The sequence below is a fragment of the Acinetobacter schindleri CIP 107287 genome (assembly GCF_000368625.1).
Taxonomy (GTDB): Bacteria; Pseudomonadota; Gammaproteobacteria; order Pseudomonadales; family Moraxellaceae; genus Acinetobacter; species Acinetobacter schindleri.
This window is the reverse complement of record NZ_KB849574.1, coordinates 57,672-115,342: the sequence shown is the minus strand read 5'-3', so window position 1 is coordinate 115,342 and position 57,671 is coordinate 57,672. Positions and strand designations below refer to the sequence as shown.

The following is a 57,671-nucleotide window of genomic DNA, read 5'->3' as shown; positions in this document are numbered from 1 at the left end:
GAAGCCCAAAATTTGTCCGTGAAAATGGATGAGATTAAAAAGCAGGGGCATCAAGCCTTTAAATAACTTATAAACAGACCATAAAAAAGACCGCAATTGCGGTCTTTTTGATTCAGGATCAAACGATTAAGCTTGACCTTCAACAGCAGTAGCTTGCGCACGTTGCATGTTGGCTTCGAATTCAGCATCAAAGTTGATTGGTGTAAGCAGTAGCTGTGGGAAGCTACCTTTAGTGACCAGATCATTCACTGCTTCACGAAGGAATGGGAACAGGATGTTCGGGCAGTACGCACCAAGAATATAAGGCAGACGCTCTTCTTCAACGCTATCAATCAGGAAGATACCTGCTTGAGTGACATCAACGATAAATGCTGTATCACCTTCGTTGTTTGCCTGTACTACCACTTTTAAAGCGACTTCAAAGTGAGTTGGATCAATCTTTTCTGCAGAAGAAGACAGGTTGATGTTCAGCTCAGGTTGCCATTGCTTGGTAAAAACTTGTGCCCCAGGTACTTCAAAAGAAATGTCTTTGGTATAAATACGCTCTAATGCCAATTGTGGTTGAGCTTGTTGTTCTTCACTCATTCTTTAATCCTTAATATGAGGTGATAATTAAAGGGCAATTAAGCCAGTAATTCGTCGAGTTTGCCTTCACGCTCTAAAGCATAAAGCTGGTCAAAACCGCCGATGAATTGTTCATTAATAAAAATCTGTGGCACGGTACGGTGATTGGTGCGTTGCATCAAATCAAGACGAACCTGCGGATCTTCTTTAGACAGATTGATTTCTTTATATTCTACGCCCTTACGCTCAAGGAGCTGTTTTGCACGGACACAGTATGGACACACAGTCGTTGAATAGATAATGACTTCAGCCATGAATGAATCTCCTGATCGTATTATTTACTTTTCACCAGAGGTAAGCCTTGGGCTTTCCAGTTGCTGATGCCGCCATCAAGACGGTAAGCATCTGCATGACCGACCTGTTGTAGCGCAGTACCTGCAACTTGCCCAAGATTACAAATGAACACCAATGGGCGATCTGCTGTTTTTAACTCTTCGACATGTTTGGTAATTTGGCTGTATGGAATATTACGGCTACCGCTGATATGACCTTCACGGAAATCTTTGGCATCACGCAGGTCGATCAGCATAGCATTTTTTGCCTTAACCAAAATTCCCAGCGATTGCGGAGAAATTTTGCGACCGTTACGTTGACCTTCGATAATGAAGAACAAAACCACCAATGCTGCAAGTGCACCAAACAAAAAGGGGTGATTCCCCATAAACTCGAACCAACGTTCCACAATTCACCTAATTACAATTTCAAAATTGCCAAGAGTATAGCTCATAAATATGGTGATCAAAATCACCGCTTCAAGGGCTAAAGCTTAAGAATATCAATTTTTTTGTTGAGCTTCCGTGATTTCATCAATTAATCGCAGATAGCTGTCCAAACGACGCGGCAAAATTTCACCTGAATCTGCTGCCTGACGTAAAGCACATTGCTTTTCATGTTTATGCGTGCAGTTACGGAACTGACAGTGCCCTAGCAGATTTTCAATCTCTGGAAAACCGGTTTGTACCTTGTCTAAAGTCAAATGCCACAGGCCAAATTCACGAATCCCCGGAGAGTCAATCAGCGCTGCGCCATCACCAAAGGAAATCAGGCGTGTTGAAGTTGTTGTATGCTGACCCAATGCCGAGTTTTCAGAAATAACATTCGTTTTTTGAGCTGCATCCGGCACGATGGCATTGATCAGGGTGCTTTTGCCTACACCTGATTGCCCCACAAATGCGACTGTTTCATCATTGAGACGCGCAGAAAGTTCAGTCAGATCTCCCTCAGACTGGGTCTGCATGACTTCATAACCCAGATTTTCATATTCTTTGAGCAGTTCCAGAATTGGATCATTTTCCTTGAGCAAGTCTGATTTATTCAGGACTAGTAGTGCGGGAATCTCTGCATCGGCACAAGCCACCAGATAACGATCAATCAGGCCTGGCGCTGGCTCAGGCAATGGTGCAAATACAATCACAATCAGGGAAATATTGGCTGCGACCGGTTTAACCTTGTGATAACGGTCAGGTCGGGTCAGCAGTGATTTACGCGGATGAATCGCAGTGATAATTCCCAAGCCAGTATTTGGATCAGCCTGCCATTTGACCCGGTCACCTGTGACCAGCAATTCAAGGTTAGTACGGGTATGACAGCGCCACACGCTGCCCATTTCAATTTCTTTCCAGAAGGGTTCAGGTTCACCTTCAGCCACCACCGGTTTTTCAGGATGCAGTTCAGGAACCGAAAGCGCCTGGACTTCTAGCTGTCGACCATAATGCTGCACGACCAGTCCTTCCAGGTCTTGGGAGGTATCCGCCTCTTCCTGACGCGTTTTGTGCTGTTTTTGAATACGACGTTGTTGTTGTTCAGTTAAACGACGTTTACGTATTAAAGCCATTCAAATCCTAAAAAACCATGGGAGCGAGATGGCAAAAATAGCATGAAGCAGGGTGTCAGTTACAGCATCGACGTAATAAATTTGCTACTATAAATGTTTTATAGCCTAATAAGATTGCACATTTATGAGCAGCACCCCGGATAGCCGCCTGATTTGGATCGACCTGGAAATGACAGGTCTGGATACAGACAATGACCAGATTATTGAAGTTGCAACGATTGTAACCGATGACAATTTAAATATTCTTGCCGAAGGTCCTGTCCTTGCAGTTCATCAGTCGGATCGTGTGCTCAATGCCATGGATGAATGGAATACCCGTCAACATGGACAATCGGGTCTGGTGGAGCGTGTGCGTCGCAGCAAACTTACTGCACAAGATGCTGAACAACAAACCATTGAATTCTTGAAAAAATGGGTCAATCCAAAAGTATCACCCATGTGTGGTAATTCGATCTGTCAGGATCGTCGCTTCTTGCACCGTCTGATGCCAGAACTGGAGCAATATTTCCATTACCGTAACCTGGATGTGTCTTCAGTGAAAGAGTTGGCAAAACGCTGGCGTCCGGAAATCATGAGTGGTCTTAAGAAAAATGCTTCACATCTGGCGATGGATGATATTCGTGATTCAATTGCTGAACTGAAATACTATCGTGAATATTTTTTCATTATGAACAAGTAATCCGGACATTGAAAAAGAGGCGTAAAGCCTCTTTTTTATTTACTTGAAGAGAGTCTTTTATTATAAAAATTGTCGCTGCTTTCAAACAGTACCCAGGTGAGCAGGACCAAAGCAAGATGGATCTGGGTTTCATGTTGATCAAAGACAATTAAAGCAAATAATCCCAAAGTCAGTAAGCGAATCATGATACTGATATAATAATTTTTCTGCTTTTTGAAAACTAAGCCATAAAGATAAAGCAGGAACAGAACAACCATGAGTGCATAAAGAGCGTTAAATAGCATACTGACCTGACTCCCTATAAGCTGAGAAGGATTAAAATATTCTGGTTATTAGGCTTCTTTCATAAATCATTTTTTAATCATTAAAATGAAATTCTCCTCTTTGTAGGAGATGAATAGCACTACTGCGCAAGGAAAAGGTTATATCTAAGAAATCTCCCTTCTCCTCTTGCGAAGTAATACTTCTCATTCTAGAGGGAGAAGAAACTTTCAATATCTATTTAAATATGAATATAACGATCATTTTTTGATTTTTGAAAAAGATCTATTGTGATGATTTTAATGGCGAATAGAATTTGATCGATTTTAAGCTTTTTATGGATGGTTAAAGAATAGTTTTTTGACTGATTTTGTGTCTGAATTTTAGTGGCAGTCAACCGGCTGCGAATTTGCTAAAATGCCCCCGATGTTTTTCTTGCTATTGATGACCTATGACTGATCTGCTTCAAGATGATGAATATGACCGCCGCTTTGCCGGTGTAGCCAAAATTTATGGCGATGACAGCTTTAATCATTATGAAAACAGTCATGTGATGGTGATTGGAATTGGCGGTGTCGGTTCATGGGCAGTTGAAGCACTGGCACGTAGCGGAATCGGTGAACTGACTCTTGTTGATATGGATGTAGTGGCTGCATCGAATATCAATCGCCAGTTACCCGCGATGACGACCACCTTAGGCCGTGAAAAGATTGAAATCATGGCAGAACGCTGCCGTGCGATTAACCCACGTATTAAAGTAAACTTGATTGATGACTATCTCACGCCTGAAAATGTCAAAGAAATCCTAGCGGGAAAACCTGACATTATTCTGGACTGTATTGATGATGTAAAAGCTAAATTTGCTTTGATGCTGCATTGCCGTTTCAACAAGATTCCTCTGATTGTCTCGGGTGGAGCAGGCGGTAAACTGGACCCATTAAAAATCCGGGTGGCTGATTTATCCAAAACTGAACAGGACCCGATGCTGGCAAAATTACGTGCGCAATTACGTGCTAAAGGCATCTGTAAAAAACCAAAAGAGAAATTCGGCATTACCTGTGTTTATTCAATCGATAATCCATTCTCCAATGCCGACGTCTGTCCAAGCGCGGGTTTACGCTGTGGTGGCTATGGTTCGGCGGTAGTGGTGACTTCCAGTTTTGCCATGGTTGCAGTATCAGAAGTGTTGAAAAAGTTGGATATGAAGCGAGCAAAAGCCTGATATACAAAATAAAAAAGTACAGTTACTGTGCTTTTTTTGTGCCTGCGTTTAGAATGAAAACTATATTCATATAACAAAAAACAATATCAGGGAGCAGCTATGTGGTTCTTACTGGTGCTGATTTTGGGAATCGTGGCGTTAGGGATCTGGATGTGGAAGCGTCCTGACCCGGTAACACGAGATCAAGCCAGGGCAGTGCAACATGACCTATGGATTGAACAGATTGAGGCTCAGCTCAAGCACGCGGCTCGTCTCAGTACTGAAGGACAGCAGTCGAATTATGAGCGTGCCTATCAGATCTATCAGGATCTGGCTCAGCAGCAGGAAATCCCTCAGGCCTATGTTGGTATGGGGCTGATGGAACTCAAAGGTTTGGGGCGTCCGCCAAGTACCGAAAATGCGATTAATCTGTTTGAAAATGCATTCCGTCTTGGCAGTGATGAAGCTGCTTACCATTTGGGTCAGGTCTTTGAAGATGATCACTATCAGCATCGAGATCGCGAAAAAGCACTGTATTGGTATCGTCATGCCGTGGCACGAGGTAATCTGGAAGCCCAATATCGAATCACCGAATTGTCCGAACCCACTCAGGATGCGGCAGAACAGCATCGTCTACAACTGCTGATTCAGAATGCAGATCAGGGACACTCTGGTTCACAGTACCAGTTGGCACAATATTATTTGGCAGAGGGTACTACCCAAGATTTAAGCTTGGGAATCCATTATCTGTTTCTGGCCGCGCAGCAAGATCATCTCGAAGCAACCCAACAGATTGCACAACTGTATGCAAGCGGTGAGCTATTACCACAGGATCGGTCAAAAGCCTTACGCTTCATTAAACAAAGCGTTAATTTGGGCGATCAGAATGGTTTGTATGAATATTATGCTGGTGTATTACTAGGTACGATTGATGCTGATCAGCGACAGCGGATCTTGCAGCATTTGCAACAGCTGTCTTATGAGCATAAAGATGTTCAAGCCAAAACTTTACTTGGTCTAGCCTATTTTCATGGCTGGTTTGTCGATAAGAATGAAACCATGGCTTTTCGCTATTGGAGTGAGGCTGCGAATACTCAGTTTCCTCAAGCATTGTGCATGATTGCAGCGTTATATTATGAGTCTTATCTGGTCGCAAATGAGCCTGAAAAAGCGTTTAGCCTGTATCAGGCTGCTGCCAAGATTGATCCAGATTATTTCTATAGCCAGATGGGTCTCGCACTGTGCTATCTACATGGCATCGGTACAGTTAAAGATACCGCTAAAGCTACGCAAATTATTCAGCAGATCGCGCAGCAGCACTGGAATATTAATACACAATCTGAAGCTGATCTAATTTATATCGTTGGACGTTTCTATAGCCTGCCCGAGTATCCATTGCCTAACCGTGACAAGGCCATTCAATATCTGAATCAGGCCGTAAGCAAAGGTTCGGCTGATGCCGCCTGGTATTTGTATCAGGCACTGTCAGGTCAATATCCGGTATTTACTATTGACGAAGATCAAGCCAAACGCTATTTGCATCAAGCGGCCCAGTTCGGTCATGCACACGCACAAGCACAGCTCGGTATGAATTATCTTAAAGGTGAAGGCATAGAGCAGGAGATTGCTTTAGGTCTGAATTATTTAAAGCAGGCAGCTGCCCAGCAGAATGCCATGGCCTTGAATGCACTCGGGGAAGTGATGGAACACGGTATTGGTGTTGAAGCTAATATAGATCAAGCGATCCAGTTCTATCATAAAGCTGCTGCACAGGTAAATGCTGACGCTTATGGTCATCTGGGACGTGTATACACCAAGGGTATTGGCGTAGATCGTGATGTAACGCTTGCCCGAGCATGGCTAGAGAAGGGAAGCTTGCTAGGACATGCGGCTTCGCAGGAGCAGCTCAATAATTTAAATGCCTATCTGCAAATGAAAAACAGACTGGCATAAAAAACCGCTGCCTCGGCAGCGGTTTTTTATTTGAAGATATTATGGTAATTGCTTGATTGGACTACCACCCAGCGCCTGCAGCAAAGTGACATAAGCGTTGTATTGATTTTGACGCGTTTGTACCAGACTGAGGCGCGCATTACGTGTGGTTTCCTGCGCATCAAGTAAGTTCTTCAAGGCAACTGCACCATTACGATAACGCACTTCAGTCAAACGTTCTGTTTTCTCTGCCAGCTCGACATTGCGACGCTGTAGCTCGACCTGTTTCGTCAGCTCAGTACGATTTGACAGGGCATTTTCTACATCGGCAAAAGCTTCATAAATGGTTTGGCGATATTGCAGAATTGCTTTTTCATATTCCAGTTCATTCACTTGTAGATCACGCTTCATGTCATTCCATTGCAGGAAGGGCAAGGTGAGACCTGCACCCAATGTTGCAACCGGATTTTTTAGCGCATCTGACAAAGACGTGCTGGTACCAATACCCGTACTTAAGCTACCGGTCAGACTAATTGATGGATAATAGCTGGCCTTGTTAGCATCTTTATTGGCGAGCGCTTTACGTAAACGCAATTCAGCAGCATTTAAGTCTGGACGACGTGACAGCAGACTTGCAGGCAAACCCGCTGCAATCGCAGGCAAGGCAATATTCGGCAGGCGTTGTGGTTCCTGAATAGAAAGCTGCTGCACCGGCATATTCATAAGGACTGCAAGTGCGGTACGTGTTTCAACGCGTTGTTGCTCGATCTGACTTAAAGTAGCTTGCTGGCTCTGGATTGCCTGTTCAGCCTGGGTCAGATCTAGTCCGGAAACTGCACCAGCACGATACTGTACCCGTACCAGGTCATAAGTCTTCTGGGCCGTTGCCAGGTTCTGCTGTACGACACTATAGCGCTCATTTAAATAAGCCAATTGCCAGTAAAGCTGTGCAGTCGTTCCAATCAGGCTTTGCGCCGTTGCCTGCAAGTCTTGTTCAGTAGCACGAGCTTCCCAACGGGCTGCTTCAGTCTGATTGGCAAGCTTGCCAAATAGATCCAGCTCATAACTAAGACCAGGATAACCTAGTGAAATCCCAGTAGAACGGTCGCCGTCACCATCCAGACTAAACTGACGACCAGTTGAAACACGTGCATCACCAATGCGTATACCTTGCTGGCTTTGTGTTTGTCTGGCCTGAATACGTGCCTGTTGCAGATTAATCCCGGCTACTGCAAGGTTGCTATTGCGTGATAATACATCCTCGACAAGCGTATTTAGCTGTGGGTCTCTAAATAAGGTCCACCACTGATCAGCCAGGACGTCATCATAAATCTGCTTACTTAGCGCAGTATTATTCTGAAAACTGCCAGGCACAGCTATACTTGGCTGTTCATAGGGTGTTTTTACCACAGCTGCGCATCCCACCAGTGAACTCCCGAGGAGCAGGGCACTGGCAAGTTTGGTTAAATTCATTTGCATATCAGATTCCTTATTCTCGAGAGAGGGCATCGACAGGATTCAGTCGTGCTGCATTACGCGCCGGGATAAAGCCGAACACAATACCGATCAGGCTAGAGCAGACAAAGGCTGCCACAATTGAAGTGGTCGAATATGCCATCTGGAAAGTACCTCCAGCAAAATGGGTAATGAGTTGACCAATACCGAGGGATAGCAACACACCCAAAATACCGCCTAGGATACACACCAGTACCGCTTCAATCAGGAACTGTTGCAGGATGTCACTTTGACGGGCGCCGACCGCCATACGTACCCCAATCTCCTGGGTACGTTCTGTTACTGACACCAGCATGATGTTCATCACGCCAATACCACCTACGACCAGAGAAATGACTGCAATTGCAGAAATCAGCAAGGTCATAGTCTGGGTTGTCTGCTGAATGGTTTCACGAATACTGTCCGCATTCTGGGTGAATACATCCTGCGCACCGTGGCGCTGTACCAGTAAGTTCAGGATCGCATTTTCAGCCGCGGCACTTGGGTACTCATCTTTAATACGTACAATGATCTGACGCACATTTGACTGTCCCAGCATACGGCTCATGACAGTTGAATAAGGCAGGTATACATTCAGCGTATCATTGTTGCCCATCATGCCTTTTTGCGCATCAATGACTCCAATCACTCGGGTTGGTACACTACCCAGCAAAATCACCTGTCCAACCGGATTGGTACCATCTTTGAAGAAAGTGTTTTGGGTATTGGTATCAATGACCACATCTTGAGCCTGTTCAGTCACACTTTCCTTATCAAAAGGCTGACCGGACTTAAAAGTCATGCCTCTGACATAGAAGAAGTCTTCACTGACGCCGTTGACGGTGGTTGAAGCTTCAATCTCTTTATACCGTCCAGTGACACTGCTGTTGACCGATGGACTGACACCATCAACATACGGCTGTTCTGCCAGAGCATCTGCATCCGCAGGAATCAGGGTTTTGGCTTGCGAGGACCGTGAATTATCCCCGAAGCCGCGGCCCTGGAATACAGTAATGGTGTTGGTCCCGAGACTGCTAATATTTTCCAGAATCTGTTTTTGCGAGCCGTTACCCAGCGCAACCACGGAAACCACGGAGGCAATCCCGATAATAATCCCAAGCATGGTCAGAAAGGTTCGCATGCGGTGGGCATTCATGGCGAGTAGCGCCATACGGAATGCTTCACCAAGACGATCTACCGCTGAACGCCAGCTGGAGATTTTCTTCTGTTCACTGCGTTCTAGCGTTTGCTTTGTAAAACCATCATCGACTTCAGGTACATTCTGCTGATCAGAAATAATATTACCGTCTGAAATCTCAATAATACGGGTCGCATTCTTGGCCACATTATGATCATGTGTAACCAGAATAATGGTATGACCTTTGGCATTCAGCTCGCGCAAAATGCGCATTACCTCAATACCGCTATTCTTGTCCAATGCCCCTGTTGGTTCATCGGCAAGAATAACGTCACCACCATTCATTAAGGCCCGAGCAATTGAAACACGCTGCTGCTGACCACCAGACAGCTGACTTGGGCGGTTTTCGGTTTTTTCACCTAGCCCCAAATCTGTCAGCAATTTGACAGCACGCTCATGGCGTTCAGTTGAGTCCGCACCCGCGTAAATGGCAGGCACTTCAACGTTGCCTGCAGCATTCAAGTCACCAAGAAGATGATAACGCTGGAAAATAAAGCCGAAGTATTCACGGCGTAACTGGGCCAGCTCGTCCGCTTCCAGCTCACGGGTTTCACGCCCTTTGACTTTATAGCTGCCAGCAGTGGGCTTATCCAGACAACCCAAAATGTTCATTAAGGTTGATTTACCTGAACCGGACTGACCAACAATGGCAACCAGTTCACCCGGATAGATTTCGAGGTTAACACCCTTGAGAATTTGAACCGTACTTTCACCCGCAGGGAATTCACGAATCAGATTCTTGACCTCTAACAGAGGCTGTTGTTGTTGATTCATGTTTACATTCTCATTGGGCCGGCGCCACTACGACCACCACCGCTTCGTTTAGCACCGTCATTTGAAGTGTCTGAACCATCGGCAATGATCACCTGATCACCACGTTTCAAACCTTTAATCACTTGCGCTGTCACACGGTTATTCAGACCGATCAGCACTGGTGTCGGTTTAGCAGTGCCGTCCGCTTGTAATACGCGAACCATGGCACGTTGAGCTTTGCCTTGTTCAATCAGAGCACGTTCTACATCAGAAAGTTCCAGACGGGCAGGGCGTTCACCTTTTGCATTGTCAGCACGGCTTTCATCACGAGCAGCAGACTCTTCGCTGCGTGGACGACCCTCGCCACGTGTTTCTTGAGTGCCTTCACCACGATTTGGACGTTGTGGACGGTTAGAGGTTTGAATCGCAGCGGCTGGAATGGTCAATACATTTCGTGCTTCATCTAGCACAATATAGACTTGCGCCGTCATATCAATACGCAGTTTGCCATCTTCATTCGGTACATCGAATAAGGCGTTATAATACACTGCAGAACTAGAAGATGAACTTGAAGTATTGGTATCGGTATTAATTGAATTTGGTGCTGGTTCTACCTGACGTAGTTTCGCGTAGATTTTCTTTTCACTGTTGCCTAGGGTGGTGAAATAAACCGTTTGACCTTCTTCAACTTTCATGACATCTGCTTCAGAAATCTCGGCTTTGATGGTCATGGTGTCAAGTTTTGCCAGCTTCACAATGGTCGGTGCACTCTGGTTTGCGTTTACGGTCTGGCCTTCTTCAGTCACAATCGCCACAATGGTACCATCCATCGGTGCCACGATTTGGGTATAACCCAGATCTTCTTTTGCAGTGGCCAAAGTTAAACGTGACTGTTCAATCTGAGCATTAATTGCAGTAATGTCCGCTTGTGCTGTCCTATAACTTGCCAAGGCTGATTCCAGCTCTGAACGGGAAGTCGCATCCTGTGCATACATGGCTTTCTGACGGTTATATTCTGCTTCAACTTTGGCCAGATTTGCTTGTCGTACAGCAAGTTGTGCCATCTGGTTTTTAATACTGGCTTCAGCAGTTTTTAAATCATTTTCCTGACGTACAGAATCAATTTGAGCAATCAACTGACCCTGTTTAACCTGATCGCCCAGTTGCACATACATTCTTTTCACCTGACCAGAAACCTGCGCACCGACGCTGACCATTTTGGTGGCTTCCAGTACACCTGTTGCCAGTACCGAGTTTTCAATATCTCCCTGAGTCACCTCAGCAGTAATGTATTGTGTTGGCTGTTCTTCAGGTTTGAGGAAATACCACCCGGTGGCTATAAGTGCAATGGCAATGACTACTGCCATGATCAGTTTGGACGGTTTTATTTTTGGCATAGTGAACAGATTTAAGTCAGAGATATGTGAGTGATTATAAAAGCGAATTAAGGATAAATCGTGAATTTTTTAACAAATAAGAATGATTATTATTTTATTTATCTGATGATTAAGCTATTAATGAAATAAAGTTTTGCCACACATGCTGGCAATGGCTTGCTGCACCAAATGTTCAGGGTTTTCATGCCCCAACCCTTTGATAGAAGCATCAATTCTTAATAACAGGGCCGGCCAAGCTAAAAAGGTTTGTGGGCTAAGTCGACGTAAAGCCTGTTGATATAGGCTAACTTTGGTTTTCCAGATACCGATCTGTAGCGCATTTTGTGGCTGTTCAAACAGCTGCATTAACAAACGCATTTCCTTGCTGATACTCCAAAGAATTAAGCTCAATGGCTCACCAGAAGCAATCAAATACTGAAAAATTTTAATCGATTGTGCCAGATTACCATTTAGCAGGGCATCACTCAGGTCATAGGTACTATAACGCGACTGATCTTGCAGGCAGGCATACAGATGATCCACCTGGATTACATCGATCTCAGCAAAGGTATCACTGACACGCATCAGACTATTTTTGGCTGCCAGCAGGTTATGCTCATGGTGTTGTTCCAGCCAAGCCCAGGCATCATTGGCAAGCTTAATGCCGAGCTTTTCTGCCTCAACTGACAAAATTTGCTGACGGTCGCGCGGATAATTGGCTGTAAGAGAGACATTGACGCCATTGGCATCCATGACCTGGAAAAAGCTGGATTTCAGGCTGCTACTATCCTGTTTAGGCATGATGATCAGCAATAAATTGTCACTGTCCTGCTGCAAATAGCTTTTTAATAGCTTGATGCCACTAGCATCCGGCTTGATGTTGCCATGTACTTCAACCGCTAATTGAGTCGAAAACAGAGACAAACTATTTAATGCATTAAAGACATTTTTCCAGTCACTGACCGAACTGACATCATAGCGCTGACGTTCAACTTCCCGCTGTTGCCAGCTAGCACGAAAAGCATCCATCAGGTTCTGCTCAAGCAGAGGTTCCTGACCATGTAACACCCAGGCACCGCGAGCATCGGAGACACGTTTTAATGCCTGAAGGTAATCAAGTTTCATGGTTCAGTCTTATTGTGCCGGTTGAGTAGGAGTTTCAGGTTTTGCCAATGGTAGGCGATTTGATGATATCTGACGCGCAATCTGTTGTGCTACATCATCAATGAGAACCTGTTTCAGGAAAACCTGTTCCTGGTCGTCAGTATTTACTGTCTCGATATCATATTGATAGGTGCGGGTCGCGACGATCGTACGCGGTTCAGTCACAGGATTACCTTGTGCATCTTCAATACGGAAAGTCACATTGAGACGTAATAATGTTTCTACCAGTTTACCGTTTAATTCCAAACGACGCGGAGTATAATCCAGTACACGCAATACATAGGCATTTGGTGAATTTGACAATTGTACGCCGGCCGCACCCAGATAAATTGCTAGTTTTTCCTGAAGTTCCTCGGTATTGGCAGGTAAAGCCAGACTCATTACTGAATAAGCCACAGGTACTGAGCTTGGATTATTACCTTTAAGATGGAAGCCACAGCCGACTAGGCCTGCACTCAGGCCACAAGTTAAAACAATTACTGCTAAACGTTTGCCCAAATGCATGCGCTGTCCTCTGTTTTTCCAAAATGGGAAAATATTGAAATTCTGTAGGGGATTGTAAAGTCAAAGCCCGTTGACTGGCAACGGGCTTTGTTTGGGAATTGTGAAATCCTTTATAAAGTCCCTTCTCCCTCTGGGAGAAGGCTAGGATGAGGTGATTTTTTCAACTTACCTCTCCCTAACCCTCTCCTAATAGGAGAGGGAACTTGAGGATATTAAACCACCAAATTCACTAACTTATTCGGCACCACAATTTCTTTCTTGGTTGGACCCGTCAAGAATTGTTGAACTTCTGGCAATGCTTTCGCTTGCGCCAAGATGTCATCTTTAGACGCATCGACAGATACTTCTAATTTGCCACGAAGTTTACCGTTCACTTGAACCACGATGGTTTGGGTATTACGGGTTAATGCAGACTCATCAACGCTTGGGAACTGAGCAGAAGTTAACTCAATACCAAACTGCGCCAATAGAGTCTGGCTTAAGTGTGGTGCAAATGGTGCAAGCAACGTTAAAAGCGTAATGATCGATTCACGTGCAACCGCCACGTCATTGTCATCTTTCGCTTCAAACTTATTGTTTGCGTTCAGAAGTTCCATCATCGCTGCAATGGCAGTGTTAAATGCATGACGACGTTCGATGTCATCACCCACTTTTTGGATGGTTTCATGCGTTTTACGGCGTAAGTCTTGCGCAGCAGTAGAAAGCGTAGCTTTATCAATAGCTGATACATTGTTACCTTGTTCAAGGAAACCCGTTGCCAAACGCCATACACGTTTCAAGAAACGGTTTGCACCTTCCACACCTGCATCTGACCATTCAAGAGATTGATCAGGTGGTGCAGCAAACATCATGAATACACGTGCAGTGTCTGCGCCGTATTGGTCAATAATCGCTTGCGGGTCGATCCCGTTGTTTTTCGATTTCGACATCTTCTCTTGACCGCCAACGACAACGTCTTGACCATCTTCTTTGTATTTCGCAGAAGTGATACGACCTTTTTCGTCTTTTTCAAGCTCGATGTCCACAGGGTTGAACCATGTTTTCTTACCTGATTCCGCTTCGCGGTAATACGTATCAGCAAGCACCATACCTTGGGTTAACAAGTTAGTGAACGGTTCGTTACCTTGTACCACACCTTCATCACGCATCAATTTGTGGAAGAAACGTGCATAAAGCAAATGTAGAATCGCGTGTTCAACACCACCGATGTATTGGTTGACAGGAAGCCAGGTTTGACCCGCTTCAGGTTTCACCATGCCATCTGTAAAGTCTGGAGATGCATAACGTGCATAGTACCAAGATGATTCTACGAAAGTATCCAAGGTATCTGTTTCACGACGCGCGTCGCCACCACAGCAAGGACATTTGGTTTCGTAGAACTCAGGCATTTTGTTCAATGGGTTGCCTGAACCGTCTGGCACCACATCAGTTGGAAGTACAACAGGAAGTTGATCTTCTGGCACTGGCACTTGACCACAAGTGTCACAGTTAATCATTGGAATTGGACAACCCCAATAACGCTGACGAGAGACACCCCAGTCACGTAAACGGAATTGAACTTTTACATTGGCAAGACCTTGTGGCTCAAGTTTTGCCAAGAAGGCATCAAATGCGCCTTGGAAATCTAAACCATCAAATTCACCTGAATTAACCAGTTTACCTTCTTTAGAGCCGTACCATTCTTGCCATTGAGTCGCATCAAACTCGCTATCATCAGCACCTTTGGCATCAATCACTTGCTTAATGGTTAAGCCATATTTATTAGCAAATTCGAAGTCACGTTCATCGTGTGAAGGTACTGCCATCACCGCACCTGAACCGTAAGACATCAATACATAGTTTGCAATCCAAACAGGAACTTCTTCACCTGTTACAGGGTGCTTCACAGAAAGACCTGTTGCCATGCCTTTCTTCTCGGCAGTCGCTAGATCCGCTTCTGCCACAGAACCCATACGGCATTCTTCAATGAATGCTTGAAGCTCAGGGTTATTTTCTGCTGCTTTCAATGCCATTGGATGTTCTGCTGCAACAGCAACATACGTTACACCCATTAATGTATCGGCACGTGTGGTAAATACCGTTAAACCATCTGCATACACGTCAGGATTTGCTGAAGGGAAAGTGATTTCCATACCCTGTGAGCGACCAATCCAGTTACGTTGCATGGTCAAGACTTGTTGTGGCCAACCGTCCTTTAATGTGTCTAGATCGTCAAGTAATTCTTGCGCATAGTCAGTGATGCGGAAGTAGTACATTGGAATATCACGTTTTTCAACCAATGCACCTGAACGCCAACCACGACCATTTTCAACTTGTTCGTTGGCAAGAACTGTTTGATCCACTGGATCCCAGTTCACGGTTGAAAGTTTACGGTAGATCAAACCTTTTTTATAAAGCTGAACAAATAACCATTGTTCCCAGCGGTAGTATTCTGGTGTACAAGTTGCAAATTCACGATCCCAGTCCACTGCAAGACCTAACTTTTTCAACTGATTACGCATGTAATCAATGTTTTCAAAGGTCCATTTTGCAGGTGCAACTTGATGTGCAATTGCTGCGTTTTCAGCAGGAAGACCAAAAGCATCCCAACCCATTGGCTGAAGTACAGTTTCACCTTTTAAACGGTGGAAACGGCTGATCACGTCACCAATCGTATAGTTACGCACATGACCCATATGCAGTTTGCCACTTGGGTAAGGGAACATCGAGAGGATATAACGACGTGGACCTTCTACAGTGTCGGCAACTTTAAAGGCTTTCTGCGATTCCCAGTCCTGTTGGACTTGAGGCTCAATCGCACTGGCTTGGTATTCTGAGTCAATGTGAGTAGTCATATACGTAATACAAGAGAACGGTTAAAAAATTATGAGGCACAGCATAGCGCAAAATGCACTTATAGTGAATTTTGCACTCACATTTCCCGAAGAAAAAACGACTGTCCTATTAGAGGGATGCCTTATAAAGCGACTGCACGCTTTTTAGATTGTTGCAAGGCTTCGTTCGCTTCGCGTTGCTGCTGGTCTTGATTCGCTGGAGCTTGAGGCGATTGTTGCAGCTGTTCTTGAGATGCGTGCTCAGTTTGTTCAGCAGATTCAGCACTTCTAGGAGAGGTTGGGGCTGAATTTTTCCAGCCATAAGTTTCCACTTTGCCTGCTTTTTTTGCATTTTTTGGCGGTGGTGTTTTGGTGTAATGCGTTACTCCCTTGGCATCGACCCATTTATAATATTGATTTGCCATGGTATTTCCACTCATAAAACAGAGTAGAAGGGTGTTTGTTAACATGGCAAACAGTGAACGTCTCATGGTCATGAATCCTTTGCAGTTTCAGCATTCAGGTTGTGCATATTGTAGTCAGTTTAAATAATTAAAGGAGTATTTTTATCGACTTTTCGTAATAAATGCAGAGAAAGCTAATTGAAGAAAATATAAACAGACCAATAAGTAAATTTATTTATAAACATTAAAATTAAAAAATAGAAAAATTCATTCATTTTTTTTATATGAGGCATACTAAAATTTTATAGAAATAAATATTTATCATAATGATTTTATTAAATATTTTTTTTGGATAAAGAGGGGGTGTAAAGCTATATATTTAATAAAAGTTTAGAAAAACAGCAAAAACCCTATAAGCTAGATGAAACAGAGTGTTTTTTGAACTTGACTTTAGAGACTGAAAACACAAGAATGCTGCAATAGTTTTATATGCCTTAGATCGATCACCCTTCGAATAAGTGTCATTTCATGCAGTGGGCGATTTCTCTAGCCGAGAAATTGAACAAAGCTAAGCAAAATATGTTTATCCCAACATGTTTTAGGTCTTGTATTGCTCGAACAGTAAAGAGACCAGATTTTTTTCCTATTGCTATGAAAACTATGAAATTTATGTGCTATAACAGTGCAGACAGTTAATGAATGAACACTGCAAATGCCTCCCATTTGTGCAGTGAATAATATTAGGGTGAATCACGTTGGAACTTTTATCTGGTGGTGAAATGCTCGTTCGCGCATTAGCGGATGAAGGCGTTGAACATGTTTTTGGATATCCAGGCGGCGCAGTTCTACATATCTACGACGCGCTATTTCAACAAGACAAAATTAATCATTACCTCGTACGTCACGAACAAGCTGCCGGCCATATGGCAGATGCATACTCGCGCGTAACAGGTAAAACTGGTGTCGTGCTTGTGACATCAGGTCCGGGCGCAACCAATACCGTAACCCCAATTGCAACAGCTTATATGGACTCCATTCCAATGGTGATCCTGTCTGGTCAGGTTGCAAGTCACTTAATTGGTGAGGATGCGTTCCAGGAAACAGATATGGTCGGTATTTCCCGTCCGATTGTGAAGCACAGCTTCCAGGTTCGTCATGCCAGTGAAATTCCGGCAATTATCAAAAAAGCATTCTATATCGCTGCTTCTGGTCGTCCAGGTCCAGTCGTTGTTGATATTCCGAAAGATGCGACCAATCCAGCAGAGAAATTTGCTTACGAATATCCTGAAAAAGTGAAGATGCGTTCGTATCAGCCACCATACCGTGGTCATTCAGGTCAAATCCGTAAAGCGATTGACGAACTGATTCATGCTAAACGCCCAGTGATTTATTCTGGTGGTGGTGTGGTTCAAGGCAATGCTTCAGCACAATTGACTGAACTTGCACATCTGTTGGGCTTCCCAGTAACCAATACCTTAATGGGTCTTGGTGCATTCCCGGGCGATGATCCACAGTTCCTGGGCATGCTCGGTATGCACGGTACTTACGAAGCCAACATGAGCATGCACAATGCAGACGTGATTCTGTGTATTGGTGCGCGTTTCGATGACCGTGTAACCAATAATCCTGCGAAATTCTGTCCAAATGCCAAAGTCATTCACATTGATATTGACCCAGCGACAATTTCTAAAACCATCATGGCGCACATTCCAATCGTGGGTGCAGTAGAGCCTGTACTAAACGAAATGCTGAACCAGCTGAAACAGATGAATGTGTCCAAGCCAAATCCTGAAGCGATTGCGGCATGGTGGAAGCAAATTGATGAATGGCGTCAAGTGAACTGCTTGAAGTTTGATCTACCGACTGATGGTTCGATGAAGCCTCAACAAGTAGTTCGTGCGCTCGACAAAGTGACCAATGGCGAAGCGATCATCACCTCTGACGTGGGTCAGCACCAGATGTTCGGCGCATTGCACTATCGCTACAAGCGTCCACGTCAATGGATCAACTCAGGTGGTTTAGGAACGATGGGCGTAGGTCTGCCATATGCAATGGCGGCTAAGCTTGCATTTCCGGATCAGCAAGTGGTGTGTATCACTGGTGAAGCATCGATCCAGATGTGTATCCAGGAGCTTTCAACCTGTAAGCAATACGGCTTGAACGTGAAAATTCTGTGCCTGAACAACCGTGCATTGGGTATGGTAAAACAGTGGCAGGATATGAACTATGAAGGTCGTCACTCTAGCTCTTATGTAGAGTCATTGCCGGACTTTGCAAAATTGATGGAAGCTTATGGTCATGTTGGTATTCAGATTGATCATGCAGATGAGCTTGAGTCTAAGCTTGAAGAGGCGATGGCAATCAATGATAAGTGCGTATTTATTAACGTAATGGTTGATCGCTCTGAGCACGTTTATCCGATGCTTATTGCAGGTCAGTCAATGCAGGATATGTGGTTGGCAAAAGGGGAGCGCACAGCATGAGACATATCATCTCTGTACTTGTTGAAAACGAAGCAGGCGCGCTTTCCCGTTTAGTGGGTTTATTCTCACAACGTGGCTACAACATCGAAACATTAAACGTTGCGCCAACTGAAGATCCAACACTTTCTCGTTTGACATTGACCACTTATGGCGATGATCACAAGATCGAACAAATTACTAAACAGCTGAATAAATTAGTTGAAGTGGTAAAAGTAGTGGATCTGTCAGAAGGTGCGCATATTGAACGTGAACTGATGCTCATTAAAGTCAAAGCACTCGGTTCATCGCGTGATGAAATCAAACGTACTGCCGATATTTTCCGTGGTCAGATTGTTGATGTAACACCAACGACTTATACCATTCAAATTGCAGGTACAACTGAAAAGGTGGATGCGTTTATTGATGCACTTGCAGAACATACCATTTTAGAAGTGGTTCGTTCAGGTGTTTCGGGTATCGCACGCGGCGAAAAAGTACTGACAATCTAATTTTAAAGTATTTCCTCATCCTAAAAAGAAGGGGGTATCAGGGAGTGTAAATACAAGATTCACTGCCTGGTTAAACAGACAAACAAGCATTAAGCGGAGACAGCAATGCAAATTTTTTACGATAAAGACTGCGACTTATCTATCATCCAATCTAAGAAAGTAGCGATCATTGGTTATGGTTCACAAGGTCACGCGCACGCGCTTAACCTTAAAGATTCTGGTGTAGACGTAACTGTAGGTCTTCGCGCTGGTTCTACTTCTTGGAAAAAAGCTGAAAACGCTGGTCTTAAAGTTGCTGAAGTTCCTGCTGCTGTTGCTCAAGCTGACGTAGTGATGATCTTGACTCCAGACGAGTTCCAAGCACAACTTTATCGTGACGTAATCGAGCCAAACATCAAAGAAGGCGCGACTCTTGCATTTGCTCACGGTTTCTCTGTTCTTTACAACCAGGTTGTTCCACGTGCTGATCTTGACGTAATCATGGTTGCGCCTAAAGCGCCTGGTCACACTGTGCGTTCTGAATACCAACGTGGTTCAGGTGTTCCTGACCTAATCGCTATTCATCAAGACGCTTCTGGTAACGCTCGTAACGTTGCGCTTTCTTATGCATCAGGTGTTGGTGGCGGCCGTACAGGTATCATCGAAACTTCTTTCCGTGAAGAAACTGAAACTGACTTATTTGGTGAGCAAGCAGTTCTTTGTGGTGGTGCTGTTGAATTGGTTAAAATGGGCTTCGAAACTTTGGTTGAAGCTGGTTATGCGCCTGAAATGGCATACTTCGAATGTCTACACGAACTTAAATTGATCGTTGACTTAATGTTCGAAGGCGGTATCGCGGACATGAACTACTCAGTATCTAACAACGCTGAATACGGCGAATATGTAACGGGTACTGAAGTTATTAACGAACAATCTCGTGAAGCAATGCGCAATGCACTTAAACGTATTCAATCAGGTGAATATGCGAAGATGTTCATCCAAGAAGGTGCGTTGAACTACCCATCTATGACTGCACGTCGTCGTCAAAATGCTGCTCACGGTATCGAAGTAACGGGTAACAAACTTCGTGCGATGATGCCTTGGATTCAAGCGAACAAGATTGTAGACAAAGAAAAGAACTAATTTCTAATTTCTAAGTCTAAAAGCCCTTGTTTTTAACAGGGGCTTTTTTGATGTCTTGTAAAAACAAAACTGATTTATTTGAGTTGAACTTCATGCCTCAAATAGATGAAAACAGTGTGCTTTCACTTCTTGTGCTTCATTCAAAGCAGTGCTTTGCCTCCTTACACTTCTTACAAAACAGTGTTTTGTACTCGTTCATATCTTGAATTCAAGCAAACAAGATCGTTATAAAGCGTAAAACTAATTTCTCGGATCATTTGATTTAAAGGAAAAAACCACTCAAATTGAATGATGTTTTTATATTTTTATTTTTAGAGATGTATATTATTGGATTTTAAAATAATTGTTTATTTGTTGATTATTAATTTTCTTTGATAAGTTGGAAATACGAATAATTAGATCTAAGGGTGAATTATAGTAAGTTAACAAATAAAATTAAGATAAAATAAACTATAGAAGATAGTAGTTTATATGATTAATTAATAAGTAAAAATGTTTTTTAAGTATTAACAGGTCTTAATAACTTAGGAATAATTAAATTTTTTATATTTAAAATGAAAAATAATTTAATTATTTTAATGTAAATTTAATTAAATTATTATTTGAACTAAATTTATATCCAGTAAAATTATCATAAAATTTAAGGTTGAATAAATTTGTATAGAAAAAGAAATAAAAGTCATTAATTATGATACAAGTATTAAAATAGTGAAAAATAATTTATTAAGTTGTTGATTGTAAAAATTTAATTATTTATATTGAATGGTTTTTTGATGAGAAGGATAATGTAAATATATGAAAAATCAAAAAAATAAAATTAGTAATTTTTTTATTTTAAAATATTTGATTATAAATTGTAAGGTTTTGTAAGGTTTTAATATTTAATGCAACTATTTTTTATTGAATATAAATAAAATAAAAAACAATAACTTATTTTTAATCTATTTTTTAGATTGAAAATATTGATAGAAAATTGGTTTTTATAAATTTCTCTTTAATTTGCCTTAATTGCAAAATTCGAAAAAATAATTCTTTAAAATATAGTGATCTAAGATAAAAGTGTGCTTTTGTTAAAGAATAATAAAACATATTGTGAAAGTTATCACATTTGTATGTTTTGGAACTAATAATAATAAGATAAGCCTACGGTTAGGTAGCTGCACTCATAATAATAAGAGTTTTGCATTAACCGTTCTTCGAAATAAATATTTATATTCTTTTAAAAGAATGGAGAAAAAAATGAATAAAATAGTTCTAACAGCATTAGCATCAGTTGTACTTGGCTTAGGATCAGCAAGTGTATATGCAGGTGGCCCAGATCGTGGCCCAGGTCCATCTAAACCGACTAAACCACATAAACCAGGCAAGCATGCTTGTGGTGATAAGTGTGATGGAAAAATTAATGTAGTTCTAGATGTCGCTCGACATTGCGACCTAGATATTGTAGATGAAACCTTAACGCTGGCTCAAGCACAAAATGGTACTTGGACAGATACAGGAACATTTAATGTACGTACAAATGCACCATACAGACTGCAAATCTCAGCACCAAATACCTTAACTGGAGCGGGTGGCGCAGTACCGGTACAAGTGAGCACACGTCAAAATGGCGCTGCTGATGCGTACAATGGTGGTACTTTAGCTAGTACAGGCAATGCCGATCAGGCATTTAATGTAACTGCAACAGTTGCACAAAATGATTATAACAACGCTGATGCTGGTACTTACCGTGGTACTTATACAGTAGCGGTTCGATTCTAAAAATAAGAAAATCATTCTTATAAAATAGTTAAACCATTAGGAGATGTTTTAAACATCTCCTACTTTAATATAAAAAATTAATAATAATTATATTTAAATATTTGGAGTCAAAGGTGAATATAAAATTAATAGGGTTGCTAATTATGCTCCTCTACAGTGCTTCTTTGTCTGCAGGAATTAAATTTAATCCAATACAATTAAATATCCAAGATTTTAAAAGACAGAAAAGTACTACGGTTAATATCGAAAGTACTGGTCTATCTAAATCTAAAATCTATGAAGTTAATGCATTTAAATGGCAGCAGGATGAAAAAGGAGAAGATGTTCTCGTAGAAGATAGAACTTTATTATTTAATCCAAAAACTTTTGAACTTAAACCAGAAAGTAAGCAGATTGTACGTATTGGCTTTAGTCAGCCGCCGGAAAACCTGGAAAAACAACAGTCTTGGAGAGTGGTTTTTAAGGAAGTAACACCAGTTGCAGAAGAGTCTGCGATTAACTTTTTATTTAATTTTTCTTTACCACTTTTTGCTGGAAAGGTAGTTCCTCCAAAGCTCAGTGTGGATCTACACAAAATTAATAATATAGCCTATCTCAATATTATTAATTCAGAAAATTCTTTTGCGAAAATTACTGAAGTTGTTGTACTCGATAATAAAAATAATGAATTACTTCGACAAGATTTAGCTTTGTATGTGTTAAGCGGTAATAAAATTAAATTTGAATTAGGTGAAATTAAAACTGGGAACATAGCCAAATTAAAAATTAAATTAGATGAGCAGGCAGGGTATTTAGAGTTTCCAGTAAAAGGGTGATAGTTCTATCTCAGAAAAATAAGAAATAGTAAAAGGATCATGCTATGAAAGCCACAAAACTTTTCCTAATGATTGCATGTGGTATGGGAGCGATAAATGCAAATGCAGAACTTAGTCAAGAATCAAATCAACTAAAAAGTCCAGAAGTACTTATCGTTAATATATGGATCAATGGTGTGGATTATCACACTGAAACTGTAACATTTTCTGAGAATGGGAAAAGATTTGTTGAATGTGAAGCTTTATCTGATATTGGAATACGGGTAGAAAAAATTTCACGACACCTAGCTAAGAAAGATTTTTGTTCATTAACACAGCCAGGAATTACAGTCGAGGATGATTATAGTCTTCAGGCGATTAAAATCTTCTTTCCTGCAGATTTTTTCGTAGGAACCGATTATGAGCTGGAAATAGAAGTTCCGGAAAAAGCAAACTTTGGTGGCTTTGTGAACTATAGTCTGTTCTATGGTAAGGATGAAGAAGATCAGGAGTTTAATACGTTCTCAGAGTTTGGGATCTTTAAAGATTATTGGTTGTTTAAAAATGCGTTTCTCTATCGGAATGAACCTGAGGAAACAGAACAAACGTTTTTGCGCGTAAACAGTACCTTAGATATCGATTTTCCGACAAAATTTTTAAAGCTGACTTTCGGTGATACAACCAGTCCTTATAACTTACTAAATAATTCTTTTCGTTTTGGCGGTTTAAGTTTTGGAACTAATTATATTGATCGTCCTGATTTTGTGTATTGGAATATCCCGGCCTTAAATGGTAGCGCCAGCTTACCCTCTACGGTAGATCTTTTTATTAATGGTGTAAGACTTTACCGGGATTCAATCACCCCAGGTAATTACAATTTACCAGCTGGAGGAGTTGTCAATCAGGCAGGTGATGCTCAAATTGTGGTGGAAGATATACTTGGAAATCGTACTGTTCGGAGTTTTCCTGTTTATATTAATAGCCGGTTATTGAAGCCAAGGTTAAATGAATACAATATTTCGTTAGGAAAGCTGCGTTATAACTATGATCTTGTGGATGATGATTATCGTGATTTTTTTAGCAAACTCTATTTCCGCCGAGGGATCACTTCTTCTACAACCTTGGGTCTAGATTTACTTTATAGTGAAGATGTTAGCAATGTGGATGTGTTGTGGACCCAAGGTATCAGTAAGTATTTTCTTTTAGATACTGCCGTATCAGCAAGCAAGGCAGATCGTATAGATGAGCAGGGTTATGCGGCTGCAGTTGGCTTGAGTCGAAGTTCCCAATACTGGTCAGTTGGCTTAAATAGTCGATATTTTACTCAAGAGTATCAATATTTAAATACTGACTTATATGATTCCGAAATCGAGACTTCAAGTATTTTATATTTCAACTTTTCTAATCTTAAAATTATTGATGGTCTAAATTTTAATTTTATTTATCAATCTTATTATAATGAATTTGATGATTCACCCAGAGAAGACCGTAAGTTTTTTGATATTAGAGCGACAAAAGCTCTAACGAGAAACTTATATACTGATTTTGGCTATTATAAAGATTTTAGTGAGGACGGAGATCAGGGATTTCGTATCGCCTTTTATTATAACTGGGGCGAACGAGGACGGATTTCTCTGGATCATGATACCGCAGATAATGAAACAAGTTTAAGTTATGCCCATCGAACCATGACCCAGAATGGCTTTGATTATGTCGTGGGTGTAAACCGAAGTGATGAAGAAATTAACTACAATGCTTATGGTTTATGGAAAACCAGCGTAGGTAACTTGCAATTATCTCATGATGAATATGAGGATCGCCGTAATTCACAAGTTACATTTGATGGCGCATTAGTTTGGATGGGGAATAAAGTTGCATTGACCAAATATGCCGATAACGCTTTTGCCTTGGTTAATGTGGACCAACATTCAGATATTGATATTTATCGCTCGGCAACACGTGTAGGAAGTACCAATAAACAAGGGTATATGTTTGTTCATAATCTTATTCCTTATATTCATTATGACATTTCTTTTGATCATAACCAGCTGGCAATGGATGAAACTTTTGAACACTCTTCTAAGAAACTGGTGGGCTTAGATCAACGCGGATATCGTCTGGATTTTCCGATTTATAAAACAAAACGGGTTGCTGTCAAACTTAAGGATGCACAGCAAAATTCGCTGGTTGCAGGGTCTGAAGTTCTTGTAGACGGGCTCAGTCAGGAAGCTTCTTTTGTTGATAGCCAGGGTATGGTCTATCTTTATTTATTTAAGGCAGGTGCATATAACCTGAAAATTAAAACTCAAGGCGGAAAGCAATGCCAGGCACAATTTAATCTGAATGAAATACAATTCCAGAGTGCGGACAAACATGTTTTTGAAACGGTTTGCGAGTAGGAGAAAACTATAATGAAACAACTCTTGTTATTAATAGCAGTATCTGCGATGAGCACCATGGCATCTGCTCAATATTGTTCAATTGATGGCTTTGCTAATGATGAGCTTCGTTTGCAAAGCTACCAGCGTAGCCAGGCAGCCACGTCTTTTAATATCAGCTGTGATACTGGTTATTCAATTTTATTTAATAGCCAAAATCTGGTTAGTACTGATGGTATGAGTTATGTATCTAATGGCGCCTATAAACTCCGCACTAAGTTAAATTTAAGAGGAGCAAGCGGTAATGCGTGGGGAGTACCACTCCAACAGAGCGCAGCCCAGCGACAGAAATTTATTGTATCTGTTCAACTGGTAGATAATCCTTTTAATGGTGTTCCAGCAGGTACTTATCGTGATCGGATTTCAGTCGATATTAATTTCTAAATTTGATTTAAATAATTCGGTAGCTAAGAATCGATAAAATGAACTGAAAATATTACAGGAAGCCAAACGGTGAAATTCCATCATGCAAAACAAAAATTAATGGAGATGGATTTAAAAGGTTGCGTAGTATTAAATCATCTTTCGCATTCTGGACGTGTGGCTGCTTTTTTCAAAATTATCAGCCGGCTTGGCAATGGTGTATTCTGGTACGTGATGATCATCACTACCTGGGCGCTACAAGGTTTATTATATAGCCTACAAATGCTGTATTTAATTTTGGGAAGTACTGTTGGTACGGCAATCTACAAAGTACTAAAAACTAAAACTGTACGCCCCCGACCTTATCAGGTGCATCAGCTTATTCGTCTCGGTGACCATCCTCTAGACTATTACAGTTTTCCCTCAGGACATACCTTGCATGCCGTCATGGCAACGACGATGCTGGGTTATGCAGTTCCAGTTCTACTGATTTTAATGCTGCCTTTTACGGTGTTGGTCGCAGCCTCACGAATGATACTCGGTCTGCATTATCCGAGTGATGTAGCAATGGGGGCTGTCATCGGTATAACTGTGGCGGTAAGTTTTATATCTCTGGCACCGCTCTTGAACATTGTGTTGTAAAAATATAGCTCTGGAACCGCTAAACACTCGCAGATTCTGCCAGATTTGCTAAAGTACCACATCGAAGCAAATGGCTATTAGGAATAGATATGGGTTTACGTTGGACTGATACTCTTGATATCGCAATTGAACTGTATGAAGCACACCCGGACGTGGATCCGCAATGGATTCGTTTTACTGATTTGCATGCATGGGTTTGTGCACTTCCAGACTTTGAAGATAATCCTGAAAAATCAACTGAAGGCCTGCTTGAAGCCATTCAAATGGCATGGATTGACGAGGCGCGCTAAGACCTCATCTAAAAAAGCGATTTTTTTACAGAGTAAAAGCAGAAAATTGCGGATTATCTCGGTATAATGCGCCAAATTTTCATGTCAACCATTGACTAAAGGAGCCAATCATGGCTATTGAACGTACATTATCTATCGTTAAACCAGATGCAGTTGCTAAAAACGTAATCGGTGAAATCTTTGCTCGTTTCGAAAAAGCGGGTCTTAAAATTGTTGCTACTAAAATGAAGCACCTGACTCAAGCTGAAGCTGAAGGCTTCTACGCTGAGCACAAAGAACGTGGTTTCTTTGGTGACCTAGTTGCATTCATGACTTCTGGTCCAGTTGTTGTTTCAGTTCTTGAAGGTGAAAACGCAGTTCTTGCTCACCGTGAAATCCTTGGCGCGACTAACCCTAAAGAAGCTGCTCCTGGTACTATCCGTGCAGATTTCGCTGTAAGCATCGACGAAAATGCTGCTCACGGTTCTGACTCTGTAGCATCTGCTGACCGTGAAGTTAACTACTTCTTCGCTCAAACTGAGATTGCTCCACGTACTCGTTAATTCGCAGTATTCAAGCCAGATAAGTGTTATTATACTTATCTGGTTTTTTTATTCCCTGAATAATTCTTTGCTCAGATATTGAGCTTCTCCTTTCATCTTTAGACATGGTTTAGGTAATACACATGAGTATTGAAGCAGTCGCTGTATCAGCAGTTTCTGAGGCACAGCAACACACTCCATCCGCTCCAGCACAGCAAAAGGCTGTAGAAAAAGTGAACTTACTTGGCATGTCACGTCCGCAAATGGAAAAATTCTTCGAAGATATGGGTGAGAAGAAGTTTCGTGCCGGGCAGGTGATGAAGTGGATTCACCAATTTTTTGTGACTGATTTTGCTGAGATGACCAATATCTCAGGCAAGTTGCGTGAAAAGCTGGAAAAAATTTGTGAAATTAAAGCGCCAGAAGTGGTGCATAAAAATTATTCTAAAGACGGTACGCGTAAATGGGTGTTCCGTGTCGGTGATGGTGAAGGTTCACTGGTTGAAACTGTCCTCATTCCAGCAGAAGATAAAACTGGCTCACGTAAGACCTTGTGTATTTCTTCACAGGTGGGCTGTGCACTGGACTGTTCATTCTGTTCAACGGGTAAACAGGGTTTCCAGCGTGATTTAAGCCAGGCTGAAATTATCGGCCAGTTATGGATGGCAAACTATTCCTATATGGAAGATGTGCCTGTGGCAGAGCGTGAGCGTTCAGTGACCAATGTCGTTATGATGGGGATGGGCGAACCGTTATTGAATTATGATGCTGTACTCAGTTCAATGCGTATCATGCTGGATGACTTTGCCTACGGTATGTCAAAACGCCGTGTGACACTATCAACATCAGGTGTGGTGCCTAAAATTGATCAATTGGCTCAAGATATTGATGTCGCTCTGGCGATTTCATTGCATGCACCTAATGATGAACTGCGTAATGAACTCGTGCCAATCAATAAAAAATATCCGCTTGAGCAACTTATTGCAGCATGTCAGCGCTATATCACTAAAGATGGCAATGAAAGCGCACGTAAACATGTGACCATTGAATATGTCATGCTGGACGGCGTGAATGACAAACCGGAACATGCCCAGCAGATGATTAAATTATTGAAGAATTTGCCAAGCAAAATTAACCTGATTCCATTTAATCCGTTCCCGCATGCGCCTTATGGCCGCTCAAGCCGTAACCGTATTATTTCTTTCCAAAAAACTTTGTCTGATGCAGGTTTTGTGTGTACGATTCGTCAGACACGTGGTGATGATATTGATGCTGCGTGTGGTCAATTAGTGGGACAAGTTGCTGATCGTACCCGTCGTGCGGAACAGTGGAAGAAGAAAATCGCGCAGTCCAATGAGATCATGCGCTCACAAGGATAACAAGAGGTCACCAATTGAGAAATCTGACATCTAAAATTGCTTTTATTTCAACAGTATGTGTTTCTATTGCTCTATCTGGCTGTCAAACGGCAGAAGTGGGTAAAAAGGATCCTAAAAAAGCGACCCAGGTGCGTACTCAATTGGCGGTTGAATATCTGAAGACTGGTGATCTGGATTCAGCGAAAAGAGCGCTAGATGAGGCGCTTGAAAGCAATTCACGTGATGCTCAAGCCAATATGATGATGGGTGTTTTGTTACAGCAGGAAGGTAGTAGGCTGAACTTGGATCGTGCCGAAACTTACTTTAAGCGCGCGATTTCAGCCGAACCTAAAAATGCACAGGCACGTAACAATTATGGCACCTATTTGTATCAGCTTGAACGTTATAATGATGCAATTGAACAGTTTGCAATTGCAGGCGCGACACTGGGCTATGACCAGCGTTATCTTGCGCTTGAAAATATGGGGCGGATCTACCTGAAGCAGGGTGATCTGGTGAATGCTGAAAAATCATTCAAACAGGCCCTGCAAGCCAATCGCGATTCTTACATTTCAATGTTAGAGTTGGCAGAGATTTTTTATCTGAATCAGCAGTTCCCGGCAGCGTCGAATATGTATCAACAATTTGTACGTTCGGTGGGACAGAAAAACCAGGGTGCTCGTGCGCTCTGGATCGGCATTCGTACTGCGCGTGCCGAGGGTGATCAAATGGGCATGCAAGTATTGGTCAATCAATTGCGCGCCTTATTCCCTGAAAGCCCGGAATACCAACGTTATTTGCAATTACAGTACACTACTGAGGCCGTATGGAAGTAAATCCTAATTCACCATCGAATAATTCGAGCGTAGCGCCAAACGCGTTAGGAAATGTTCAACGTCCAGGTGAGTACTTGCGCCAGATTCGTATCAACCAAAAACTTGAGCTGGAAGATGTTGAAAGTGAACTGAATATTCCAGTCAAAACTTTGACTGCACTGGAACAGGATGATTATAAAGCTTTACCGGAAGCGACCTTTATCAAGGGTTATTATCGTACTTATGCGAAGTTCTTAGGCGTCGATGCATCGAATATCATTCAACGTTTTGATGAGATTTATGCCAATGATACCGGTCTGTTGCCGAATCATGCCTTGAACAATTCCCCAATCAAGATTATGGGTAAATTACCAGGCTCTAATCGTGACCGTAACCGTAAATGGTTAAAACGCGGTTTAATCGCATTAGTGGCGTTAGCAGTTTTAGGTGTATTGGTAACGATAATCCAAAACTGGTCAGGCAATAGTAGCACTGAAGTAGAACCGGAAGTAATGACTCGGGCATCAGACGTTGAAATCATTAATATGGATTCCAATGCAGCAGTATCTGGTGATCAGCTAAAACTTGAATTTAGCCGTCCTACTTCAGTCCATATTGTTGACTCAACCGGTAAAGTGCTTGCTACTGGTCGTCAATCATCAACATTGGATTTAAATGGTGAAACTCCATTTCAGATCCGTCTTGATGATGCAACCGCTGTGGCCATGACCCTGAATAACGAAAATATTTCATTGTCACCATATACTGTAAACGGAAAAGCAGAATTCCGTTTATCACGTTAATGGCAAGAGAGTAGAAACAAATCATGATTGTGAATCCGATTCAACGCCGTCCAACCCGCAAGATTCGTGTTGGTTCTGTTTATGTCGGTGGTGATGCGCCTATCAGCATCCAGAGTATGACCAATACCGAAACCTGTGATGTAGCTGCAACGGTCGCACAGATCCAGCGTTGTGTCGATGCGGGTGCTGATATCATGCGTGTTTCTGTACCAAGTATGGAAGCAGCGGCAGCGTTTGGGGAAATCCGTAAACAGGTGAGTGTGCCATTGGTTGCAGACATTCACTTCGACTACAAAATTGCCCTAGCAGTAGCTGACTTGGGCGCAGACTGTCTGCGTATTAACCCAGGTAACATCGGTTCAGAAGCCAAGATTCGTGAAGTCGTGGCAGCTGCGCGTCATAACGATATCTCGATGCGTATTGGTGTCAATGCTGGTTCATTAGAAAAAGACATCCAGAAAAAATATGGCGAGCCGACAGGCGAGGCACTGCTTGAATCGGCGATGCGTCATATCGATATTTTAGACCGTTTAGATTTCCATGAATTTAAAATATCGGTAAAAGCATCGAATGTGTTCCTGACCATGGATGCTTATCGTCTGCTGTCTAAACAGATTGATAACCCGCTGCACTTGGGTGTGACTGAGGCGGGCATTTACCGTACAGGTTCGGTGAAGTCTGCAATCGCCCTTGGTGGTCTGTTGATGGAAGGTATTGGTGACACCATGCGTATTTCATTGGCAGCAGCACCTGAAGAAGAAGTGAAGATCGGTTTCGATATTTTAAAATCGCTGGGTTTACGTTCTAACGGGATTAACTTCATTGCCTGCCCGAGCTGCTCACGTCAGGAATTTAACGTAATTAAAGTGATGCAATCGCTTGAAGAGCGTTTGGAAGATATTCGTACACCAATGGATGTATCGGTGATTGGCTGTAAAGTAAATGGTCCGGGTGAAGCTAAGGAAGCCGACATTGGTGTAGTAGGTGCAAGTCCACGTTCACTGGTGTATCGTAATGGCGAAAAGAGCCATTTAATCGATACCAATCAACTGGTTGATGAAATCGAAGCTATGGTTCGTCAACGTGTTTCCGAGCTTGAAGAAGCTAAATCTAAAGAAATTATTCGTACAAGTTTTCCTGAGTAGATCATGAGTTCAATCGTCGCAATCAAAGGTTTTAATGACATTCTCCCAACGCAAACCCCAGCTTGGAGACGTCTTGAACAGCATTTATCGGGCCTAATGGATGCCTATGGCTATCAACAAATTCGTTTGCCAATCGTTGAACAGACCAATCTGTTCAAACGTTCAATCGGTGATGCAACGGATATCGTTGAAAAAGAAATGTACACTTTTCTGGACAAAGGCAATCCACCGGAGTCTTTGACGCTGCGTCCTGAGGGTACAGCAGGTTGCGTACGTGCCATGCTTGAGCATAACCTGCTGCGTGGTGCGACCCCGAAAGTATGGTATGTCGGACCTATGTTCCGTTATGAAAAACCACAAAAAGGTCGTTACCGTCAGTTCCACCAGTTTGGTGTAGAAACTTTTGGTGTAGCAACGCCAGATCAAGATGCTGAATTGATTTTAATGACAGCGCGTTTATGGAAACGTATGGGTGTTGCCGATAAAGTCCAGCTTGAACTCAACACTTTGGGTGAGTCGGATGAACGTGCGGCATACCGCGCGGCATTGGTTGAATTCTTGGAAGCGCATAAAACCGATCTGGATGAAGATTCGCAGCGTCGTTTGACCACGAATCCATTACGTATCCTGGATTCTAAAGATGCCAAAACTCAGTCTATTTTAGAAAATGCACCTAAACTGCATGACTTTATGGGTGAAGAAACACTGGCGCACTTTAACCAGTTACAGCAATACCTGACTGATACAGGCGTCAGCTTTGTCATCAACCAGAAACTGGTACGTGGTCTGGATTACTACAACAAAACCGTATTCGAATGGACCACAACGCATTTAGGTTCACAAGGTACAGTCTGTGCCGGCGGTCGTTATGATGGTCTGGTGGGTCAGTTAAAAGGTAAGGCAGACCAGTCTGTACCTGCGGTTGGTTTTGCGATGGGGATGGAGCGCTTACTGCTTTTACTGGAGCAAGTTGAAGACAACACACCTGTACGTAATTGTGAAGTATTTCTGGTGGCAGACCCTGCTTCTCAAGGTCAGGCACTGGTCTTGGCTGAACAGATCCGTGACCAGTTAGACGCTGCCGGGAGTAGCATTCGCCTGAAAGTTGGCTCACAAGGTTCAATGAAATCGCAAATGAAAAAGGCAGACCAGTCTGGTGCGATCTATGCCGTGATTATGGGTGAACGTGAACTGGAAGCACAGACTTTTACCGTAAAAGAGCTGGCAACGGCAGAGCAATCAGATGTGCCATTTACTGATTTTGTGGCATTCTTCACAACTAAAATTTCTTCAAAATAATCGATAAAACATTAGGAAAGGGGTAATCACATGAGCGCAATTGGTGGTGATGAACAACTTGAAAGTTTGAAATCCTTCACAAAGAAGTATGGCTCTTCAATCATTACCGGGATTCTGGTTGCGCTGATTGCCTTTTTTGGATGGGAATATTGGCAGAAGAAGAACCTGGCAGAGTCGCAGAAGCAAACTGCCAAGGTACAGCAGTTAATGGATGATGCACGTTCTACTCAGGGCGATGCGTTTGCTAAACTGTCTGATACTGCGGACAAGATTGTCAAGGAAGCACCTGACTCAGCGCAGGCGATTCAGACTCAGCTAGTAATGGCAAAACTGGCTTATGACAAAGAAGATTATGCAGCAGCTGAACGTGCACTGAAGAAAGTTGAAAACTCCAAGGTGGATGATGCAGGTCTGGTGCAAGTAGTTAAACTTCGTCTGGCGTATGCCCAGCTGGCACAGAAAAAATATGATGCAGCATTGAAAACTTTAGAAGCGGTGAATGAGCCTGCTTTTAAAGCAACTGCGGATGAAGCACGTGGAGATATCTATGTTGCCAAAAATGATATTGAAAATGCCAAGAAAGTGTATCAAAGTGCATGGGATGCTTTGGTAGAACGCAAAGAAGAACGTCAGATTTTACAAATTAAACTAGAAAGTGTTGGCGTATTGGTCGATGATCCTGAAATTGAACGCCCGATTATAGATACACAAGTGGAAGAAACTGAATGAATAGAAAATACAAACTCACCTGTGCCTTAACCGTTTTAACCCTTGCTTTGGCAGGTTGTGCGGGGAAAACCATTAAAGTGGAAGAAGCCAAGCCAAATCCACTTCCTAAACTTGCACAGGCAAAATCACTGGTTCCTGTATTTTCTAGCAGTGTTTCTTCTACGGATGAAGCAGATCCATTACGTTTACGCCTCGATGCAGACAACGGTGTGATTTTTGCCATTAATCCAAATGGGGAAATTTCTGCCTATCAGGGCAAGCAACGTCTTTGGCAGAAAAAAGTGTCTAAAGCCGGCTTAAGCGCGGGTGTGGAGGCGGCTTCTGGTCTGGTGATTGCAGGCAATACCAAAGGTCAGCTGTTTGCTTTAGATCAGCAGACGGGTGAACAGCGTTGGGCTGCCCAATTGTCGGGTGCCATTATTGCGCCCTCTTTAGTGCACGCAGACCGTGTGATTACCGTAGCGAATGACGGCATGGTCTTCGCTCATGAAGTTAGTACTGGTAAACAGGTGTGGACTTATAAGCTACCTAATGTACAATTCAGCCTGCGTGGTATGGCGGCGCCAGTTGCACTTGACCCACGTCATGTATTGATTGCTTCAGCAAACGGCTATATTTATGCTCTGGATGCAGTTACCGGTGTGCCAAAAATGCAGCGCCGTGTAGCGGTATCTGATGGTCGCTCCGATATTCAACGGCTGAATGATATTGATGGTGAGCCGGTCGTTGCTGGTCAGTTTGTAGTAACAACCAGCTATCAAGGTCAGGTGACTGTGCTTGATCTGGCTTCACAACAGGTAATCTGGAGTGAAGATGCCAGCAGTATCCAGCGTCCAGAAGTTGTAGGTAATGGTGTCTTTGTAGCCCAGACTGATGGTAAAATCACCGCCTATGAAATTACGTCTGGCCAGAAACTCTGGGAAAATGACCAGCTGTTAAACCGTCAGCTGAGCAACCCGGTCATGCTGGGTACAGACCTTGTAGTCGGTGACCTGGACGGTGTATTACACCTGATTGATCCGTCTACTGGACAGATTGTTGGTCGTTCCAAGACTTCTGGTGAAGTTCGCACACTGCGTGTGATCGACAACCAGCTCTATGTGTCGACACGTAAGGGTGCTTACAGTATCTGGCAGAATCGTTAATTTTTCTGTGGCTTATGCTAAAATAAGCCAACCGTATTTTTTACGCGGGGTGATTGAATGTTCAATGCCCCGTGTTTTTATTTATTTTAGGCTTTAATCCTATTCCCATTTTCTTCCAGAACTTTCTGATGTTCAGGCCATTTTTAGACAGCCTGATATTGAATAAAGGTTAATCTATGAAACCCGTAATTGCGCTCATTGGTCGTCCGAACGTCGGAAAATCAACTCTGTTCAACCAGATAACCAAGAGCCGTGACGCATTGGTGGCAGACTTTGCAGGTCTGACACGCGACCGTAAGTATGGTGATGCTGTCTATCAAAATAAATCCTTCATTGTCGTTGATACTGGCGGTATCGGTGAGAACGAAGGTGGGATCGACTCTTACATGGCAGAGCAGTCTAAAACTGCAATCCATGAAGCAGATATGATTATCTTTGTGGTCGATGCACGTGCCGGATTGTTGGCATCTGATGAACAGATTGCCCGTGAGCTGCGTACTTTGGGTAAAAAAGTCTTCCTCGTTGCGAACAAGGTAGATGGAGTACACGCAGAAGCTGCTTTAGTTGAGTTCTATAAACTTGGCATGGGCGAGCCGATGCAAGTGGCGGCGAGTCATGGTCGTGGTGTACAGCAGATGCTTGAAGAAGTACTTGCAGATGTGCCTGAAGATGAGTCTGAAGCTGAACACGATAAAAATACCGGTTTGCGTCTCGCGATTATTGGTCGTCCGAACGTTGGTAAATCAACCTTGGTCAACCGTTTACTGGGTGAAGAGCGTGTGGTTGCATTTGACCAGCCTGGTACAACACGTGACTCGATTTACATTCCATTTGAACGTGATGGCCGTAAATACACTTTGATCGATACCGCAGGTGTACGTCGTAAAGGTAAAGTCGATGAGATGATTGAGAAATTCTCAATCGTGAAAACTTTGCAGGCGATGAAAGATGCGCATGTGGTTGTCGTAGTTGTTGATGCACGTGAAGGAATTGTAGAGCAGGACTTGCACTTGATCGGTTATGCGATTGAAGCAGGTCGTGCCATGGTGATTGCGATCAATAAATGGGACAACATGTCTGAATATGATCGTAAGCAGTGCAAGCTGGATGTGGAACGTCGTTTTGACTTCATTCCATGGGCGAAGATTCACTTGATCTCTGCATTACATGGTACCGGTGTCGGTGAGCTTTATCCTTCGATCCACCGTGCCTATGATTCTTCACACCTGAAAGTCTCTCCTGCAAAAATCACCCAGATTCTGCAAGATGCGACTGAAGCTCACCAGCCGCCAACTGTTCAAGGCCGTCGTATCAAAATGCGTTATGCGCACATTGGCGGTCAGAATCCACCGACCATTGTCATTCATGGTAACAAGGTCGATAAAACTCCTGCGGATTACCGTCGTTACCTGGAAAATGTGTTCCGCAAAGTTTATAAACTTGAAGGTACACCAGTAAGAATTGAATTTAAAACTTCTGAAAACCCGTTCGAAGGTCGTAAGTCGCAAATTGATGAACGTACTGCAGCACGTAAGCGTCGTTATGTTCAGAAATTCAAGAAAGCTGAGAAGAAATTCAAACGCGGTTAATCTGTATTTGAATAAAGTAAAAAGCCTGCAATAGCAGGCTTTTTTGTGCTTTCACCATAGAGGTCTGAACTGTTTTATAATTCACTTGAGCAATAAAGGATCCTGTAATGCGTCAGATTCGAATTGATTTACATAAACTGCCGGTTCAAGCCACATCTGATGGGCTAACGCGTAAAGCGTATCTCCAGCAACGCAAACAACACATCGTTCAATTGCGAAATCAGTATTTATCCAGTGCTTTGAATTTCTCAATTTGCGATCATGATCTTGCACGTGCAGAGTATGGCAAACCCTATCTCAAAGACCACTCAAATATTGCCTTTAACCATAGCCATAGCCAGAATTTTTATGCACTTGCCATGAGCCAAACAGTCAAAGAAATTGGGGTGGATGTTGAAGAATTAAGCCGTAAAGTTCGTTTTGATGCATTGGCACAGCATGCCTTTCACCCTGAAGAATACGCGATCTGGCAACAGCTAGACTGTGATCCTGAATACTGGTTTAAGGTCTGGACCACCAAAGAAGCAGTATTAAAAGCACATGGTATGGGTATTCGTATGAACTTAAGTGAGCTCAATACTAAAGTACATCCACAGCAGCAGGGTGGCCTGTGTCAGCATGCGCAGCTTGGGGTCTTTGCATTTCACAACTATGTATTTGGTGATTGTGTGCTCAGCGTGGCATGGCAGGCTGAGCAGTCCTGTCGTGGCTTTAGTTTTCCACAGATTCAGATTTACCAGTATCCGGTAGCATAAACAGGGGGATATAAGAATCAGGGTTTTCGGGCAATTAGCAAATTACTCATGCGGTTCACAAACTGCGGACTGAAACGTGACAAATGGTATAAGAACTGGCTTTTAAAGCCGACTGGCTGATGGGTAGGAACCAGTAAATTGTCCTTGCGCTGTACCAGTTTTAAAATATCCTGAGCGACATCTTCTGCACTCAAATGTACGCCCATTTTCTTGATGCTTTCTGCCTGCATATCCTGAACCATTGCAGTGCGCACAAAAAGTGGCATCACATCCATGACCCGGATGCCATGCTTGTGCCATTCAATATCCAGGCTTTCTGTCAGGCCTCGTACGGCAAATTTACTGGTCGCATAAGAAGCGAGATCAGCCTGACCATAGATCGCGGAAGCAGAGGAAAGGTTAATGACCCGGGCAAAAGCAGCACGCTCCAGAAAGGGAAAGGCCGCATGACAGCCATTGATCACACCCTTGATATTAATATCGACCGTATGATGGTGTGCTTCAATGGGGGTCTTTTCAAAATTTCCTGAATAGAGAATGCCGGCATTATTCACCAGAATATTGATCTTGCCTGCCCAGGCTTCAAAATCTTCTAAGGCGGTTTGCCAGGATGCATAACTGGCGACATCCAGATAACCTGCATGCGCATTCGGGCCTAACTGTTCAGCCAGTTGTTCGGCAAGGCTAATATTCAGATCGTAAATACCGACCTTGTAATCCTCGTGGCAAAATAGGCTGGCAACAGCAGCACCGATTCCTTGTGCTGCACCGCTAATAAAGATACTGTGCATTGAGCTCACCTCCATGTTGATTGTTTTTAGAGCATAGCAAACATTGAGCAAAAGATATTTTCTTGTCCGATAAAATAAAGAGGTTTTAAGGTGGAACAATTACTGAGCATCATGCGAGAACTACGTGAAAAATGTCCGTGGGATCAACAGCAGACACCTGAATCATTAACGCGTTATGCGATTGAAGAGGCGTATGAAGTTGAAGCGGCTGTTCGTTCCGGTAAGGCTGAAGATGTACGTGATGAGCTGGGTGACCTGTTATTACAAGTGGTTTTTCAGTCGCAGATGTACAGTGAGCAAGGTGCTTTTAATTTCCAGGATGTAGTACAGGCGATTAGCGATAAATTAATCCGCCGTCATCCGCATGTATTTCAGGCTGAACAGTTTTCCAAACTCAGCCCTGAAGATGTGGCTGTATTGTGGAAAAAGATTAAGGCACAAGAAAAACAGGATAAGCCCCGTTCCCGTCTGGATGACGTGAAACATGCACCGTCACTCGTACAGGCAGATGAAATCCAGAAAAATGTGGCAAAAATTGGTTTTGATTTTCCTGATGTGGATGGTGCATTCGGTAAGCTTGAAGAAGAGTTAGGTGAATTTAAAGAGGCAATGGTAGGACAGAAATCCGACGAAATTCTGGAAGAATTTGGTGATTGCTTATTCTCTCTGGTTAATGTTGGTCGTAAACTTGGAATTTCGAGTGAGATGGCACTATTAGGTACCATCCATAAATTCCGTACTCGATTTGCCTTGATGGAACATCAGGCAGTACAACAGAATCTGAATATAGAAGACCTGTCACTGACTGAACTGGATCAGTTGTGGGAACAGGCGAAACAAGAATTAAAACAACGGGCCATGCATGAAAATCATAAAACTTCAGCCAATCAGCAGAGAACTGATTAGTATTATCCTCACAATTTTATCTGTACTGTGCAGTTCGTTTGCAGCTGCTGCTCAAAATGAAAGTTACGCCGACTGGAAGGCTAAACAGCAACAATATGATGCACGGCTGAAACAACAGCAGAATCAGCCATCCCAAAATCATAGCAATCACTATCTGGCGAAGCCGGAGCTTGCAGCTGTTTCCAGTGCAGACAGGATCCGGCTGAATTCCGCTACGGTCGAGCAGTTGCAGCAGCTGCATGGCATTGGTCAGAAGAAAGCAGAAGCAATTATTGAATATCGCAACACGCATGGCAAGTTTAAACGTGTTAAGGATATTCAGCTGGTCAAGGGGATTGGTCCCGCACTATTTGCTAAAAATCAAGCTCGACTGGCGCTGTAAATCATCTAAATTTAAAGTGAATCCTCTATCATTGCTGGATACAGGATTGACATAATCAAATTGCCCTTTAGCCGTGTAAGCGATATGATTAGCGTCATCTTAGAATTTTACGTTCAGACGTAGGAGACAGCGTCTTTTGCAAACTTTGCGCGCGTCAAAATGTGGTTTATCAACCGCTCAATTACCTTCTTATATCCTCGATGTGATTGATGCCTTAAATAAGGCCGGCTATGAAGCTTATATTGTTGGTGGTGGTGTACGAGATCTGATGCTGGGCTTGAATCCCAAGGATTTCGATGCTGTCACTAACGCAACTCCCGCTCAGGTCAAAGAAGTATTCGGGCGACGTTGTCGTATTATCGGGCGTCGTTTTGAGCTGGCTCATGTCTATTCTGGTCGCGAACTGGTAGAAGTCGCGACTTTCCGGGCACCGCCGAAAAAGGCCGTCACTTCGGCGCAGGGCATGATTCTGCGTGACAATAACTGGGGAACTATCGAGCAGGACTTTGCTCGCCGTGATTTCTCGATTAATGCAATGTATTACCAGCCACGTAAAGGTATTGTGCTGGATTTCTGCAATGCAGTAGATGATATTAAACATAAAACACTGCGCCTGCTGGGTGATCCAATACTCCGCTTTGAAGAAGATCCAGTCCGTATGCTGCGTACGTTGCGTTTTGCAGCAAAATTAAATTTCAATATTGATGAAGCGATTCTGGATATCTTTACACCAGAAATGACCCAGTTACTTCGTGATGTATCTCCGCATCGTCTTTATGATGAGTCACAGAAGCTGTTCACCATGGGGCATCTCAACCGCGTCTTGCCAATGCTGATTGATTTCGGGATCTGGCGTCAGCTGTTTGCAGAGATCAAGCCCGAAATCACACCGTTTATTGAACGTGCTGCGACCAATACCGATCAGCGTATTTCGATTGGCAAGACGATTAATCCCGCGTTCTTCTATGCTGTATTGTTATGGAAGCCATTCCTGGAACGTTGTGATTTCTACTTGAGTAAAGGCATTATTCCAGCTGAAGCACGTGCTCAAGCAGGCCTGGATGTGCTGAAGCGTCAAGCAACCCGTACCATCATTCCACGTTTTGCGGAAACCTTTATCCGTGAAGTCTGGGAAATGCAGACCCGGCTGTTGAATCCAAAACCGCAGCAGATTGAAGCGCTGTCTGGTCATGCGCGTTTTCGTGCCGGCTTTGACTTCCTGTTACTCCGCGAAAAATCAGGTGATGAAACGGCACAGGGCATGGGGAGCTGGTGGGATGCTTATCAGCAAATGGGCGGTGACGAAAAAGAACGTGCCATTGCACAGTATAACCGTCAGCGTGCCAAGAGCCGTCGTAAAGCGACTCAGGAAGAGCATCTGGAACAGCGTCTTGCTGTTCAGGAAACTACTGAGATTGAGCCATTAGTCAATGAGCCGGAACCACGTAACCGTCGTACCCGCAAACCTAAGCCAGCAGCAGAGAAACCAGTTTCTCATGCAGCAGCGAGTGCAAGCGGTGAGATTGGTCCGGATCATCCAATTATGAAACGTAAGCGTGTACAGCGTGATTTAAGCCAAGTTGTTTTTGGACCGACACAATGACCATTACTTATATTGGCTTAGGCAGTAATCTTGGTGATTCGCGCCAGATTATGGCTGAGGCGGTACAGAAACTGGCAAGCTTGGGAACAGTGAAAATATCCCATTTGTATCAAAGTCCACCGATGGGTCCACAGGATCAGCCAAATTATCATAATGCTGTGGTGCAGTTGATTACCGATCTGGCACCACTCGATTTACTGGATCGTCTACAGGCATTGGAACAGGAAGCGGGTCGGGTACGTTTACGCCACTGGGGTGAACGTACCCTGGATCTGGACCTGCTTATTTACGGTGATGAACGTATTCAGAATGAGCGTTTGACTGTGCCGCATGTCGGTGTAATGGAACGTGATTTTGTATTATTGCCGTTGTTGGATCTTGATACTGAATTACAGCTGAATGGACAATCATTAAAAGACCTGGACATCGTAAAACAATCGACTTTGACGGTCCTTGATCGCACGAATTGGGCAAATATTTAATTTTTAGTTATTGGTATGTTCGCGAGAACTTCAATAAGAGAGGAACACCTTCATGATCAGTCTGAGCGACTTAAGACGATTCAAGGCGGACGGCCGTAAATTCTCCTGCCTGACCTGCTATGATGCCAGCATGGCCAAAGCCATGGAAATTGCCGAAGTAGATACGATTCTGATCGGGGATTCCCTGGGTATGACCATTCAGGGACATGATTCTACTTTGCCAGTCACTGTAGCAGATATGGCATATCACACCGCTGCAGTGCGCCGTGCGAATCAGCATGCCTTTATCCTGACTGATCTGCCATTTATGAGTTATGCAACATTGAATGATGCCTTGCAAAGTGCCCGTACCGTGATGCAGGCGGGTGCTCAGATGGTCAAGCTGGAAGGTGGAGCATGGCTGGCTGAAACCGTACAGGTCATGACGCGTAACGGTATTCCAGTTTGTGTACACCTAGGTTTGACACCACAATCAGTGAATGTATTTGGTGGTTATAAATTACAGGCACGTAACCGTGCAGCGGCAGATCAGCTGCTTGCTGACTGTAAGGCTGTGGTTGAAGCTGGTGCTGCCTTGTTATTGCTTGAATGTGTGCCTGCACAACTTGGCAAAGAAGTGGCTGAGTTATTCCCGGAGATTCCAGTGATTGGTATTGGTGCGGGTGTAGATACGGATGGTCAGGTGCTTGTAGTGCAAGACATGCTGGGCCTGAACTTTGGTCATACGGCTAAATTTGTACGTAACTTTATGAAAGAACAATCAGGTGCCAATGCAATCCTGGATGCATTCAAGGCCTATCATGCTGCTGTACTAGACAGCTCATTCCCTGCACCTGAACATACATTCCAGGTTGAGTTATAACATGAAAACAGAAACTACCATCCAGGGTTTAGCGGCCTCATTAAATCCGGCTCGTTCAGCACGTAAAATTATTGGCTTCGTACCCACCATGGGGAATCTGCATCAAGGTCACTTAAATCTGGTACGTGAAGCCCGCAAGTTATGTGATGTAGTCGTGGTCAGCATCTTCGTGAATCCGATTCAGTTTGGGCCAAACGAAGATTTTAATAATTATCCACGTACCTTGGAACAGGATCAGCAGTTATTGGCTGAAGTAGGCTGTGACATCGTCTTTGCTCCAAGTGTGGAACAGATGTATGGCAACAAGCCGCGTCTAACCAATATCAGTGTTTCGGATATCACTAACGACCTGTGTGGTTTACAGCGTCCGGGGCATTTCGATGGCGTAGCAGTTGTCGTGACAAAATTGTTTAACATGGTTCAGCCAAACTATGCTTTCTTTGGTGAAAAAGATTATCAGCAACTGGCAGTGATTCGCCAGTTTGTGCAAGACCTGAATATTCCACTGGAAGTGATTGGGGTGCCGATAGCGCGCGCTGAAGATGGTTTGGCACTGAGTTCACGGAACGGTTATCTGACCGAGCAAGAACGCCAGACTGCACCATTGATCTACCGCAGCTTAAAAGCAGCGGAACAGCAGTTGTATGAAGGTGTGGTATTGGATGCGGTGTTGACCGGTATTCGCCAGACCCTCACTGATGCTGGTTTTGTGGTAGATTATATTGAGGCACGTACGCCAGAATTGCAAAAGATTGATGAATTTAGTCAGGATCTTGTGTTATTCATTGCGGCGAAATTAGGTAAAACACGTTTGATCGACAATCTGCAGGTAAAATATTCTGCACGTCATTAATAGGGTAGCAGTGCATGAAGCGCATCTTAATTGTGACAGGCCAATCTGGTTCAGGTAAGTCATCTGCCTTGCAGGTACTGGAAGACCTGGGTTATTACTGTATCGATAACCTGCCGCTGGCACTGCTTCCTGAAATTGTCGCGAAACTGGATCAGGAAAATAACCTGGAACAGTTGGCATTAGGAGTGGATGTTCGTAGCACCCGGGCGGATCTGCAAGAATTTGATCATGTGTTTGAACAGCTGCAACAACATGGCACAGTCGATGTTATTTATCTAACTACGCAGGATCAGGAGCTGATTGCACGTTTTAGTGCTTCACGCCGTCCGCATCCGCTGGCTGCACGTTTTAAAAGTCTGAATGAATGCATTCAGGAAGAAAAATTACTTTTGCTTCCGATCCAGTTGCGCTCGACGGTACATATCGATACTTCTGACAAAAGTGTGCATGACCTGAAGCATACCTTACTGCATAAGCTCGGTCAGACCGATAACCTAATTCTGATTTTACAGTCCTTTGGTTATAAGCATGGTATTCCATTGGATGCCGATTATGTCTTTGATGTGCGTCATCTGCCTAACCCGCACTGGGATCTGGAACTACGTAAATTTTCCGGACTGGATCAGCCTGTACAGACTTTCCTGGAAAAGAGTGAGCAGGTAGAAGACATGTTCCAGGACATTTACGACTTTCTGGAAAAATGGCTACCGGCTTTTGCTGAAGGGCACCGTCACTACATCACAGTTTCTGTGGGTTGTACCGGTGGTCAGCATCGTTCTGTTTATATTGTGGATAGACTAAAAAAAGCGCTTGAGGCAAAATGGTCTGTTCAAGTCCTCCACCGAGAAATGAAGCACTGGTCATGATTGATACGACGGTTGACGTAATTAACAAATTGGGTTTACATGCGCGGGCATCGGGTAAGCTCATTGAAGTCACCACCAAATTTCGTTCCAATATTCAGATTGGAAAGGGTGACAAGCTCGTCGATGCAAAAAATATCATGTCCTTGCTCATGCTAGGAGCGGGCAAAGGCACAACATTACGCTTGGTACTTGAAGGAGCAGATGAAGAAAAAGCTTTATCTGAAATTCAGGCACTGTTTGCGGCAAAATTTTATGAGGCAGATTAATCGTGGCACGTCGACCGAGCAGTTTAACTGAAGAAGATTTCGAATCTTTAGAGGGACGCGCAAGTAAAACCGAACAGAAAAAAGCAGTCCAGCGTATGGCTGCTTTAGGCGCACAGTTGGCAGAACTGAGTGCGAAACAAATCAAGAACCTTCCTGTTGAAGAGCGTTTGATTGAAGCCTTGCTAGATGTTCAGCAAATTAGTTCACATGAAGCACGTCGTCGCCAATTCTCACGTATTGGCAAATTACTACGTAACGAAAATGAAACCGTGATTCTGTCCTACCTGACCCCTAAACAGGGTTTGAAAAAGACAGCGCAATTACAGCGTTGGGTTGACCGTATTGTCAAAGATGGTGATCCGGCGATTAACGAATTTACCAAAACCTATAATGCAACAGAACGTCATACCTTACGTCAGCATTATTTGCGTGTACATCGTGATCTAAAAAATCAGGCACCTGAAGAAGAGGTTACAGCATCAAAGCTAAAACTGTTCAACTATGTACAGCAAGTAGCATTGATTTCAGATAATTGATTTCGTGTCGATAGAGAAGGCGATCCTAGAAGGTCGCTTTTTTTTATATCCGTATTTTACCAAACAGAAAGTTATATAAGATTCATGAACTGGAATTATGAGCTCAAGCATAATTTTTAAAGAAACAATTTATAAGAATTGTAGTGGCTGCTTACAATTAACAGTAAGGAAATCTCAGTCATTAACAAAAAAATTGGTACTTTATGCCAGTTTTATTGTGCTTAATTAACAAAAATTAGACATATCAAAGAATTAACTAAATTACATGGTTAGTTAGAAGATTAATCATTTGAGCATTATGAAGCAAAAAATAGGATATTTACTCGTAAAAGATTGGTTGGTGAAGAAATTCTTAACAATATTAATCTAAATAATTTATTTTGGTGCTATTATTTTAAATTAAATTAATTATCTATAGGCTTGGCACTAGTATTTAGTTTAGGTGCATGTTACAAGTGGTGGTGAAAAAATAGACATTTCAGTGACATTATCAGGGTTGTTTATAGGTTTACAAATAACGGTTAATGTCAAATTTGTTTTACATTTTTTAAAGAAAAAATGAACGTATACGTAGTTAAATGTAATGAAATCAATTAATCTAGATGTTAGGAAATGTTGTTGAGACTGTTTAGATTCTTTGTTATTGATTGTATAAAATTGGTCGAATAAATAAACATAACCATGAGAGGCAGAGATGAAGCTTAACCTTCTGGAGATAGGTCAAAATACTGAACAGCTAAGCTCATGCCGCCTGTCTCTTATTTTGGGCGTAAATACTTCCAATAACCTAATTAATACATTTGCTCGAGTCGCACGTCGGCTACTTAAGACTGAAAAATGTTTACTGGGTTTTCATAAAGAACCTTATATCTGGTATTCCACTGCTTCAGAATTTTGGGGGTTTGAAACGCCGCCCGAATTAAATCTGCTCAATTATCTTAAAAATGATGACTGTCTGGATCATACGCATCCTGCCTATACAGAAATGTCAGAATATATTCGTAGTCTTGGTGTAGAGCATAAGCGCCTGATCTCCTTTAATCTGAAAGCCAGTGATACCCACTCAATTGGTCATGTGGTATTTTTTGATCAGAAAGAAGAGGGCTTTGATCAGGAAGATATTCGTCTGGTGCAGGAGTTTGCCGATGGGCTGGTCGGACGGATTCGCTTGCATGAAGACTATAATGAACTGAAGGAAATGTACGAGCAGCAATGCGCCATGAACTTCAGTAAGACGAAATTCTTCCAGATTATTGCTCATGACCTGCGTGCACCCTTTCATGGTTTACTTGGATTCTCGGAAGTATTGGCTGAAGAACGTCATACACTGGATGATTCAAGTGTTCAGAATATTGCCGATTATCTCTGTGAAAATGCCAAGTCAACTTATAACTTGCTGGAAAGCCTGCTGACTTGGGCGATGGCTGAAGGTGGACGTTTTGTTTACCATCCGATCAACTTTGAGCTAAAACAGTCCAGCAAAATTGTTTGCGATGTACTCAAAAGCTTAGCATTGAATAAAAAAATCGACCTGATTGACCGCATTCCTGAAGGAGTGAAGGTCAATGCTGATATCAACATGATTACTTCAGTGCTGCAAAACCTGGTCTCCAATGCACTGAAATTCACCCCAACCGATCAGCAGGGTCAGGTCATTTTGACTGCTGAAGCTGAAGACGAGCTGGTCAGAATCAGCGTGCAGGATACCGGTCTGGGCATGACTGAAGAACAGATGCAAAATCTGTTTAAGCCAAATCTGACAGTAAGTGTGAAAGGCACAGATAATGAAAAAGGCGCGGGTCTTGGTCTGGTACTGTGTAAGCGATTTGTCGATCTGAATCATGGTCAAATTTATGTGGACTCTAAAGAAGGTCAGGGTACGACCTTTAGTGTATTGTTGCCAAAAGCCACCAATGAACATCAGGCACTGGCACTTGCTGAACCGGCAGGTGCATTAAAAGAAAAAAATTAATTTCCGTCCAAGGCATTCACAGCGCTGCCAGTCACCTGTTATAACTAGAAAAAATCTTGCAGGTGACAAGGACTGGAAATGAACGACGTACAATTGCAGAAAACTTTAAGGGCAAGCCAATATGCCGAGCAGGTATTGTCCAGACACGCTGCCTTGCTGCAGCAGGACTATGCAGTTGACCATTTTCAGCATGCTTTAAGTACTGAACAAATCAAGCAATCTGTCACAGATACTCTTAGCAATATTAGTGATGAAGACAAATGGATGAGTACGTTACGTACTCTGCGTGCTCGCCTGATGTTTCGCTGGATCTGGCAGGATGCCAATCAACTTACTAATGTCATTACTCTTACTCGTGAACTTTCTGATTTTGCCGATGCCGCCATTTGTGCCGCCAAAGATTTTGCCCGTATTCCCTTGGTTGCAAAGTATGGCCAGCCGATTGGCTACAATGGAAAGGTGCAAGACTTAATTGTAATTGCTATGGGTAAGCTCGGTGCTCAGGAACTCAATCTTTCTAGCGATATTGATCTGATTTTTGCTTTTGACGAGCAAGGGGAAAGCGATGGGCGAAAATGTATTGATGTGCAGCAGTTTTGCATTCTGTGGGGACAAAAGCTGATCTACCTGTTAGATCATATTACCTCAGATGGTTTTGTTTTCCGTGTCGATATGCGCCTGCGTCCTTGGGGGGATGGTTCACCATTAGCAATTAGCCATGTCGCGCTGGAAAAATATCTCAGCCAGCATGGTCGTGAATGGGAACGTTATGCCTGGATCAAGGCGCGGATTGTCAATCCAACGCCTGAAGGTGATGAGTTACTAGAGATGACACGTCCATTCGTGTTCCGTCGCTATGTGGACTACAGTGCTTTCGCTGCTATGCGTGAAATGAAAGCGATGATCCAGCGTGAAGTGCAGCGCCGCAATATTGAAGATGATATCAAGCTTGGTGCTGGCGGGATTCGTGAAGTTGAATTCATTGTTCAGGTGTATCAGCTGATTTATGGTGGTGCCAAGCTGGAATTACAGGATCGCCAATGTCTGGTCAGTCTCAAGCACTTGGTTACGGCTGAATTACTAGATGAACAAGCAGTAGAAGATCTTGAGGATGCTTATTTATTCCTGCGCCGGGTTGAACATGCGATTCAGGCGCTGAATGATCAGCAAACTCAGTCATTACCAACCGAAGATGACCCTCGCCAGCGCATTGCTGATACTTTGGGTTTTGCTGACTGGGCAGCATTTATGGATGTGTTGGATCAGAAGCGCGCCAAAGTGATTTACCAGTTTGAACATCTGATTAAAGAGAATGGTCCAGAAACTCAACTCTCAAGTTTTACCCAACTGGAACAGCAGTTAAATGCAGTACTAGATGTAAATGCCCGAAATCTGGTGCATGAGTTCTGGAACAGTAATACCTTAAAAAAATTGCCGGCCAAAGCCTTACAGCGTTTAAAAACATTTTGGCCTTATCTGATTGAAGCAATTTTGCAATCTGATCAGCCGCAGACGGCTTTAGTGCGTCTGATGCCATTGGTTGAATCAGTCATGCGCCGCACTGTGTACTTGGTCATGCTGATTGAAAGCAAAGGTGCACTTCAGCGTCTGGTCAAGATGGCAACTGTCAGCCCATGGATTTGTGAGGAATTAACCCATTATCCGGTGTTACTGGATGAATTCCTGTCTATGGATTTTGAGCTGCCAAAGCGTAAAGATCTTGAAGATTCTCTACGTCAGCAGTTGCTGCGTATTGAGCTTGATCAGGTGGAAGACCAGATGCGGGTATTGCGTCTGTTTAAAAAATCCAATGTGCTGGCTGTTGCTGCCAGTGATGTGTTGGCAGAAAGTCCTTTAATGAAAGTATCAGATGCTTTGACTGATATTGCTGAAGTGTCTGTAAATGCTGCCTTGCATTTAGCCTATCAAATTGTGGCCAAAAAGCATGGTTTCCCACTTGATGCCGAAGGGCAACGCTGTTCAGTCGATCATACTGCTTTTGCCGTGATTGGCTATGGCAAGGTGGGCGGGATTGAACTCGGTTATGGTTCTGACCTGGATTTGGTATTTATTCATTTTATGAATGAACAGGCAGATACTGACGGACTGAAACCAATTAGTGGCTTTGAATTTGCCATGCGTGTGGCGCAAAAGCTGATGTCACTGATGACTACACAAACCTTGGATGGGCGGGTTTATGAAGTTGATACCCGCTTACGTCCTTCAGGGGAAGCAGGTTTATTGGTTACCAGTCTGAAAGCTTTTGAACAGTATCAGTTTAAGAGCGCCTGGCTCTGGGAACATCAAGCCTTGGTACGTGCCCGTCCAATCGCAGGGGAAATGAGTTTACGTAAAAAATTCGAGATATTGCGCTGTGATATCTTGACCCAAAAACGGGATATCGGTCATGTGCGTGAAGAAGTATTAAAAATGCGTCAGAAAATGAAAGATCATCTGGGTTCTTCAAAAGAGCAAAAAAAAGATGGAATTTTTCATTTAAAACAAGATGCAGGTGGTATCGTTGATATCGAATTTATGGCACAGTATGCGGTGTTAGCTTGGAGTGGGACGAATAAAGATCTCGCCCATTACTCCGACAATGTACGAATCCTTGAGGATGCCGCAAAATCAGGTTGCTTATCCAGCGACGATGCGACTGCTCTGATTCAAGCTTATCTCCGTGAACGCGCCGAGAGCCACCGCTTAGCCCTTGCAAATCAATCCATGCAAGTGTCTGCAAGCGACTGGCACGATACCCGAAAGACCGTTTGCAAGTTATGGCAAAGACTGATTGATCCAAGTGCAGTATTTGCACTGGATAGTGAATAATTGTGAAAAATTGGAGTTTGTGGCATGAATTTGGCTGATCGTGATGGTTTCATTTGGCAAGACGGACAACTGGTAGATTGGCGTGAGGCAAAAACTCACGTATTAACACATACCTTGCACTACAGCATGGGGGTGTTTGAAGGTGTCCGTGCTTATGAAACCCCGAATGGAACGGCTATTTTCCGTCTGAAAGAACACACTAAACGTTTACTTAATTCTGCAAAAATTTATCAAATGAAAGTTCCATTTGATCAGGCAGCGTTAGAACAAGCTCAAATTGATGTCGTTCGTGAAAACAAATTAGCGTCTTGCTATTTACGTCCAATTATCTTTATTGGTTCTGAAAAACTGGGCATTGCCGCAACTGACAATACCATTCATGCAGTGGTTGCTGCGTGGAGCTGGGGTGCTTACCTAGGTGATGAAGCAATGGCGAAGGGTATTCGCGTAAAAACTTCTTCATTTACGCACCATCACCCTAACGTGACCATGTGTAAAGCCAAAGCATCAGGTAACTACACATTATCTATCCTTGCACATCAAGAAGTAGCACATTCTGGTTATGACGAAGCAATGCTTCTAGATCCACAAGGTTATGTATGTCAAGGTTCAGGCGAAAACGTATTCCTGGTACGTGATGGCGTGATTCATACACCGGATATCGCAGGTGGTGCGCTTGATGGTATTACCCGTCAAACGATTATTACCATTGCCAAAGATCTTGGTTATGAAGTGGTTGAACGCCGTATTACCCGTGATGAATTCTATATTGCTGATGAAGCATTCTTCACCGGTACTGCTGCTGAAGTAACGCCTATCCGTGAATACGATGACCGTCAAATCGGTGAAGGCAAACGTGGTCCGATCACTGAGCAAATCCAGACTGCATTCTTCAATGCGGTTCAGGGTAAAGACCCTAAATATGCGCACTGGTTAACTTACGTAAAATAAGTTCAACAGATAAAAAAGGACTCAAATGAGTCCTTTTTTTATGGCTAGAAGAATCTATTAAACCTGATAGAAATCGCGATACCAGTCAACAAACTGTTTTACGCCATCTTCAACAGAAACAGAAGGTTTATAACCTACACTTTGTTCTAGTGCTGAGCTATCAGCGAAAGTATCTGGTACATCACCGGGTTGTAGTGGCAGTAAGTCCAGAATGGCTTCTTTGCCGACTGCTTTTTCAATGGCATGGATATATTCAATCAGTTTGACTGGCGAATTATTGCCGATGTTAAAGATCCGGAACGGGGCATTGCTGGTGGATGGATCAGGATTGTTGCTATCCCAGTCTGGATTTGGTGCAGCAATCTGGTCACTGGAACGGATCACGCCTTCAGCAATATCTGCAACAAAGGTGAAATCACGGGTATGATTGCCGTGGTTAAAAACCGGAATAGATTTGCCTTCAATAATGTTCTTGGTGAACTTAAAGAGAGCCATATCCGGACGCCCCCAAGGACCATAGACAGTAAAGAAGCGCAAGCCTGTGGTTGGCAGTTTGAAGAGGTGGCTATAGCTATGTGCCATCAATTCATTGGCACGCTTTGTTGCTGCATAGAACTGGATCGGATGGTCGACACCATGCTTTTCACTAAAAGGCATGGTAGTGTTGGCACCATACACGCTACTGGTACTGGCATAAGTCAGATGTGGTGTTTTGGCATAGCGACAGGCTTCAATGATATTGGTAAAACCGACAATATTGCTTTCCACATAACTCATCGGATTTTCAAGCGAATAACGTACGCCTGCCTGTGCAGCAAGATGAATCACGCGATCAAATTGATGTTCCTGAAAACACTTGTCAACTGCGGCTTTATCTGCAAGGTTGGCATGATAAAAGTCGAACTGCCCCGACTGCTGTTCCGCTGTTTGAGTTAGCAGATCTACACGTGCCTGTTTTAAAGCTGGATCGTAGTAGTCATTCATGTTGTCAAAACCGACCACATCATCACCACGTTCTAAAAGCTTTTTGGAAACATGGAATCCAATAAAACCTGCTGCACCTGTTACCAGAATTTTCATTCATCGCCTCCAAAAATATCACGGGTATACACTTTATCTTCAACGTCACTCAAATCTTTGGATTGACGATTGGTGATAATCACATCTGCCCGCTGTTTAAAGGCTTCTAAATCAGTAATCACTTCAGATTTAAAGAACTCGCTTTCTTTTAATGCCGGTTCATAAACAATGACTTCAACCCCCTTGGCTTTAAGGCGTTTCATTACCCCCTGAATGGCAGAGGCACGGAAATTATCTGAGCCACTTTTCATAACCAGTCGATAAATCCCGACCACCGACGGATTCCTTGCCAAAATAGAATCGGCAATAAAGTCTTTACGGGTACGGTTAGAATCCACAATAGCTTGAATCAGATTGCTAGGTACCTGACTATAGTTCGCCAATAGCTGTTTGGTATCTTTTGGCAGGCAGTAACCTCCATAACCAAAGGAAGGGTTGTTATAGTGATTGCCAATTCGTTGGTCCAGACAGACACCTTCAATAATTTGCTGAGTATCTAAACCGAACGTTTGTGCATAGGTATCCAGTTCATTGAAGAAAGCTACGCGCATAGCCAGATAGGTATTGGCAAATAACTTGATTGCTTCTGCTTCGGTTGAGTCAGTGAACAGAACAGGACTGTCTTTTTTGATTGCACCTTCAATCAGCATATCTGCGAATTGTTGAGCACGCGCTGACTTCTCTCCAACAATAATACGTGATGGATAAAGGTTGTCATGTAAAGCTTTACCTTCACGCAAGAATTCTGGAGAGAAAATAATATTTTCTGTATGAAATTTCTCTTTAACTGTTTTGGTGAAGCCTACCGGAACTGTAGATTTAATAATCATGACCGCTTGAGGGTTAATCTCGGTCACATCACGAATAACGCTTTCGACGCTTTGGGTATTAAAATAATTGGTTTTGGTATCATAATCCGTCGGTGTCGCAATAATGACAAAATCAGCATTCTGATAAGCTTCATATTTGTCAGTTGTTGCACGGAAGTTTAGTGGCTTTTCACTTAAAAAAGTTGAAATGTCAGGATCCTGAATCGGAGAAATCTTCTGATTTAACATTTCAACTTTATTGTCAATAATATCTAATGCCACGACTTCATGATGTTGTGAGAAGATCATGGCATTGGAAAGGCCGACGTAACCGGTGCCTGCAACTGCTATTTTCATATCAACCTGATTATGTATTTTTAATAGGGGAGCCAGAGCCCAAGCCAATAGTGGTGTTCTCAAGGCGGTTTCATATCATACCATAAAGTATTTTGAGTATTATGAAGGTGTTGAAAAGCGGGGGAGTAACTTTGCTTTAGAGATGGTATGATATGGCGCAGAATGCTGGTGGAAGATGAATACATGCAGGAAAACGTAAACGACTCACTGTCAGGTCAGGCTCATACACAGTCTGAACAGAATATTGTGCTATGCATGAAGTGGGGCACCAAATATGGGGCAGAGTACGTCAATCGTTTATACAACATGGTCAAGCGTCATACTACGGTTGACTTTAAAATGGTGTGTCTGACAGACCGTACCGAGGGCATTGATCCTGCTGTTGAATGTTTTCCTATTCCGCCATTGGCCTTGCCAGCAGGTAGTCCTGAACGTGGCTGGAATAAGTTATCGACCTTTGAACCTAATTTATATGGTTTAAAAGGAAATGCACTTTTTCTCGATTTAGATGTTGTGATTGTCGATAATATTGACAGTTTCTTTACCCATCCGGGTGATTTTTTGATTATTCATGACTGGAAACGTCCATGGCGTATTACCGGAAATAGCTCGGTTTATCGTTTCAAGCTGGGAGCTTTTCCTGGTTTGATGCCATATTTCCGTGAACATTTTGATGAAATCCGTCAGAAGTTTCGTAATGAGCAGGCTTATTTATCCTGGTATGTTGATCAGGAAAAGAAACTGAGTTACTGGCCGGATTCCTGGTGCAAGAGCTATAAATATCACTGTCTGCAAAAAATTCCAATGGCTTATTTCAAGCCGCCTGTGAAGCCGGAAGGTGTCAAAATTATTATTTTCCATGGTGAAATCAATCCACCTGACGCAATTAACGGCGGCGGTGGTAAATGGTACCGTTATGTTCTGCCATCGCAATGGATCAAGGATGCGTGGCAATAATTATTAAGTGTAGTAATTAAGCAATCCGGTACCTATTTTAAAGTGATGAAGTAAATGCAGCAGCAAATTGATATTGTAATTGCCTGGGTGGATGGCAATGATCTGGAATTAAAAAAGAAACGGCATAAATATCTGACTGGTGAAGATGCATCCGATGCAGTCAGTGATACCCGCTTCGCCAGTAATAATGAAATCTACTACAACATTGCTTCAATCCTGAAATATGTACCTTTTTGCCGCAATATTTTTGTAGTGACCGATAACCAGCGCCCAGAATTTATTGATGAATTTGCTGCACAAGGCCTGTGTACTGCCGATAAAATTCGTGTAGTGGATCATCGGGAAATTTTTAGAGGTTATGAGCAGCATTTGCCCACTTTTAATACCCGATCCATTGAAAGTATGCTCTGGAACATTGAAGGATTATCAGACTATTTTATTTATTTGAATGATGACTTTTTCTTTAATTCAACTGCACAGCCAGAAGATTTTCTAAACGGTAATCATTTGGTGATCTATGGCCACTGGCAAAGCAGTTTTGCGCTGAAGACAAAGTTAAAATATCGCCAATTTTTGCAGCGTCAATTTGGCAAGCCGATTCAGCCGAAGCACATGATTGCACAAATGTTAGGGGCAGATATCCTGGGTTTCAAAAAGTTTTTCGAGATCCATCATTATCCACATATTGTTGATCGTCATGTTTTGAAAGATTATTTATTGGCACATCCGAAGTTGCTGGAAACCCAGATTAAATACAAGTTCCGCAGTGTAGAGCAGCTTAATCCCATTTCACTGATGAATCATATCAAGATTCAAAAGCAGCAAGCTGAGCTGAAGCCGGATATTAAACTGGCTTATCTGAAAAATGAAGATAGCCTCGACAGTTTTATTTCAGCTTTAGATAATCCTGCAATAAAATATGGTTGTATCCAGAGTCTGGATCAATTAAAGCCAGTAGATGCAAAGCAGATCAGTAATGCCATGCAGAAAAAACTGGCTGGTTATTTGCCAAATTCAATTTCAGCTTAGAGGTTCATGATGAAAGTAATTACTTATCTGATTAATCTGGATGGTAGTCATGAACGGCTTGAACGGGCGACTCAGCAACTAGATGCAGTAAATTGGTCCTTTGAACGTTTCTCCGCAGTCGATGGCCGTGGCAAGGCTTTAACTGAATTTACCAACTATGATGATCAAGGTGCGCAACAGATTCTTGGACGTAGCCTGATGAACTCGGAATTGGGGTGTTATCTGAGTCATTATGCTTGCGCAGAGAAGTTTCTGAATACTGATGCAGATTATCTGGTTATACTTGAAGATGATATGAAAATTAATCCAGACTTTAAAACAAAGCTGGATGGTGTGTTGGAATATCTGGATCAGCATAAAGATTTAGATTGGTACTTAATCAATATTGCAGCCAAAAAGAAAAAGCTGGCGAAAGATATTATCCAGATTGAAGATATGAGCATGTGGCATGCTTTTTATTTTCCAATTCGCGGATTAGGTTTGATCTGGTCACGCCAAGGTGCTCAAGCATTTTTAGAAGCTGGTAAGCATATAAATATGCCTGTCGATATTTTCTTCCAGACCTGGCTGAGTAAAAATGGAAAGGGATTAGGTGTGTGGCCAGCCTTGGTTCGACCTGCAGGTTTAGACAGTGATATTTTAGGGACAGTCGCTTCTCAGGGCGTATCACGTAAACAAAAAGAAAATCGTGGCTTGTCCCATGGTTTGAAGAAGCAGAAGCGCATGTGGCGTGACCGCTATTATGCACTTAAACACTTAATGGCTTCAAAGTAAGTAAATCTGTATGAAAAACATTGTAATTAGCCTAAAAACAGCAACTGCACGTCGTGAACACATTCAAAAAGAATTTGGCAAACAGAATATCGGTTTTGAATTCTTTGATGCATTGACACCAGATTTAGCTAAACCACTGGCTGAAAAAATGGCACTGCAGGTGCACGAAGATTTTCTGACTTCTGGCGAGTTAGCTTGTTTTATGAGTCATGTATCGATCTGGCAAAAAATGGTAGATGAGCAGATTCCGCATTTGGCAGTTTTTGAAGATGATGTATATTTGGGAGAAAATGCTGACTATTTTCTGAGTCAGGATGACTGGATTCAAAATGACTGGGATATTATTAAAATAGAAGCTTTTGCCGATAAGGTATTTTTAAGTGGGCCTAAGATAAATATCGCAAATGGATCGCGTCAGATTGTTCAGTTAACGGGAAAAAATTTAGGGACAGCGGGCTATATTTTAAGTCTGAAAGGTGCACAAAAATACTTGGATTATGTGCGAAAGATTCAGTTAATTCCTTTAGATCAAGTTATGTTTGATGAATTTATTCAAGCTAAAATTTATCCTGTCTATCAAATGACACCAGCTCTTTGTATTCAAGAAATGATGCTTTTTCCTGAGAAGAAGACAGTTCTCTCAAGTGATTTGCTTGCTGAACGTAAAGCGCGTATGCGTAAGCAGAAGAAAAAGGGGTGGGCAAAAATTCAGTTGGAAATTATGCGTGTACTTAAGCAAGTGAAATATGCTTTAGTTGGTCAACGAGTAGACTTTAAATAAAGTTAAGCCAACAGAAAAGAATGTTTAAATAAATTTGCTTAAAAGCATCAAATATAAATGTGATGAAATGATAGGAATAACTTGAAATGCGTATTCTAGTAACTGGTGGTGCTGGATTTATTGGTTCAGCTGTAATACGTCATATTATTGAAAACACTAAGCACCATGTTTTAAATGTAGATAAGCTTACTTATGCTGGAAATTTAGAGTCATTAAGTCTAGTTCAACAAAGTGATCAATATCAATTTAGTCAGACTGATATTTGTAATGAGACTGCAATCGAAGCACTCTTTCATGAATTTCAGCCAAATGTTGTGATGCATCTCGCTGCTGAATCGCATGTAGACCGTTCTATTGATGGTCCGGCAGCCTTCATACAAACCAATATTATCGGTACTTATACTTTACTTGAGGTTGCTCGAAAATATTGGCTGAATCTTGATGAAAAATCAAAAAAGAATTTCCGTTTTCATCATATTTCGACAGATGAAGTATATGGAGATTTGGAAGGAACAACCGATCTATTTACTGAAACAACACCTTATCAGCCAAGTTCTCCATATTCAGCATCTAAAGCGAGTTCAGATCATTTGGTCCGTGCTTGGCATAGAACCTATGGTTTACCGGTAATTGTCACCAATTGCTCAAATAATTACGGTCCATATCATTTTCCTGAAAAGTTAATCCCATTAGTAATTTTGAATGCACTCGATGAAAAGCCATTGCCAATTTATGGTAATGGCCAACAAATCCGAGACTGGCTATTTGTGGAAGATCATGCAAGAGCTTTATATAAAGTGGTGACTGAGGGACGGGTGGGAGAAACTTATAATATTGGTGGTCACAACGAAAAAAGAAATATAGAAGTAGTAAAAACCATTTGTACTATACTGGATGAATTAAAACCTAAAGCAGATGGGCAATTATATGAATCCTTGATAACTTTTGTGAAGGATCGCCCAGGTCATGATCTGAGATATGCAATTGATGCTGAAAAGATTCAAAAAGAATTAAACTGGTGTCCTCAAGAGACCTTTGAGACAGGTATTCAAAAAACTGTTGAATGGTATCTGAATAATTTGGACTGGTGTCGTCGTGTGCAAGATGGTAGTTACCAGCGTGAAAGATTAGGTGTAAATATATAATGTCAAATCAAACTAAAGGAATCATTCTAGCTGGTGGTTCGGGAACACGGTTATATCCAATCACAAAAGGGGTGTCTAAGCAGCTATTGCCAATTTATGATAAGCCCATGGTCTATTATCCACTTTCAGTACTCATGCTTGCAGGGATTCAGGATGTACTGATCATTACAACACCTGAAGATTTGAATAGCTTTAAACGTTTGCTGGGTGATGGATCACAGTTTGGTATTCGATTAGAGTATGCGATTCAGCCGAGTCCAGACGGTTTAGCGCAAGCATTTATTATTGGTGAAAAATCTATTGGAGATAGTAATGTCTGTCTAGTTCTAGGCGACAACATTTTCTATGGCCAAGGTTTTACCCCAATGCTAAAAAAGGCTGTTAGCCGAGCTAAAGGTGCAACAGTCTTCGGTTATCAAGTCAAAGATCCTGAACGTTTTGGTGTGGTTGAGTTTGATCAGCAGAAACGTGCAATTTCTTTAGAAGAAAAACCTAAACAACCTAAATCTCACTTTGCTGTCACAGGTCTATATTTTTATGACAATGATGTGATTCAAATTGCTAAACAAGTGAAGCCTTCTGAACGTGGAGAATTGGAAATTACCACAGTCAATCAGATGTATTTAGAGCGCGGTGATTTAAATGTAGAATTGCTTGGACGTG

At 42.6% G+C, this 57,671-nt stretch carries 56 protein-coding genes (2 of these 56 cut by a window edge); 41 read left to right on the top strand and 15 right to left on the bottom strand.

From position 1 onward, the window contains the following. Positions 1 to 66, top strand: the 3' end of a protein-coding gene (locus F955_RS00815) for a cytochrome b562 (RefSeq protein WP_004890041.1). The gene continues 330 nt to the left of window position 1, outside the view; the window shows 66 of its 396 coding nt (coding positions 331-396); the start codon falls outside the window, past its left edge; the stop codon is at positions 64 to 66. Positions 67 to 126: 60 nt separating this feature from the next. Here F955_RS00815 and secB read toward each other — a convergent pair whose 3' ends face one another. The 4 genes from secB to rsgA all read right to left on the bottom strand — a co-directional run bounded on the left by secB (position 127) and on the right by rsgA (position 2,458). After that, positions 127 to 585, bottom strand: coding sequence for a protein-export chaperone SecB (gene secB / locus F955_RS00810; protein ID WP_004813149.1), 459 nt, complete (start codon positions 583 to 585; stop codon positions 127 to 129). A 38-nt stretch (positions 586 to 623) separates the two neighbouring features. Continuing rightward, the gene (gene grxC, locus F955_RS00805; RefSeq protein WP_004813145.1) at positions 624 to 878 is read right to left on the bottom strand and encodes a glutaredoxin 3; all 255 of its coding nucleotides are present in this window, start codon (positions 876 to 878) and stop codon (positions 624 to 626) included. Positions 879 to 898: 20 nt separating this feature from the next. Continuing rightward, positions 899 to 1,306, bottom strand: a complete 408-nt coding sequence (locus tag F955_RS00800; protein WP_004813143.1) for a rhodanese-like domain-containing protein — start codon at positions 1,304 to 1,306, stop codon at positions 899 to 901. A gap of 93 nt (positions 1,307 to 1,399) precedes the next feature. After that, positions 1,400 to 2,458: a small ribosomal subunit biogenesis GTPase RsgA gene (gene rsgA, locus F955_RS00795; RefSeq protein ID WP_004890038.1), complete on the bottom strand. Its 1,059-nt coding sequence runs from the start codon at positions 2,456 to 2,458 to the stop codon at positions 1,400 to 1,402. Positions 2,459 to 2,582: 124 nt separating this feature from the next. Between rsgA and orn the strand changes: the two genes are divergently transcribed. Further along, positions 2,583 to 3,137, top strand: coding sequence for an oligoribonuclease (orn, locus tag F955_RS00790; RefSeq protein ID WP_004813140.1), 555 nt, complete (start codon positions 2,583 to 2,585; stop codon positions 3,135 to 3,137). A 35-nt stretch (positions 3,138 to 3,172) separates the two neighbouring features. On the opposite strand, the gene F955_RS00785 is transcribed toward orn, so the two are convergent. Then, positions 3,173 to 3,421, bottom strand: a complete 249-nt coding sequence (locus tag F955_RS00785; protein ID WP_004813139.1) for a hypothetical protein — start codon at positions 3,419 to 3,421, stop codon at positions 3,173 to 3,175. A 428-nt stretch (positions 3,422 to 3,849) separates the two neighbouring features. On the opposite strand from F955_RS00785, the gene F955_RS00780 reads away from it, so the two are divergent. After that, complete coding sequence (locus F955_RS00780; RefSeq protein ID WP_004890036.1) at positions 3,850 to 4,620, top strand: tRNA threonylcarbamoyladenosine dehydratase; 771 nt, start codon at positions 3,850 to 3,852, stop codon at positions 4,618 to 4,620. A gap of 99 nt (positions 4,621 to 4,719) precedes the next feature. Then, positions 4,720 to 6,552: a tetratricopeptide repeat protein gene (locus tag F955_RS00775; protein ID WP_004890034.1), complete on the top strand. Its 1,833-nt coding sequence runs from the start codon at positions 4,720 to 4,722 to the stop codon at positions 6,550 to 6,552. A 39-nt stretch (positions 6,553 to 6,591) separates the two neighbouring features. Here F955_RS00775 and F955_RS00770 read toward each other — a convergent pair whose 3' ends face one another. The 7 genes from F955_RS00770 to F955_RS00740 all read right to left on the bottom strand — a co-directional run bounded on the left by F955_RS00770 (position 6,592) and on the right by F955_RS00740 (position 16,303). Continuing rightward, a complete protein-coding gene (locus F955_RS00770) occupies positions 6,592 to 8,010 on the bottom strand; it encodes an efflux transporter outer membrane subunit (protein ID WP_004890032.1) in 1,419 nt (472 codons plus the stop codon). A 10-nt stretch (positions 8,011 to 8,020) separates the two neighbouring features. After that, positions 8,021 to 9,997: a MacB family efflux pump subunit gene (locus F955_RS00765; protein ID WP_004813135.1), complete on the bottom strand. Its 1,977-nt coding sequence runs from the start codon at positions 9,995 to 9,997 to the stop codon at positions 8,021 to 8,023. A 2-nt stretch (positions 9,998 to 9,999) separates the two neighbouring features. Further along, complete coding sequence (locus tag F955_RS00760) at positions 10,000 to 11,373, bottom strand: efflux RND transporter periplasmic adaptor subunit (RefSeq protein ID WP_017401602.1); 1,374 nt, start codon at positions 11,371 to 11,373, stop codon at positions 10,000 to 10,002. A gap of 117 nt (positions 11,374 to 11,490) precedes the next feature. After that, on the bottom strand, positions 11,491 to 12,477 hold the full coding sequence (gene holA / locus F955_RS00755) for a DNA polymerase III subunit delta (protein ID WP_004813133.1): 987 nt from the start codon (positions 12,475 to 12,477) through the stop codon (positions 11,491 to 11,493). Positions 12,478 to 12,486: 9 nt separating this feature from the next. Further along, positions 12,487 to 13,020, bottom strand: coding sequence for an LPS-assembly lipoprotein LptE (locus F955_RS00750; RefSeq protein ID WP_004813132.1), 534 nt, complete (start codon positions 13,018 to 13,020; stop codon positions 12,487 to 12,489). A 212-nt stretch (positions 13,021 to 13,232) separates the two neighbouring features. Further along, entirely contained in the window at positions 13,233 to 15,854 is a 2,622-nt protein-coding gene (gene leuS / locus F955_RS00745) for a leucine--tRNA ligase (protein ID WP_004890027.1), read from the bottom strand. Between the two features lie 122 nt (positions 15,855 to 15,976). Then, positions 15,977 to 16,303, bottom strand: a complete 327-nt coding sequence (locus tag F955_RS00740) for a DUF4124 domain-containing protein (protein WP_228127671.1) — start codon at positions 16,301 to 16,303, stop codon at positions 15,977 to 15,979. A gap of 689 nt (positions 16,304 to 16,992) precedes the next feature. On the opposite strand from F955_RS00740, the gene F955_RS00735 reads away from it, so the two are divergent. From F955_RS00735 to F955_RS00645, 19 genes are all read left to right on the top strand, one after another. Continuing rightward, positions 16,993 to 18,720, top strand: coding sequence for an acetolactate synthase 3 large subunit (locus F955_RS00735; protein WP_004813127.1), 1,728 nt, complete (start codon positions 16,993 to 16,995; stop codon positions 18,718 to 18,720). Further along, on the top strand, positions 18,717 to 19,208 hold the full coding sequence (gene ilvN / locus F955_RS00730) for an acetolactate synthase small subunit (RefSeq protein WP_004813125.1): 492 nt from the start codon (positions 18,717 to 18,719) through the stop codon (positions 19,206 to 19,208). The genes F955_RS00735 and ilvN overlap by 4 nt, the downstream gene beginning before the upstream one ends. A 105-nt stretch (positions 19,209 to 19,313) precedes the next feature. Further along, entirely contained in the window at positions 19,314 to 20,330 is a 1,017-nt protein-coding gene (gene ilvC / locus F955_RS00725) for a ketol-acid reductoisomerase (protein ID WP_004813124.1), read from the top strand. A 1,239-nt stretch (positions 20,331 to 21,569) separates the two neighbouring features. Next, on the top strand, positions 21,570 to 22,091 hold the full coding sequence (locus F955_RS00720) for a hypothetical protein (RefSeq protein ID WP_004890022.1): 522 nt from the start codon (positions 21,570 to 21,572) through the stop codon (positions 22,089 to 22,091). Positions 22,092 to 22,204: 113 nt separating this feature from the next. Beyond that, positions 22,205 to 22,906, top strand: coding sequence for a fimbrial biogenesis chaperone (locus F955_RS00715; protein WP_004890019.1), 702 nt, complete (start codon positions 22,205 to 22,207; stop codon positions 22,904 to 22,906). 44 nt (positions 22,907 to 22,950) lie between these two features. Further along, complete coding sequence (locus F955_RS00710; RefSeq protein ID WP_004890017.1) at positions 22,951 to 25,284, top strand: fimbria/pilus outer membrane usher protein; 2,334 nt, start codon at positions 22,951 to 22,953, stop codon at positions 25,282 to 25,284. A gap of 12 nt (positions 25,285 to 25,296) precedes the next feature. Beyond that, a complete protein-coding gene (locus F955_RS00705) occupies positions 25,297 to 25,707 on the top strand; it encodes a hypothetical protein (RefSeq protein ID WP_004890015.1) in 411 nt (136 codons plus the stop codon). A 69-nt stretch (positions 25,708 to 25,776) separates the two neighbouring features. Next, positions 25,777 to 26,328 (top strand): phosphatase PAP2 family protein, encoded by a 552-nt coding sequence (locus tag F955_RS00700; RefSeq protein WP_004813115.1) that lies wholly within the window; start codon positions 25,777 to 25,779, stop codon positions 26,326 to 26,328. 89 nt (positions 26,329 to 26,417) lie between these two features. Further along, positions 26,418 to 26,618, top strand: a complete 201-nt coding sequence (iscX, locus tag F955_RS00695; RefSeq protein WP_004813114.1) for a Fe-S cluster assembly protein IscX — start codon at positions 26,418 to 26,420, stop codon at positions 26,616 to 26,618. 110 nt (positions 26,619 to 26,728) lie between these two features. After that, positions 26,729 to 27,160 (top strand): nucleoside-diphosphate kinase, encoded by a 432-nt coding sequence (gene ndk, locus F955_RS00690; RefSeq protein ID WP_004813112.1) that lies wholly within the window; start codon positions 26,729 to 26,731, stop codon positions 27,158 to 27,160. Positions 27,161 to 27,282: 122 nt separating this feature from the next. Next, positions 27,283 to 28,518, top strand: a complete 1,236-nt coding sequence (gene rlmN / locus F955_RS00685; RefSeq protein WP_004890014.1) for a dual-specificity RNA methyltransferase RlmN — start codon at positions 27,283 to 27,285, stop codon at positions 28,516 to 28,518. 14 nt (positions 28,519 to 28,532) lie between these two features. Further along, positions 28,533 to 29,333 carry a type IV pilus biogenesis/stability protein PilW gene (pilW, locus tag F955_RS00680; RefSeq protein ID WP_004890010.1) on the top strand — a complete coding sequence of 267 codons (801 nt, stop codon included), beginning with the start codon at positions 28,533 to 28,535 and terminating at the stop codon, positions 29,331 to 29,333. Next, positions 29,324 to 30,115: a helix-turn-helix domain-containing protein gene (locus F955_RS00675; RefSeq protein WP_004890006.1), complete on the top strand. Its 792-nt coding sequence runs from the start codon at positions 29,324 to 29,326 to the stop codon at positions 30,113 to 30,115. The genes pilW and F955_RS00675 overlap by 10 nt, the downstream gene beginning before the upstream one ends. Before the next feature lie 23 nt (positions 30,116 to 30,138). Beyond that, positions 30,139 to 31,260: a flavodoxin-dependent (E)-4-hydroxy-3-methylbut-2-enyl-diphosphate synthase gene (ispG, locus tag F955_RS00670; RefSeq protein WP_004890004.1), complete on the top strand. Its 1,122-nt coding sequence runs from the start codon at positions 30,139 to 30,141 to the stop codon at positions 31,258 to 31,260. Between the two features lie 3 nt (positions 31,261 to 31,263). Further along, entirely contained in the window at positions 31,264 to 32,559 is a 1,296-nt protein-coding gene (gene hisS / locus F955_RS00665; RefSeq protein ID WP_004889999.1) for a histidine--tRNA ligase, read from the top strand. A 30-nt stretch (positions 32,560 to 32,589) separates the two neighbouring features. After that, positions 32,590 to 33,288, top strand: a complete 699-nt coding sequence (locus tag F955_RS00660; protein WP_004889998.1) for a YfgM family protein — start codon at positions 32,590 to 32,592, stop codon at positions 33,286 to 33,288. Then, positions 33,285 to 34,433, top strand: coding sequence for an outer membrane protein assembly factor BamB (gene bamB, locus F955_RS00655; protein ID WP_004889997.1), 1,149 nt, complete (start codon positions 33,285 to 33,287; stop codon positions 34,431 to 34,433). Before F955_RS00660 ends, bamB begins: the two co-directional genes overlap by 4 nt. A gap of 176 nt (positions 34,434 to 34,609) precedes the next feature. Next, a complete protein-coding gene (der, locus tag F955_RS00650; protein WP_004889995.1) occupies positions 34,610 to 36,022 on the top strand; it encodes a ribosome biogenesis GTPase Der in 1,413 nt (470 codons plus the stop codon). Between the two features lie 107 nt (positions 36,023 to 36,129). Next, complete coding sequence (locus tag F955_RS00645; protein WP_004889991.1) at positions 36,130 to 36,777, top strand: 4'-phosphopantetheinyl transferase family protein; 648 nt, start codon at positions 36,130 to 36,132, stop codon at positions 36,775 to 36,777. A 17-nt stretch (positions 36,778 to 36,794) separates the two neighbouring features. Here F955_RS00645 and F955_RS00640 read toward each other — a convergent pair whose 3' ends face one another. Further along, entirely contained in the window at positions 36,795 to 37,568 is a 774-nt protein-coding gene (locus tag F955_RS00640; RefSeq protein WP_004889988.1) for an SDR family oxidoreductase, read from the bottom strand. A 90-nt stretch (positions 37,569 to 37,658) separates the two neighbouring features. On the opposite strand from F955_RS00640, the gene mazG reads away from it, so the two are divergent. From mazG to F955_RS00580, 12 genes are all read left to right on the top strand, one after another. Then, on the top strand, positions 37,659 to 38,474 hold the full coding sequence (gene mazG, locus F955_RS00635; protein ID WP_004889985.1) for a nucleoside triphosphate pyrophosphohydrolase: 816 nt from the start codon (positions 37,659 to 37,661) through the stop codon (positions 38,472 to 38,474). Further along, the gene (locus tag F955_RS00630) at positions 38,431 to 38,856 is read left to right on the top strand and encodes a ComEA family DNA-binding protein (protein ID WP_004889984.1); all 426 of its coding nucleotides are present in this window, start codon (positions 38,431 to 38,433) and stop codon (positions 38,854 to 38,856) included. Before mazG ends, F955_RS00630 begins: the two co-directional genes overlap by 44 nt. Positions 38,857 to 38,992: 136 nt before the next feature. After that, positions 38,993 to 40,459 carry a polynucleotide adenylyltransferase PcnB gene (gene pcnB / locus F955_RS00625; protein ID WP_004889977.1) on the top strand — a complete coding sequence of 489 codons (1,467 nt, stop codon included), beginning with the start codon at positions 38,993 to 38,995 and terminating at the stop codon, positions 40,457 to 40,459. Then, positions 40,456 to 40,941 (top strand): 2-amino-4-hydroxy-6-hydroxymethyldihydropteridine diphosphokinase, encoded by a 486-nt coding sequence (folK, locus tag F955_RS00620; protein WP_004889973.1) that lies wholly within the window; start codon positions 40,456 to 40,458, stop codon positions 40,939 to 40,941. The genes pcnB and folK overlap by 4 nt, the downstream gene beginning before the upstream one ends. 52 nt (positions 40,942 to 40,993) lie before the next feature. Next, complete coding sequence (gene panB / locus F955_RS00615; RefSeq protein WP_004813084.1) at positions 40,994 to 41,803, top strand: 3-methyl-2-oxobutanoate hydroxymethyltransferase; 810 nt, start codon at positions 40,994 to 40,996, stop codon at positions 41,801 to 41,803. 1 nt (position 41,804) lies between these two features. Continuing rightward, entirely contained in the window at positions 41,805 to 42,656 is an 852-nt protein-coding gene (gene panC / locus F955_RS00610) for a pantoate--beta-alanine ligase (protein WP_004813083.1), read from the top strand. A gap of 14 nt (positions 42,657 to 42,670) precedes the next feature. Continuing rightward, positions 42,671 to 43,522 (top strand): RNase adapter RapZ, encoded by an 852-nt coding sequence (gene rapZ / locus F955_RS00605; RefSeq protein WP_004813082.1) that lies wholly within the window; start codon positions 42,671 to 42,673, stop codon positions 43,520 to 43,522. Beyond that, positions 43,519 to 43,788, top strand: coding sequence for an HPr family phosphocarrier protein (locus tag F955_RS00600; protein WP_008303424.1), 270 nt, complete (start codon positions 43,519 to 43,521; stop codon positions 43,786 to 43,788). Before rapZ ends, F955_RS00600 begins: the two co-directional genes overlap by 4 nt. A 2-nt stretch (positions 43,789 to 43,790) precedes the next feature. Then, the gene (gene yjgA / locus F955_RS00595; RefSeq protein ID WP_004813080.1) at positions 43,791 to 44,324 is read left to right on the top strand and encodes a ribosome biogenesis factor YjgA; all 534 of its coding nucleotides are present in this window, start codon (positions 43,791 to 43,793) and stop codon (positions 44,322 to 44,324) included. Between the two features lie 694 nt (positions 44,325 to 45,018). Next, complete coding sequence (locus F955_RS00590; protein WP_004813078.1) at positions 45,019 to 46,296, top strand: sensor histidine kinase; 1,278 nt, start codon at positions 45,019 to 45,021, stop codon at positions 46,294 to 46,296. A 78-nt stretch (positions 46,297 to 46,374) separates the two neighbouring features. After that, complete coding sequence (gene glnE, locus F955_RS00585; RefSeq protein ID WP_004889963.1) at positions 46,375 to 49,125, top strand: bifunctional [glutamate--ammonia ligase]-adenylyl-L-tyrosine phosphorylase/[glutamate--ammonia-ligase] adenylyltransferase; 2,751 nt, start codon at positions 46,375 to 46,377, stop codon at positions 49,123 to 49,125. Positions 49,126 to 49,149: 24 nt separating this feature from the next. After that, positions 49,150 to 50,076 carry a branched-chain amino acid transaminase gene (locus F955_RS00580; protein ID WP_004813074.1) on the top strand — a complete coding sequence of 309 codons (927 nt, stop codon included), beginning with the start codon at positions 49,150 to 49,152 and terminating at the stop codon, positions 50,074 to 50,076. A 57-nt stretch (positions 50,077 to 50,133) separates the two neighbouring features. Here the strand turns inward: F955_RS00580 and F955_RS00575 are convergent, their stop codons facing one another. Both F955_RS00575 and F955_RS00570 read right to left on the bottom strand, forming a co-directional pair. Beyond that, entirely contained in the window at positions 50,134 to 51,156 is a 1,023-nt protein-coding gene (locus tag F955_RS00575; RefSeq protein ID WP_004813072.1) for an NAD-dependent epimerase, read from the bottom strand. Further along, the gene (locus F955_RS00570; RefSeq protein WP_004813070.1) at positions 51,153 to 52,322 is read right to left on the bottom strand and encodes a nucleotide sugar dehydrogenase; all 1,170 of its coding nucleotides are present in this window, start codon (positions 52,320 to 52,322) and stop codon (positions 51,153 to 51,155) included. The genes F955_RS00575 and F955_RS00570 overlap by 4 nt, the downstream gene beginning before the upstream one ends. Before the next feature lie 183 nt (positions 52,323 to 52,505). Here F955_RS00570 and F955_RS00565 point away from each other — a divergent pair, with 183 nt between their 5' ends. From F955_RS00565 to rfbA, 6 genes are all read left to right on the top strand, one after another. Beyond that, positions 52,506 to 53,279 carry a hypothetical protein gene (locus F955_RS00565; RefSeq protein WP_051005988.1) on the top strand — a complete coding sequence of 258 codons (774 nt, stop codon included), beginning with the start codon at positions 52,506 to 52,508 and terminating at the stop codon, positions 53,277 to 53,279. A 54-nt stretch (positions 53,280 to 53,333) separates the two neighbouring features. Next, on the top strand, positions 53,334 to 54,308 hold the full coding sequence (locus F955_RS00560; RefSeq protein WP_004813066.1) for a stealth family protein: 975 nt from the start codon (positions 53,334 to 53,336) through the stop codon (positions 54,306 to 54,308). A 9-nt stretch (positions 54,309 to 54,317) separates the two neighbouring features. Beyond that, entirely contained in the window at positions 54,318 to 55,082 is a 765-nt protein-coding gene (locus F955_RS00555; RefSeq protein ID WP_004813064.1) for a glycosyltransferase family 25 protein, read from the top strand. Positions 55,083 to 55,092: 10 nt separating this feature from the next. Beyond that, positions 55,093 to 55,863 carry a glycosyltransferase family 25 protein gene (locus F955_RS00550; protein ID WP_004813061.1) on the top strand — a complete coding sequence of 257 codons (771 nt, stop codon included), beginning with the start codon at positions 55,093 to 55,095 and terminating at the stop codon, positions 55,861 to 55,863. Between the two features lie 86 nt (positions 55,864 to 55,949). Next, on the top strand, positions 55,950 to 57,008 hold the full coding sequence (gene rfbB, locus F955_RS00545; RefSeq protein WP_004813059.1) for a dTDP-glucose 4,6-dehydratase: 1,059 nt from the start codon (positions 55,950 to 55,952) through the stop codon (positions 57,006 to 57,008). Beyond that, positions 57,008 to 57,671, top strand: partial view of a glucose-1-phosphate thymidylyltransferase RfbA gene (gene rfbA / locus F955_RS00540; RefSeq protein WP_004889960.1) — the 5' portion only. The gene runs 221 nt beyond the window's last position; 664 of the gene's 885 nt are visible here — the first part of the coding sequence; the start codon lies at positions 57,008 to 57,010; its stop codon lies beyond the right edge, outside the window. The genes rfbB and rfbA overlap by 1 nt, the downstream gene beginning before the upstream one ends.

Excerpts from the sequence above, each read along its gene's own strand:
- secB (WP_004813149.1), bottom strand. The coding sequence starts at position 585 with ATGAGTGAAGAACAACAAGCTCAACCACAATTGGCATTAGAGCGTATT.
- grxC (WP_004813145.1), bottom strand. The coding sequence starts at position 878 with ATGGCTGAAGTCATTATCTATTCAACGACTGTGTGTCCATACTGTGTC.
- rsgA (WP_004890038.1), bottom strand. The coding sequence starts at position 2,458 with ATGGCTTTAATACGTAAACGTCGTTTAACTGAACAACAACAACGTCGT.
- orn (WP_004813140.1), top strand. The coding sequence starts at position 2,583 with ATGAGCAGCACCCCGGATAGCCGCCTGATTTGGATCGACCTGGAAATG.
- F955_RS00785 (WP_004813139.1), bottom strand. The coding sequence starts at position 3,421 with ATGCTATTTAACGCTCTTTATGCACTCATGGTTGTTCTGTTCCTGCTT.
- F955_RS00780 (WP_004890036.1), top strand. The coding sequence starts at position 3,850 with ATGACTGATCTGCTTCAAGATGATGAATATGACCGCCGCTTTGCCGGT.
- F955_RS00775 (WP_004890034.1), top strand. The coding sequence starts at position 4,720 with ATGTGGTTCTTACTGGTGCTGATTTTGGGAATCGTGGCGTTAGGGATC.
- F955_RS00770 (WP_004890032.1), bottom strand. The coding sequence starts at position 8,010 with ATGCAAATGAATTTAACCAAACTTGCCAGTGCCCTGCTCCTCGGGAGT.
- F955_RS00765 (WP_004813135.1), bottom strand. The coding sequence starts at position 9,997 with ATGAATCAACAACAACAGCCTCTGTTAGAGGTCAAGAATCTGATTCGT.
- F955_RS00760 (WP_017401602.1), bottom strand. The coding sequence starts at position 11,373 with ATGCCAAAAATAAAACCGTCCAAACTGATCATGGCAGTAGTCATTGCC.
- holA (WP_004813133.1), bottom strand. The coding sequence starts at position 12,477 with ATGAAACTTGATTACCTTCAGGCATTAAAACGTGTCTCCGATGCTCGC.
- F955_RS00750 (WP_004813132.1), bottom strand. The coding sequence starts at position 13,020 with ATGCATTTGGGCAAACGTTTAGCAGTAATTGTTTTAACTTGTGGCCTG.
- leuS (WP_004890027.1), bottom strand. The coding sequence starts at position 15,854 with ATGACTACTCACATTGACTCAGAATACCAAGCCAGTGCGATTGAGCCT.
- F955_RS00740 (WP_228127671.1), bottom strand. The coding sequence starts at position 16,303 with ATGTTAACAAACACCCTTCTACTCTGTTTTATGAGTGGAAATACCATG.
- ilvN (WP_004813125.1), top strand. The coding sequence starts at position 18,717 with ATGAGACATATCATCTCTGTACTTGTTGAAAACGAAGCAGGCGCGCTT.
- ilvC (WP_004813124.1), top strand. The coding sequence starts at position 19,314 with ATGCAAATTTTTTACGATAAAGACTGCGACTTATCTATCATCCAATCT.
- F955_RS00720 (WP_004890022.1), top strand. The coding sequence starts at position 21,570 with ATGAATAAAATAGTTCTAACAGCATTAGCATCAGTTGTACTTGGCTTA.
- F955_RS00710 (WP_004890017.1), top strand. The coding sequence starts at position 22,951 with ATGAAAGCCACAAAACTTTTCCTAATGATTGCATGTGGTATGGGAGCG.
- F955_RS00705 (WP_004890015.1), top strand. The coding sequence starts at position 25,297 with ATGAAACAACTCTTGTTATTAATAGCAGTATCTGCGATGAGCACCATG.
- iscX (WP_004813114.1), top strand. The coding sequence starts at position 26,418 with ATGGGTTTACGTTGGACTGATACTCTTGATATCGCAATTGAACTGTAT.
- ndk (WP_004813112.1), top strand. The coding sequence starts at position 26,729 with ATGGCTATTGAACGTACATTATCTATCGTTAAACCAGATGCAGTTGCT.
- rlmN (WP_004890014.1), top strand. The coding sequence starts at position 27,283 with ATGAGTATTGAAGCAGTCGCTGTATCAGCAGTTTCTGAGGCACAGCAA.
- F955_RS00675 (WP_004890006.1), top strand. The coding sequence starts at position 29,324 with ATGGAAGTAAATCCTAATTCACCATCGAATAATTCGAGCGTAGCGCCA.
- ispG (WP_004890004.1), top strand. The coding sequence starts at position 30,139 with ATGATTGTGAATCCGATTCAACGCCGTCCAACCCGCAAGATTCGTGTT.
- hisS (WP_004889999.1), top strand. The coding sequence starts at position 31,264 with ATGAGTTCAATCGTCGCAATCAAAGGTTTTAATGACATTCTCCCAACG.
- F955_RS00660 (WP_004889998.1), top strand. The coding sequence starts at position 32,590 with ATGAGCGCAATTGGTGGTGATGAACAACTTGAAAGTTTGAAATCCTTC.
- bamB (WP_004889997.1), top strand. The coding sequence starts at position 33,285 with ATGAATAGAAAATACAAACTCACCTGTGCCTTAACCGTTTTAACCCTT.
- der (WP_004889995.1), top strand. The coding sequence starts at position 34,610 with ATGAAACCCGTAATTGCGCTCATTGGTCGTCCGAACGTCGGAAAATCA.
- F955_RS00645 (WP_004889991.1), top strand. The coding sequence starts at position 36,130 with ATGCGTCAGATTCGAATTGATTTACATAAACTGCCGGTTCAAGCCACA.
- F955_RS00640 (WP_004889988.1), bottom strand. The coding sequence starts at position 37,568 with ATGCACAGTATCTTTATTAGCGGTGCAGCACAAGGAATCGGTGCTGCT.
- F955_RS00630 (WP_004889984.1), top strand. The coding sequence starts at position 38,431 with ATGAAAATCATAAAACTTCAGCCAATCAGCAGAGAACTGATTAGTATT.
- folK (WP_004889973.1), top strand. The coding sequence starts at position 40,456 with ATGACCATTACTTATATTGGCTTAGGCAGTAATCTTGGTGATTCGCGC.
- panB (WP_004813084.1), top strand. The coding sequence starts at position 40,994 with ATGATCAGTCTGAGCGACTTAAGACGATTCAAGGCGGACGGCCGTAAA.
- panC (WP_004813083.1), top strand. The coding sequence starts at position 41,805 with ATGAAAACAGAAACTACCATCCAGGGTTTAGCGGCCTCATTAAATCCG.
- rapZ (WP_004813082.1), top strand. The coding sequence starts at position 42,671 with ATGAAGCGCATCTTAATTGTGACAGGCCAATCTGGTTCAGGTAAGTCA.
- F955_RS00600 (WP_008303424.1), top strand. The coding sequence starts at position 43,519 with ATGATTGATACGACGGTTGACGTAATTAACAAATTGGGTTTACATGCG.
- F955_RS00590 (WP_004813078.1), top strand. The coding sequence starts at position 45,019 with ATGAAGCTTAACCTTCTGGAGATAGGTCAAAATACTGAACAGCTAAGC.
- glnE (WP_004889963.1), top strand. The coding sequence starts at position 46,375 with ATGAACGACGTACAATTGCAGAAAACTTTAAGGGCAAGCCAATATGCC.
- F955_RS00580 (WP_004813074.1), top strand. The coding sequence starts at position 49,150 with ATGAATTTGGCTGATCGTGATGGTTTCATTTGGCAAGACGGACAACTG.
- F955_RS00575 (WP_004813072.1), bottom strand. The coding sequence starts at position 51,156 with ATGAAAATTCTGGTAACAGGTGCAGCAGGTTTTATTGGATTCCATGTT.
- F955_RS00570 (WP_004813070.1), bottom strand. The coding sequence starts at position 52,322 with ATGAAAATAGCAGTTGCAGGCACCGGTTACGTCGGCCTTTCCAATGCC.
- F955_RS00565 (WP_051005988.1), top strand. The coding sequence starts at position 52,506 with ATGCAGGAAAACGTAAACGACTCACTGTCAGGTCAGGCTCATACACAG.
- F955_RS00560 (WP_004813066.1), top strand. The coding sequence starts at position 53,334 with ATGCAGCAGCAAATTGATATTGTAATTGCCTGGGTGGATGGCAATGAT.
- F955_RS00555 (WP_004813064.1), top strand. The coding sequence starts at position 54,318 with ATGAAAGTAATTACTTATCTGATTAATCTGGATGGTAGTCATGAACGG.
- F955_RS00550 (WP_004813061.1), top strand. The coding sequence starts at position 55,093 with ATGAAAAACATTGTAATTAGCCTAAAAACAGCAACTGCACGTCGTGAA.
- rfbB (WP_004813059.1), top strand. The coding sequence starts at position 55,950 with ATGCGTATTCTAGTAACTGGTGGTGCTGGATTTATTGGTTCAGCTGTA.